57 protein-coding genes and 1 tRNA gene (2 of these 58 running past the window's edge) are annotated in these 56,715 nt (G+C 62.8%); 36 read left to right on the forward strand and 22 right to left on the reverse strand.

The window, feature by feature from the left end:
- A protein-coding gene (locus QOU61_RS16895; protein WP_289660632.1) for a hypothetical protein crosses the window boundary here: on the forward strand, positions 1-433 show its 3' portion. Its footprint begins 443 nt before the window's first position; only the last 433 of its 876 coding nucleotides appear in the window; its start codon lies off the left edge, out of view; its stop codon occupies positions 431-433.
- A 135-nt stretch (positions 434-568) separates the two neighbouring features.
- On the opposite strand, the gene QOU61_RS16900 is transcribed toward QOU61_RS16895, so the two are convergent.
- From QOU61_RS16900 to hemB, 3 genes are all read right to left on the reverse strand, one after another.
- Entirely contained in the window at positions 569-1,342 is a 774-nt protein-coding gene (locus QOU61_RS16900) for an arginyltransferase (protein ID WP_289660635.1), read from the reverse strand.
- A gap of 79 nt (positions 1,343-1,421) precedes the next feature.
- The gene (locus tag QOU61_RS16905; RefSeq protein ID WP_289660638.1) at positions 1,422-1,970 is read right to left on the reverse strand and encodes an RDD family protein; all 549 of its coding nucleotides are present in this window, start codon (positions 1,968-1,970) and stop codon (positions 1,422-1,424) included.
- Positions 1,971-2,093: 123 nt separating this feature from the next.
- Positions 2,094-3,158 carry a porphobilinogen synthase gene (gene hemB, locus QOU61_RS16910; RefSeq protein ID WP_289660641.1) on the reverse strand — a complete coding sequence of 355 codons (1,065 nt, stop codon included), beginning with the start codon at positions 3,156-3,158 and terminating at the stop codon, positions 2,094-2,096.
- Between the two features lie 143 nt (positions 3,159-3,301).
- Here hemB and QOU61_RS16915 point away from each other — a divergent pair, with 143 nt between their 5' ends.
- The 13 genes from QOU61_RS16915 (at position 3,302) to QOU61_RS16975 (ending at position 15,779) form a co-directional block, all read left to right on the forward strand.
- On the forward strand, positions 3,302-3,760 hold the full coding sequence (locus QOU61_RS16915) for a DUF6163 family protein (protein WP_289660643.1): 459 nt from the start codon (positions 3,302-3,304) through the stop codon (positions 3,758-3,760).
- A 373-nt stretch (positions 3,761-4,133) separates the two neighbouring features.
- Positions 4,134-4,649, forward strand: coding sequence for a transcriptional regulator LdtR (gene ldtR / locus QOU61_RS16920; protein ID WP_289660645.1), 516 nt, complete (start codon positions 4,134-4,136; stop codon positions 4,647-4,649).
- A gap of 223 nt (positions 4,650-4,872) precedes the next feature.
- A complete protein-coding gene (locus QOU61_RS16925; protein ID WP_289660648.1) occupies positions 4,873-5,097 on the forward strand; it encodes a hypothetical protein in 225 nt (74 codons plus the stop codon).
- Between the two features lie 19 nt (positions 5,098-5,116).
- The gene (locus QOU61_RS16930; protein ID WP_289660651.1) at positions 5,117-5,338 is read left to right on the forward strand and encodes a hypothetical protein; all 222 of its coding nucleotides are present in this window, start codon (positions 5,117-5,119) and stop codon (positions 5,336-5,338) included.
- A gap of 395 nt (positions 5,339-5,733) precedes the next feature.
- Positions 5,734-7,404: a methyl-accepting chemotaxis protein gene (locus tag QOU61_RS16935; RefSeq protein ID WP_289660654.1), complete on the forward strand. Its 1,671-nt coding sequence runs from the start codon at positions 5,734-5,736 to the stop codon at positions 7,402-7,404.
- A gap of 251 nt (positions 7,405-7,655) precedes the next feature.
- Positions 7,656-8,981: a serine hydroxymethyltransferase gene (gene glyA, locus QOU61_RS16940; RefSeq protein ID WP_289660657.1), complete on the forward strand. Its 1,326-nt coding sequence runs from the start codon at positions 7,656-7,658 to the stop codon at positions 8,979-8,981.
- A gap of 22 nt (positions 8,982-9,003) precedes the next feature.
- Positions 9,004-9,486, forward strand: a complete 483-nt coding sequence (gene nrdR / locus QOU61_RS16945; protein WP_289660660.1) for a transcriptional regulator NrdR — start codon at positions 9,004-9,006, stop codon at positions 9,484-9,486.
- Positions 9,483-10,637: a bifunctional diaminohydroxyphosphoribosylaminopyrimidine deaminase/5-amino-6-(5-phosphoribosylamino)uracil reductase RibD gene (ribD, locus tag QOU61_RS16950; protein ID WP_289660663.1), complete on the forward strand. Its 1,155-nt coding sequence runs from the start codon at positions 9,483-9,485 to the stop codon at positions 10,635-10,637. Before nrdR ends, ribD begins: the two co-directional genes overlap by 4 nt.
- The gene (locus tag QOU61_RS16955) at positions 10,637-11,245 is read left to right on the forward strand and encodes a riboflavin synthase (RefSeq protein ID WP_289660666.1); all 609 of its coding nucleotides are present in this window, start codon (positions 10,637-10,639) and stop codon (positions 11,243-11,245) included. The genes ribD and QOU61_RS16955 overlap by 1 nt, the downstream gene beginning before the upstream one ends.
- A 223-nt stretch (positions 11,246-11,468) precedes the next feature.
- Positions 11,469-11,960 (forward strand): 6,7-dimethyl-8-ribityllumazine synthase, encoded by a 492-nt coding sequence (gene ribH / locus QOU61_RS16960; protein WP_289660669.1) that lies wholly within the window; start codon positions 11,469-11,471, stop codon positions 11,958-11,960.
- Positions 11,961-11,962: 2 nt separating this feature from the next.
- Positions 11,963-12,460 carry a transcription antitermination factor NusB gene (gene nusB / locus QOU61_RS16965; protein WP_289660672.1) on the forward strand — a complete coding sequence of 166 codons (498 nt, stop codon included), beginning with the start codon at positions 11,963-11,965 and terminating at the stop codon, positions 12,458-12,460.
- A complete protein-coding gene (thiL, locus tag QOU61_RS16970) occupies positions 12,453-13,448 on the forward strand; it encodes a thiamine-phosphate kinase (protein WP_289660697.1) in 996 nt (331 codons plus the stop codon). Before nusB ends, thiL begins: the two co-directional genes overlap by 8 nt.
- Positions 13,449-13,658: 210 nt before the next feature.
- A complete protein-coding gene (locus QOU61_RS16975) occupies positions 13,659-15,779 on the forward strand; it encodes a sodium-translocating pyrophosphatase (RefSeq protein WP_289660700.1) in 2,121 nt (706 codons plus the stop codon).
- A 187-nt stretch (positions 15,780-15,966) separates the two neighbouring features.
- Here QOU61_RS16975 and QOU61_RS16980 read toward each other — a convergent pair whose 3' ends face one another.
- Together QOU61_RS16980 and QOU61_RS16985 are read right to left on the reverse strand one after the other, a co-directional pair.
- Entirely contained in the window at positions 15,967-16,968 is a 1,002-nt protein-coding gene (locus QOU61_RS16980) for a Bug family tripartite tricarboxylate transporter substrate binding protein (protein ID WP_289660703.1), read from the reverse strand.
- Between the two features lie 261 nt (positions 16,969-17,229).
- The gene (locus QOU61_RS16985) at positions 17,230-17,715 is read right to left on the reverse strand and encodes an outer membrane protein assembly factor BamE (protein WP_289660706.1); all 486 of its coding nucleotides are present in this window, start codon (positions 17,713-17,715) and stop codon (positions 17,230-17,232) included.
- A gap of 98 nt (positions 17,716-17,813) precedes the next feature.
- Between QOU61_RS16985 and QOU61_RS16990 the strand changes: the two genes are divergently transcribed.
- From QOU61_RS16990 to QOU61_RS17020, 7 genes are all read left to right on the forward strand, one after another.
- Positions 17,814-18,368, forward strand: coding sequence for a ubiquinol-cytochrome C chaperone family protein (locus tag QOU61_RS16990; protein WP_289660709.1), 555 nt, complete (start codon positions 17,814-17,816; stop codon positions 18,366-18,368).
- The gene (locus QOU61_RS16995) at positions 18,355-18,945 is read left to right on the forward strand and encodes a YceD family protein (RefSeq protein WP_289660712.1); all 591 of its coding nucleotides are present in this window, start codon (positions 18,355-18,357) and stop codon (positions 18,943-18,945) included. The genes QOU61_RS16990 and QOU61_RS16995 overlap by 14 nt, the downstream gene beginning before the upstream one ends.
- Before the next feature lie 323 nt (positions 18,946-19,268).
- On the forward strand, positions 19,269-20,330 hold the full coding sequence (plsX, locus tag QOU61_RS17000; protein WP_289660715.1) for a phosphate acyltransferase PlsX: 1,062 nt from the start codon (positions 19,269-19,271) through the stop codon (positions 20,328-20,330).
- Complete coding sequence (locus QOU61_RS17005; RefSeq protein ID WP_289660718.1) at positions 20,327-21,304, forward strand: beta-ketoacyl-ACP synthase III; 978 nt, start codon at positions 20,327-20,329, stop codon at positions 21,302-21,304. Before plsX ends, QOU61_RS17005 begins: the two co-directional genes overlap by 4 nt.
- Before the next feature lie 130 nt (positions 21,305-21,434).
- A complete protein-coding gene (locus QOU61_RS17010; protein ID WP_289660721.1) occupies positions 21,435-21,770 on the forward strand; it encodes an integration host factor subunit alpha in 336 nt (111 codons plus the stop codon).
- A 222-nt stretch (positions 21,771-21,992) separates the two neighbouring features.
- A complete protein-coding gene (locus tag QOU61_RS17015) occupies positions 21,993-22,550 on the forward strand; it encodes a MerR family transcriptional regulator (protein WP_289660724.1) in 558 nt (185 codons plus the stop codon).
- A gap of 82 nt (positions 22,551-22,632) precedes the next feature.
- Positions 22,633-22,710 (forward strand) — tRNA-Pro (locus QOU61_RS17020).
- A gap of 1,013 nt (positions 22,711-23,723) precedes the next feature.
- Here QOU61_RS17020 and QOU61_RS17025 read toward each other — a convergent pair.
- Together QOU61_RS17025 and QOU61_RS17030 are read right to left on the reverse strand one after the other, a co-directional pair.
- Complete coding sequence (locus QOU61_RS17025) at positions 23,724-24,047, reverse strand: hypothetical protein (protein ID WP_289660727.1); 324 nt, start codon at positions 24,045-24,047, stop codon at positions 23,724-23,726.
- 82 nt (positions 24,048-24,129) lie between these two features.
- On the reverse strand, positions 24,130-24,333 hold the full coding sequence (locus QOU61_RS17030) for a hypothetical protein (RefSeq protein WP_289660730.1): 204 nt from the start codon (positions 24,331-24,333) through the stop codon (positions 24,130-24,132).
- 518 nt (positions 24,334-24,851) lie between these two features.
- Here QOU61_RS17030 and QOU61_RS17035 point away from each other — a divergent pair.
- Positions 24,852-25,094 (forward strand): hypothetical protein, encoded by a 243-nt coding sequence (locus tag QOU61_RS17035; RefSeq protein ID WP_289660733.1) that lies wholly within the window; start codon positions 24,852-24,854, stop codon positions 25,092-25,094.
- 191 nt (positions 25,095-25,285) lie between these two features.
- Entirely contained in the window at positions 25,286-25,516 is a 231-nt protein-coding gene (locus tag QOU61_RS17040; RefSeq protein ID WP_289660734.1) for a hypothetical protein, read from the forward strand.
- Positions 25,517-25,606: 90 nt separating this feature from the next.
- On the opposite strand, the gene QOU61_RS17045 is transcribed toward QOU61_RS17040, so the two are convergent.
- The 3 genes from QOU61_RS17045 to QOU61_RS17055 all read right to left on the reverse strand — a co-directional run bounded on the left by QOU61_RS17045 (position 25,607) and on the right by QOU61_RS17055 (position 27,142).
- Complete coding sequence (locus QOU61_RS17045; RefSeq protein WP_289660737.1) at positions 25,607-25,957, reverse strand: hypothetical protein; 351 nt, start codon at positions 25,955-25,957, stop codon at positions 25,607-25,609.
- A 230-nt stretch (positions 25,958-26,187) separates the two neighbouring features.
- Complete coding sequence (locus tag QOU61_RS17050; RefSeq protein WP_289660739.1) at positions 26,188-26,397, reverse strand: hypothetical protein; 210 nt, start codon at positions 26,395-26,397, stop codon at positions 26,188-26,190.
- A 457-nt stretch (positions 26,398-26,854) separates the two neighbouring features.
- The gene (locus tag QOU61_RS17055; protein ID WP_289660741.1) at positions 26,855-27,142 is read right to left on the reverse strand and encodes a hypothetical protein; all 288 of its coding nucleotides are present in this window, start codon (positions 27,140-27,142) and stop codon (positions 26,855-26,857) included.
- Positions 27,143-27,504: 362 nt separating this feature from the next.
- Between QOU61_RS17055 and QOU61_RS17060 the strand changes: the two genes are divergently transcribed.
- Positions 27,505-28,632: a hypothetical protein gene (locus QOU61_RS17060; protein WP_289660744.1), complete on the forward strand. Its 1,128-nt coding sequence runs from the start codon at positions 27,505-27,507 to the stop codon at positions 28,630-28,632.
- Here QOU61_RS17060 and QOU61_RS17065 read toward each other — a convergent pair.
- Entirely contained in the window at positions 28,629-28,877 is a 249-nt protein-coding gene (locus tag QOU61_RS17065) for a hypothetical protein (RefSeq protein WP_289660746.1), read from the reverse strand. The two genes, QOU61_RS17060 and QOU61_RS17065, sit on opposite strands and share 4 nt — an antisense overlap.
- A gap of 860 nt (positions 28,878-29,737) precedes the next feature.
- On the opposite strand from QOU61_RS17065, the gene QOU61_RS17070 reads away from it, so the two are divergent.
- Entirely contained in the window at positions 29,738-30,964 is a 1,227-nt protein-coding gene (locus QOU61_RS17070; protein WP_289660749.1) for a polysaccharide biosynthesis/export family protein, read from the forward strand.
- Between the two features lie 52 nt (positions 30,965-31,016).
- Positions 31,017-32,468 (forward strand): O-antigen ligase family protein, encoded by a 1,452-nt coding sequence (locus tag QOU61_RS17075; protein ID WP_289660752.1) that lies wholly within the window; start codon positions 31,017-31,019, stop codon positions 32,466-32,468.
- A 37-nt stretch (positions 32,469-32,505) separates the two neighbouring features.
- Here the strand turns inward: QOU61_RS17075 and QOU61_RS17080 are convergent, their stop codons facing one another.
- The 8 genes from QOU61_RS17080 to QOU61_RS17115 all read right to left on the reverse strand — a co-directional run bounded on the left by QOU61_RS17080 (position 32,506) and on the right by QOU61_RS17115 (position 40,224).
- Entirely contained in the window at positions 32,506-33,165 is a 660-nt protein-coding gene (locus tag QOU61_RS17080; protein WP_289660755.1) for a transglutaminase-like cysteine peptidase, read from the reverse strand.
- Between the two features lie 206 nt (positions 33,166-33,371).
- Complete coding sequence (galE, locus tag QOU61_RS17085; protein WP_289660758.1) at positions 33,372-34,349, reverse strand: UDP-glucose 4-epimerase GalE; 978 nt, start codon at positions 34,347-34,349, stop codon at positions 33,372-33,374.
- 126 nt (positions 34,350-34,475) lie between these two features.
- Positions 34,476-34,688, reverse strand: coding sequence for a hypothetical protein (locus tag QOU61_RS17090; protein WP_289660760.1), 213 nt, complete (start codon positions 34,686-34,688; stop codon positions 34,476-34,478).
- 353 nt (positions 34,689-35,041) lie between these two features.
- On the reverse strand, positions 35,042-35,647 hold the full coding sequence (locus QOU61_RS17095) for a sugar transferase (RefSeq protein ID WP_289660762.1): 606 nt from the start codon (positions 35,645-35,647) through the stop codon (positions 35,042-35,044).
- A 508-nt stretch (positions 35,648-36,155) separates the two neighbouring features.
- Entirely contained in the window at positions 36,156-36,518 is a 363-nt protein-coding gene (locus QOU61_RS17100; protein ID WP_289660764.1) for a hypothetical protein, read from the reverse strand.
- A 60-nt stretch (positions 36,519-36,578) separates the two neighbouring features.
- The gene (locus tag QOU61_RS17105; RefSeq protein WP_289660766.1) at positions 36,579-37,256 is read right to left on the reverse strand and encodes a hypothetical protein; all 678 of its coding nucleotides are present in this window, start codon (positions 37,254-37,256) and stop codon (positions 36,579-36,581) included.
- Positions 37,257-37,309: 53 nt separating this feature from the next.
- Positions 37,310-39,553: a polysaccharide biosynthesis tyrosine autokinase gene (locus QOU61_RS17110; RefSeq protein WP_289660769.1), complete on the reverse strand. Its 2,244-nt coding sequence runs from the start codon at positions 39,551-39,553 to the stop codon at positions 37,310-37,312.
- Between the two features lie 56 nt (positions 39,554-39,609).
- Entirely contained in the window at positions 39,610-40,224 is a 615-nt protein-coding gene (locus tag QOU61_RS17115; protein WP_289660771.1) for a hypothetical protein, read from the reverse strand.
- Positions 40,225-40,531: 307 nt separating this feature from the next.
- Here QOU61_RS17115 and QOU61_RS17120 point away from each other — a divergent pair, with 307 nt between their 5' ends.
- Positions 40,532-41,284 carry a metallophosphoesterase family protein gene (locus tag QOU61_RS17120; protein WP_289661564.1) on the forward strand — a complete coding sequence of 251 codons (753 nt, stop codon included), beginning with the start codon at positions 40,532-40,534 and terminating at the stop codon, positions 41,282-41,284.
- Between the two features lie 64 nt (positions 41,285-41,348).
- Here the strand turns inward: QOU61_RS17120 and QOU61_RS17125 are convergent, their stop codons facing one another.
- Positions 41,349-42,494 carry a glycosyltransferase gene (locus QOU61_RS17125; protein ID WP_289660773.1) on the reverse strand — a complete coding sequence of 382 codons (1,146 nt, stop codon included), beginning with the start codon at positions 42,492-42,494 and terminating at the stop codon, positions 41,349-41,351.
- A 271-nt stretch (positions 42,495-42,765) separates the two neighbouring features.
- On the opposite strand from QOU61_RS17125, the gene QOU61_RS17130 reads away from it, so the two are divergent.
- The 7 genes from QOU61_RS17130 to QOU61_RS17160 all read left to right on the forward strand — a co-directional run bounded on the left by QOU61_RS17130 (position 42,766) and on the right by QOU61_RS17160 (position 53,159).
- Positions 42,766-44,562, forward strand: a complete 1,797-nt coding sequence (locus QOU61_RS17130; RefSeq protein WP_289660776.1) for a glycoside hydrolase 5 family protein — start codon at positions 42,766-42,768, stop codon at positions 44,560-44,562.
- Between the two features lie 116 nt (positions 44,563-44,678).
- On the forward strand, positions 44,679-45,662 hold the full coding sequence (locus QOU61_RS17135) for a glycosyltransferase family 8 protein (RefSeq protein WP_289660779.1): 984 nt from the start codon (positions 44,679-44,681) through the stop codon (positions 45,660-45,662).
- Positions 45,663-45,745: 83 nt separating this feature from the next.
- The gene (locus QOU61_RS17140; RefSeq protein WP_289660780.1) at positions 45,746-47,221 is read left to right on the forward strand and encodes a hypothetical protein; all 1,476 of its coding nucleotides are present in this window, start codon (positions 45,746-45,748) and stop codon (positions 47,219-47,221) included.
- A gap of 209 nt (positions 47,222-47,430) precedes the next feature.
- Complete coding sequence (locus QOU61_RS17145; protein ID WP_289660781.1) at positions 47,431-48,315, forward strand: glycosyltransferase family 2 protein; 885 nt, start codon at positions 47,431-47,433, stop codon at positions 48,313-48,315.
- 201 nt (positions 48,316-48,516) lie between these two features.
- On the forward strand, positions 48,517-50,148 hold the full coding sequence (locus tag QOU61_RS17150) for a GMC oxidoreductase (protein WP_289660782.1): 1,632 nt from the start codon (positions 48,517-48,519) through the stop codon (positions 50,146-50,148).
- Positions 50,149-50,412: 264 nt separating this feature from the next.
- The gene (locus QOU61_RS17155) at positions 50,413-51,507 is read left to right on the forward strand and encodes a glycosyltransferase family 4 protein (protein ID WP_289660784.1); all 1,095 of its coding nucleotides are present in this window, start codon (positions 50,413-50,415) and stop codon (positions 51,505-51,507) included.
- A 134-nt stretch (positions 51,508-51,641) separates the two neighbouring features.
- Positions 51,642-53,159: an oligosaccharide flippase family protein gene (locus QOU61_RS17160; protein ID WP_289660786.1), complete on the forward strand. Its 1,518-nt coding sequence runs from the start codon at positions 51,642-51,644 to the stop codon at positions 53,157-53,159.
- 19 nt (positions 53,160-53,178) lie between these two features.
- On the opposite strand, the gene QOU61_RS17165 is transcribed toward QOU61_RS17160, so the two are convergent.
- Both QOU61_RS17165 and QOU61_RS17170 read right to left on the reverse strand, forming a co-directional pair.
- Positions 53,179-54,264 carry an acyltransferase family protein gene (locus QOU61_RS17165; RefSeq protein ID WP_289660789.1) on the reverse strand — a complete coding sequence of 362 codons (1,086 nt, stop codon included), beginning with the start codon at positions 54,262-54,264 and terminating at the stop codon, positions 53,179-53,181.
- A gap of 47 nt (positions 54,265-54,311) precedes the next feature.
- Positions 54,312-55,022 (reverse strand): 3-keto-disaccharide hydrolase, encoded by a 711-nt coding sequence (locus tag QOU61_RS17170; protein ID WP_289660791.1) that lies wholly within the window; start codon positions 55,020-55,022, stop codon positions 54,312-54,314.
- Between the two features lie 229 nt (positions 55,023-55,251).
- Here QOU61_RS17170 and QOU61_RS17175 point away from each other — a divergent pair, with 229 nt between their 5' ends.
- Both QOU61_RS17175 and rfaE1 read left to right on the forward strand, forming a co-directional pair.
- Positions 55,252-56,478, forward strand: a complete 1,227-nt coding sequence (locus tag QOU61_RS17175; RefSeq protein WP_289660793.1) for a glycosyltransferase family 9 protein — start codon at positions 55,252-55,254, stop codon at positions 56,476-56,478.
- A 74-nt stretch (positions 56,479-56,552) separates the two neighbouring features.
- Positions 56,553-56,715, forward strand: partial view of a D-glycero-beta-D-manno-heptose-7-phosphate kinase gene (rfaE1, locus tag QOU61_RS17180; RefSeq protein WP_289660794.1) — the start only. It continues 1,277 nt past the right edge of the window; 163 of the gene's 1,440 nt are visible here — the first part of the coding sequence; the start codon lies at positions 56,553-56,555; the stop codon falls past the right edge of the window.

Below are 56,715 nucleotides of genomic sequence, written 5' to 3' on the forward strand. Positions count from 1 at the left end.
TCCGCCGGCCTGCAAGGCCTATGTCCTGGCCGGGGCCGAGGCGAATGAATTCCCGCGGGCACGACAGGAATTTGCCGCGCTCGAGCGGGCCAACCGCGCCGCCATCGAGAACGGCTTCGACCGGAAAATGCGCGGTGAGAACAGGACGTCGCCTAGCGATGCCGAGATTGCCGATATTTATGACTCTCTCGGCAGCGGACCGGTCGACGCGCTCACGCCGGCGGAATTGGCTGCCGAAGCGCGGGATCTCGACAGCGATGCCGAACTGCGTTGCCGCGCCAGGATCAAGCGTGAGAAAAATCTGGCGGCGCTGGATGACCGCGATGCCGCCCGCATCGAGCGCATCTTGCTGACCACTCTCGCAGGGGTTGATATTGCAGGCGCATTGTCGAAGCTCTGCCGCGAGCAGGGAAATGGCCTGGTCTGCTCCTGAAGCGCGATGGCTTTAGGTTGAACCGCATCCCGCTTCAGGTTCTTATTTGAGCATGATCTCCGCGCAAACGCGTTTTGCGTTTGTCGCGACGGAAAACCGGTATCCACTTTTCCGGATCATGCTTTGGCCGCCGCCTCAGTCCTGCGGCTCGGATGCCTCGCCGGAGGCGTCGACCCTGAGCCAGCCTGATGGCGCCAGCCGCTGCTGCGGCAGGAAGCGGCCCTTGTAATCCATCTTCTTGGAGCCCTCGATCCAGTAGCCGAGATAGACGTAGGGCAGGCCCTGCCGGCGGGCGCGGGTGATATGGTCGAGGATCATGAAGGTGCCGAGCGATCGGCTTTCCTCCGACGGCTCGAAGAAGGAATAGACCATCGACAGCCCGTCGCTCAGCACGTCGGTCAGCGCCACGGCCAGAAGGTCGGCGCCGCGGCCGGTGATGCCGCTGTCGGGCGTGCGGCGGCGATACTCGATGATGCGGGTCTCGACGTGGCTGTCTTCCACCATCATCGCGTAGTCGAGCACGGTCATGTCGGCCATGCCGCCATGGCGGTGCCGGCGGTCGAGATAGGCCCGGAAGATGGAATATTGTTCCGAGGTCGGCACGGCGCTGCGCTGCTCGCCGATGATGTCGGCATTGCGCGCCAGCACCTTGCGGAAGTTGCGGGAGGGGCGGAATTCGTTGGCGACCACGCGCACGGAGACGCAGGCGCGGCACTGGTCGCAGGCCGGACGATAGGCGATCGACTGGCTGCGCCGGAAGCCGCCATGGGTCAGGAGGTCGTTGAGGTCGCCGGCCTTGTCGCCAACCAGATGTGTGAACACCTTGCGCTCGTGTCGACCCGGCAGGTAGGGGCAGGGCGAGGGCGCCGTCAGATAGAATTGCGGGGTATCACGCGAATGTTGGGTCAAGGGGTCTCGTCACGCCTCCGAAAGCGCCGTCATGGAGCATCGCGCTACGGAGCTTAACGGTCAATCGGTTTAAATACGTTCAATAAGTCCGCGCGGCCTGCGCCACCTCGGCGCGAACCGAATTGTTGATGATCACGGTTCCGAGCACGACATCGTGTAGCAGCCGGCGGCGCGCATTAAACAGGCCGACCAGCAGCACGAGCGGCGACAGCACGGAAATCGAAATCCAGAACAGCACCGCGTGCATCGCCCCCAGCACGAAATAGCCGGGTGCGCCGTACCAGGTGCGCAATTCCAGGTCCATCACGCGCATGCCGATGGTGGCCGAATGCGGCCCGCCCAGCGAGGCGCCGTAGTAAATCACAGCCCAGATCACAGAGGCCGGAGAGACCAGCCAGAACAGCGCCCAGCCGAGGCCGAGTGTGACCACACCGAACACGGCGATGAAGATCACCGCCAGGATGACGGGAACCGACAGCACCAGCAGGTCGATGAAGAATGCAACCACCCGGCGCGTCAGCGCGCCGCGAAACAGTTCCGGCTGCAACCAGGGATCGAACGCATGCGGCGGCACATTGCCGCTGTTCCAGCCGCCGGTACTGCCGTTACCCGAACCCGTGTAAGACATGACCCGTCCTCCGTGTGGTCCCGTGCAGGACATGGGAACCGCGGGCCCGCTTGCAAGCCCCCGGGAGGATAGGCAGCAGCAACATTCCGGCGATTCCGCGGCCGGGCCGCGTTCGCTCTAACCTCAGGCGTGCGCTTTCAGCTTCGCGGCGACCTCAGCGGCAAAATAGGTCAGGATCCCGTCGGCGCCGGCCCGCTTGAAGGCGACGAGGCTTTCCAGCATCGCTCGTTCGCCGTCGATCCAGCCGTTGCCGGCGGCGGCCGCGATCATCGCGTATTCGCCGGACACCTGGTAGGCGAAGGTCGGCATCGCGAACGTGTCCTTCACGCGGCGGATGATGTCGAGATAGGGCAGGCCCGGCTTGACCATCACCATGTCGGCGCCTTCGGCGATGTCGAGTTCGACCTCGCGCAGCGCCTCATCGGAATTGGCGCTGTCCATCTGGTAGGTGCGCTTGTCGCCGGTTAGCGTCTTGGCCGAGCCGATGGCGTCGCGGAACGGGCCGTAGAAGGCGGAGGCATATTTCGCCGCATAGGCCATGATCTGCACGTCGACAAACCCCTCGTCGTCGAGTGCCTCGCGGATGGCGCCGACGCGGCCGTCCATCATGTCCGAGGGCGCGATGATGTCGCATCCCGCCTCCGCCTGCACCAGCGCCTGCCTGACCAGCACCGCGACGGTCTCGTCGTTGAGGATCCTGCCGTCCTCGATCAAGCCGTCATGGCCGTGGCTCGTGAACGGATCGAGCGCGACGTCGCAGAGCAGGCCGATATCGGGAAACTCCTGCTTGATGGCGCGCACGGCCTGGCACACGAGGTTGTTGGGGTTGAGCGCCTCCGAGCCGCGCTCGTCGCGCAGCGCGGCTTCGGTATAGGGGAACAGCGCGATGCAGGGGATGTCGAGCTTCGCGGCGCGCTCGGCGTCGCGCACCGCCTGGTCGACCGAGAGGCGCTCGACGCCGGGCATCGAGACGACCGGCGTGCGGGCGTTCTGGCCGTCGACCAGGAACAGCGGCCAGATCAGGTCGTCGGTGGTGAGCACGTTCTCCCGCACCAGCCGCCGCGCCCATTCCGCCTTGCGGTTGCGGCGCGGGCGGATCACGAGGTCGAGGGCGGGCGTAGAGGAGAGGGCGGCCTCGCGCCGCGGCGTGTCACGCATCTCGATCGGGCGGCCGAACTTGATCGCCATGAAATTGTCTCCTCGAACGGCAAAAGCGGATTTGGCCCGGATTCTAGCACGCAAGATCCCGTCCCGACCAATTGATTTTACCGCGCCGAGCGGTCATGACTGCGCGATGGAGAGCGATTTTCTTGCCCTTGGCGGACGTTTCGATGTCTGAGCTTCACGGCCGCGATCCGCGCGACGGCGCGATGTCGGTGGAGGCGATTTCGTCCGACCGCGTCGAAAGCGACGACAATGTCTGGACGCGACGGCTCGTGCTGTTTCTGCGCGTGATGGCGGTCGTCTCGATCCTCAAGGGCCTCTATCACTGGGCGCAGGTGACGGGTTTCGTCGGCGGCGAGGAGGAGGCGTTCGAGAACCAGGCGATGGCCTGGCAGGCGGCGACCGTCTATTTCGCCGTCATCGAACTCGTCGCCGCCGTGGGCCTGTGGCTCGCGACGCCCTGGGGCGCGGTGGTGTGGCTGACGACCGTGGTGTCGATGGCGGTGATCGAGCTGATGTTCCCTGGAATCTATGGCGGCAGCCTGCTCGTGGTGGGGTTCGAAGCGATCATGCTCGCGGCCTATCTTGCGCTCGCCTGGATGGCCGCGCGCGAACGCCCGCCATAGGCGTCGCGGGGATCGGGCCGGGCCGGAACCCACGGTCCTGTCCTAAAATTTTCGGCGATTTTGCCGGTAACCTTTGGGCAACCGTGACAGGGACGCCACACCTCTTACGCAGACCTTATCCGCGCCGGCCGACCTGTTTTGGAATGCGACACCGGGTGCAGACGAAGCGTGAACAGGGCGGCGAGACCGTCAATGGAAAGTTGCAGGAAGTCCTTGGCGCGCAGGCTTAATCCGCGATTCACTGTCTTAAATTCATTCTCTCTTTATTGTCTTATTTAAGCGGATGTTCAAACCGCCCCCTTAAGTTGCGGCTATCAGGCGGGACAAAAGTTTCGTCGAATAAGTCGATAAAAACGACAACAGGGGAAGTGTCATGATGAAAGCCGTTGCGACGGCGGTGGAGACCGCTGAGCGTGTACCCGGCCAGTCGCCGGTCCAGTCGCTCTATCTCGAAGCCCTGACGCTGGTGGAACGGCTGCATCGCCGTCTGCTCGACGTCATCAAGGATGAATTCGATCGCCGTGGTCGCGCCGACATCAATTCGGTGCAGGCGCTGCTGCTCTACAACATCGGCGACAAGGAGCTGACCGCGGGCGAGCTGCGCACGCGCGGTTATTATCTCGGCTCCAACGTTTCCTACAACCTGAAGAAGCTCGTCGAGCTCGGCTTCCTCGATCATCAGCGCTCGCGCGTCGATCGTCGTTCGGTGCGCATCCGCCTGACCCCGCAGGGCCAGGAGATCCGCCGCATCGTCGACGCGCTCTACCAGAAGCACGTCAAGACGGTGGAGCAGGTCGGCGGCATCTCGAACGAGGAGTTCGCGACGCTGAACAAGTCGCTGCATCGGCTCGAGCGCTTCTGGACCGACCAGATCCTGTATCGGCTCTGAGGTCTCGTTTTTCATCGCAAAGGCCAAGCCGGCCACATTCCAAGAAGACCGGCAGCCATTCGCGAGAAATGTCGACTTCCCTTCGGCGCATCGGCCGTTTTCGGCCGGTGCGCCGTGCCGTTTTCGGGCTGCGCTTGCGGGGTGTGCCAAAAATACCACCTGCTGCAATGGAACCAGTTTCCACTTTCGGGCTTTTAACCGGATGGATGCTGGAGCGAGGACCATGCTGGTCGAGCGCGGATTGCAGGTGATAAGCGTCGAGGTGGTGGGCGATGCCTACGCCATTGCCTCGAACTATCTGCGCCGTTCCGGTGCCATCCCCGACAACCTTGTCCCCAACGAGCGGCTGCTCGCGATCATCGTCGAGCTGTTTCAGCGCGGCGAGCGCAACAGGATCAGACTCGCCAACAAGGCGATCAGCGAGTTCGAAGCGTTTGCCTTTGTCTAATCCCAATCGAGAGGCCCCCATGGAAGCTGCCATCGACCGCATCATGCAGACCTATGATCTCCTGATGAACCGGTCAGCCGCGGCGAGCGCAGAGGCGCGCGCGAAAGTCACCGACTATGTGAAGACGCTGTTCGATGCCGGCGAGAAGGACACGCACCGGCTCACCGTGTGCGGACTGACCTACCTGCGCGAACTCGACGGCAGCAACGATCCGGTGAAGGCCGGCTATACGGGACTGTAGCGCGGGGCCCGCTGTCGCTGATGCCCTTGGCGTTTCGCGGCACTATCTTTGATCGCGACAAAGCCTTGCGAGCGCGCAGCGGTGCGCGATGGCCGGTGGCTTGCAGCTTGCGGCGCTACTCGCCCGACAACTTTCGATAGATCAGCGCAGCGCGGTCCGCATCTGGCGGGTGCGCCTGCTGTGCTTCGTCGATGAGCGAATCGCGGCGGCTCGAAGTCGCATTTTCGTTTGTCGGGCGCGCTCCGGGGCGCGACAAAAAGTCAGAGCGCGCGTGCCCCCAATCCGCCCCGATGTTTAACACCCCGTTAGGGCCACGCCACATACGGTGCATCGCCCGCACAGGAGTGCGGTTTGCAATCGTGTTCAGCCGAGATGCCGAGGAGTGGCCCTAGAAAATGCGCATCGCAACCATCACGAAAATGTCGCTTGGCGCGACGGTGGTTCTATCCGTTCTCACCGGCATCTGCCTTTGGCGGGAGCAAATCCATATCGACGCGGAGCGCACCGCTCTCACCCGGCAAGCCGAGTTCAAGCAGCTCGGCCTCGATCTCGCCAGCGCCTCCGACTATCTGACCGATGAAGCGCGCCGCTACACCGTCACCGCCCAGAAGAAGCACTTCGACAATTACTGGCGCGAGGTGAAGGAGACCAAGAGCCGCGACAGGGTGGTGGCACGGCTGAACGCGCTGGGCGCGTCCGCCGAGGAGCTCGCCCTGATCGATCAGGCCAAGGCCAGCTCCGACACGCTGATCAAACTCGAGGAAGGCGCCATGAAGGCGGTCGCCGATGGCAATCTCGACCGCGCCCGCGGCTACATGTACGGCAACGACTACGACGCCGGCAAGGCCAAGATCACCGCTCTGCTCACCGCCTTCCAGGAGAAGATGAACCATCGCACCGAGGCGGAAGTCGCCGACGCGCGCGGCGCCGCCGCAACGATGATGACCCTGGTCGACATCATGCTCGCGCTGACAGTCGTCAGCTTCATTTCCATCCTGTATTTCGTGTTCGACCGCCGCACCGTGAAGCCGATCGTGGAGATGCAAGGCGTGGTTTCGCGGCTCGCGGCTGGCGATTACACCACCGAGGTGCCGCATCGCGAGCGTCAGGACGAAATCGGCGACATGGCGCGCGCCGTCGTGGTCTTCAGGGAGAACGGCCTCGCCAACGAGCGGATGCAGGCCGAGCGCGCCGAGGCGCAGACCGAGCGCGAGCGGCGGCAGGAGCGCGTCGATCAGCTCATCCGCACCTTCGACAGCAAGGTCTCCGGCGTGCTCAACCAGCTCGCGGGCGCCGCGACCGAGATGCAGGCGACCGCGCAATCGATGTCGACGATCGCCGAGCAGACCGCGCAGCGCGCACAGATCGTGTCGGCGGCGACCATGGAAGCATCGACCAATGTGCAAACGGTGGCTTCCGCCGGCGAGGAGCTCTCGTCGTCGATCCAGGAGATCGGCCGGCAGGTGGCACAATCCAGCGAGATCACCCGGCGCGCGGTCGCGACCGCCGGCAACACCGACAACCAGGTTCAGGGCCTGGTGAAAGCGGTCGACCGCATCGGGGACGTGGTGCGGCTGATCAACGACATTGCCGGCCAGACCAACCTGCTGGCGCTCAATGCGACGATCGAAGCCGCGCGCGCGGGCGAAGCCGGCAAGGGCTTTGCGGTCGTTGCCTCGGAAGTGAAGAATCTCGCCACCCAGACCGCCAAGGCGACCGAGGAGGTCACTGGCCAGATCCAGGCGATCCAGAGCGCCACGCGGGATTCCGTCGTCTCGATCCAGGAGATCACGACGACGATCCACCAGATCAGCGAGATCGTCGGCAGCATCGGTGCCGCCGTCGAGGAACAGGGGGCGGCAACCCGCGAAATCGCGCTCAACGTGCAGCGTGCCGCCAATGGCACCCAGGAGGTCGCCAAGAACGTCACGGGCGTCAACGAGGCGGCCAACGAGACCGGCGGCGCAGCCTCCCAGGTTCTGACCGCCGCCAGCGCCCTAACCCATGAGGCCGACGGCCTGCGCGGCGACGTCCAGGCCTTCCTCGAGGAAATCCGGGCGGCCTGAGGCCGTCCGTCCGCTCGAATCCGCAAGGCCCGCTCGGTGCGAGCGGGCCTTGCTTTTTGGCGCGGGCCGGAACCCCCGGAGAGGGGTTTAATCCCCCCAATCCCCACCATATCTTGCATAAATATCGGGCTGTGACCGCAATCGCTTGGCCGGGGCAGCCCGATATGGTATTCCGCCTGCGCACCTTTCGACCGTCACCAAGACCGACCGCGCGCCGCCTTAGGGCCTGCGGCGGTGGAGATATTTCGCCGATGAATCCTCCGTCTTCTAGCGCCAATCCCGCCTCCGCCAAGACCGCCTCCGCGCCCGATCAGTTCTTCACCGCGACGCTCGCCGAGGCCGATCCGGAGATCGCTGCCGCGATCAAGGGCGAGCTTGGCCGCCAGCGCCATGAGATCGAGCTGATCGCGTCCGAAAACATCGTCAGCCGTGCGGTCCTGGAAGCGCAGGGCTCGGTGATGACCAACAAGTATGCCGAGGGCTATCCCGGCGCGCGCTACTATGGCGGCTGCGAATGGGTCGACGTCGCCGAGACGCTCGCCATCGAGCGCGCCAAGAAGCTGTTCGGGGCGGGCTTTGCCAACGTGCAACCCAACTCCGGCAGCCAGATGAACCAGGCGGTGTTCCTGGCGCTGCTGCAGCCCGGCGACACCTTCATGGGTCTCGATCTGGCCGCCGGCGGCCATCTCACCCACGGCTCGCCGGTCAACATTTCCGGCAAATGGTTCAAGGCCGCGCACTACACGGTGCGCCGCGAGGACCAGATCATCGACATGGACGCGGTGGCGAAGCAGGCCGAAGAGGCGAGGCCGAAGCTGATCATCGCCGGCGGCAGCGCCTATTCGCGTCCCTGGGACTTCAAGCGTTTCCGCGAAATCGCAGACAGCGTCGGCGCCTATTTCATGGTCGACATGGCGCATTTCGCCGGCCTCGTCGCCGGCGGCGCGCATGCCTCGCCCGTGCCCTACGCCCACGTCACGACCACGACGACGCACAAGTCGCTGCGCGGCCCGCGCGGCGGGTTGATGCTGTGGAACGACGAGACGTTGACGAAAAAATTCAACTCCGCGATCTTCCCGGGACTGCAGGGCGGGCCGCTGATGCATGTGATCGCGGCGAAGGCGGTCGCCTTCGGCGAGGCGCTGCGGCCGGACTTCAAGATCTACGCGAAGAACGTGGTCGAGAACGCCAGGGCGCTGGCGGAAAGCCTGCGCGCCCACGGGCTCGACATCGTCTCCGGCGGCACCGACAACCATTTGATGCTGGTGGACCTGCGGCCCAAGGGGCTGAAGGGCAACGTCTCGGAGAAGGCGCTGGTGCGTGCCGGCATCACCTGTAACAAGAACGGCATTCCGTTCGACCCCGAAAAGCCATTCGTGACCTCGGGCCTGCGCCTGGGCACGCCGGCGGCGACCACCCGCGGCTTCGGCGTCGCCGAGTTCAAGCAGGTAGGCTCCATGATCGCGGAAGTGCTCAACGCCATTGCTCAGTCGCAGGACGGCACCGCACCGCTGGTGGAGAGCGCGATGAAGGAGCGGGTGAGGGCGCTGACCGACCGTTTCCCGATCTATCAGTAGGTTTTGCAACAGGTATTGGTGAATGCGCTGCCCGAGCTGCAACAGCCTCGATACTCAGGTGAAGGACTCCCGTCCGACCGAGGATTCCTCCGTGATCCGTCGGCGGCGGGTGTGCGTCACCTGCAACTTCCGCTTCACCACCTTCGAGCGTGTGCAGCTTCGCGAACTGACCGTCATCAAGCGCAACGGCCGTCGCGTGCCGTTCGATCGCGACAAGCTGGTGCGCTCGGTGCAGATCTCGCTGCGCAAGCGGCCGGTCGAACCGGAGCGGGTCGAGAAGATGGTCTCGGCCATCGTGCGCGAGCTGGAAAGCGCGGGCGAAGCTGAAATCTCCTCCGAGACCATCGGCGAGATCGTGATGGAGCACCTGCGCACGCTCGACGACGTCGCCTATGTGCGATTTGCCTCGGTGTACCGCAATTTCCGCGAGGCCAAGGATTTCGAGACCGTGCTGGGCGAGCTCAGCGGCGAAGACGAAGCGCGGCTCGCAGCGTTGCGCAAATGATCTTCCGGATCCTGGAAGATCAGGTCAGGGAAAAATATCGGGAGTCGCAGGACGCTGACCGGCGTTTCATGCAGCTTGCGCTGACGCTCGGCCGGCGCGGGCTGGGCCGGACCTGGCCCAATCCGGCGGTCGGCGCGGTGCTGGTCAAGGACGGCGTCATCGTCGGCCGCGGCTGGACGCAGGCGGGCGGCCGCCCGCATGCCGAACCCGAAGCGCTGAGGCGCGCAGGGGAGGCAGCATGTGGCGCCACGCTCTACGTCACCCTCGAGCCGTGCTCGCATTTCGGCAGATCGCCGCCTTGCGCCGATGCCATCATCGCAGCCGGCGTGGCGCGCGTGGTCTCGGCGATCGAGGACCCCAATCCGGAGGTCGCCGGCCAGGGCCATGCGCGGCTGCGCGCGGCCGGGATCGCCGTCGATGTCGGGCTTTGCGCGAAGGAAGCGGCCTGCGATCATGCCGGGCACTTCCGCCGTATCCGCGATAAGCGCCCGCATGTCGTTCTCAAGCTCGCGGTCTCCGCCGACGACAAGATCGGTGCCGCCGGCGGCAAGCCGCTTGCGATCACGGGTGAGGCGGCGCGGGCGCGCGTGCATCTCTTGCGGGCTCAATGCGATGCGATCCTGGTCGGGATCGGCACGGTGCTGTCGGATGATCCGCTTCTGACCTGTCGCCTGCCGGGCATGGCGGCGCGTTCCCCGGTGCGGGTCGTGCTGGACCGGAGCCTGCGCATCCCCGCCGGCTCGAAGCTCGTGCATTCCGCGCGCGAGACGCCGCTCTGGCTCGTCGCGTCGGACCTCGCGGTGGCGCCGGCCGCGGCCCGGCTCGAGGCCGCAGGCGCCCATGTGATCCGGGTTCCGGCCGCGGCCGCACCTTCACCGGGGCTGGACCTTGCCGCGGTGCTGCGGGCCCTCTCGGACAAGGGGATCACACGGCTGCTGGTTGAGGGCGGCAGCCGCGTCGCCTCCGCCTTCGTGGCGGCCGATCTCGTTGACGAAGCCTGGCTGTTGCGGTCGCCGGATACGGTCGGTGCCGACGGTGTGGCTGCGCTGGATGCAACGCCGCTATCGGCGATCACGCAGTCGCCTCACCTGAAACTTCGTGCTAGCGAGACGCTCAGCAGGGATACCCTTAACGTTTACGAGCGCGTCTGATGTTCACCGGCATTGTCACCGATATCGGCGAGGTGGTTGGGCTTTCGCCGACCGCGCAGGGCCAGTTGCACCGCTTGCGGATCGCCTGCCGCTACGACCGCGCGACCATCGCCGACGGCGCCTCGATCGCCTGCAACGGCGTCTGTCTCACCGTCGTTGCCTCCGGCACCGAGGGCGACCGCACCTGGTTCGACGTCGATGCGGCGGCCGAAACGCTCGGCATGACCACGGCCAAATACTGGAAGGTCGGAACGAAGCTCAACCTCGAGCGGGCGCTGAAGATCGGCGACGAGCTCGGCGGCCACATCGTCGCCGGCCATGCCGACGGCACCGCGACGGTCATCATCGCCGATGAGCTGCCCGGCATGTTCAAGGTCGGCCTGCGTGTGCCACGCGCGCTGGCGCGGTTCATCGCCCCGAAGAGCTCGGTGACGCTGGACGGCGTATCGCTGACGGTGAACGAGGTCGATGACACCACCTTCACCGTCCTGATCATCCCGCACACGCTTGAGGTCACGATCATTCCCGGCTGGCATGTCGGCCGCGAGGTCAACCTTGAGGTTGACCTGATGGCGCGCTATGCCGCGCGGCTGACCGAAATGAAGTGACGGCGCAGCCGTCATTCCGGGGCGATGCGTCAGCGTCGAACCTGGAATCTCGAGATTCCCCGGTGCGCAATTGCGCACCTGTGGTCTGGTCCTTCGGACCATCCCGGGATGACGAGGTTTGCATTCGCCCTTGGCTTCGCCGGGCGCGCCGACTACAAACGCGAACACGGCATGTTGACAGTCAACATAAGCGTGAATTGTCGACATAAGGAGCAGGCACACCATGGCAGACGCGCGGCGCGCCCCGCTGCAAGACAAAACCGACATTTCCGGCGCGCGGGCGCTGATCGTCGAGGCGCGCTTCTATGACGATATCCAGGATGCGCTGCTGGAGGGCGCGGTCGCCGAGCTCAAGGCCGCCGGCGTCGCCCATGACGTCATCACGGTGCCCGGCGCGCTCGAAATTCCGGCAGCGATCGTGATTGCGCTGGAGGCCGCGGAAAAAAGCGGCAGGCCCTATGACGCGGCCGTGGCGCTCGGCTGCGTCATCCGTGGCGACACCATCCATTTCGAGATCGTGTCGATGGAATCCTCGCGCGGGCTGATGGATCTCTCGGTGGCGCGCAAGCTGCCGCTCGGCAACGGCATCATCACCGTCAACACCGAGGCGCAGGCCTGGGCGAGGGCGCGCGCCAGCGAGCTCAACAAGGGCGGCGATGCGGCACGCGCGGCACTGGCCGTGCTGCGCATCAAGCGACGACTGGCGAAGGCCTGATCATGGCCGAGAACAGGAAAAAGGTGGAGAAGCCGCCGGAGCGCAAGGCCAACCGGCGCGGTGCGGCACGGCTCGCCGCCGTGCAAGCGCTCTATCAGATGGATATCGCGGGCGCCGGCATCAACGACATCTTCGCCGAGTTCGAAAGCCACTGGCTCGGCAACGAGGTCGAGGGCGAGAAATATCTGCCGGCGGAAGCGGCCTTCTTCCGCGACGTCGTCTCGGGCGTGGTGCGCGACCAGGCGCGGCTCGACCCCATCATCGACGAGGCGCTGTCGCGCGGCTGGCCGCTGAAGCGGATCGACGCGATCCTGCGGGCTGTGCTGCGGGCCGGCTCCTATGAGCTCGAGCACCGCAAGGACGTGCCCGGCCGCGTCGTGGTGTCCGAATATGTCGATGTCGCGCACGCCTTCGTGGAAGCGGAAGAGACCGGCATGGTGAATGCGGTGCTCGACCAGATTGGTCGCCAGTTCCGCCCTGACGAGTTCGGTCGTGGCTAGCCCGCGCGCATCCGGGGAAGACTCCCTGATCGCGCGCTATTTCAAGCCGATCGCGACCGATGCGGGCGCGTTCGGCCTGGTCGACGATGCGGCGATCCTGAAATCCGCGGGAGACGATCTCGTGGTGACGACGGACGCGATCGTCGAAGGCGTGCATTTCCTGCCAGACGACCCGCCCGACACCGTCGCGCGCAAGGCGCTGCGGGTGAATCTGTCCGATCTCGCCGCCAAGGGCGCGACGCCTGCGGGCTTCGTGCTGACCTTGGCGCTGCGCAGTGTCGATGATGCCTGGCTCAAGCCGTTTGCCGAGGCGCTCGGCGAGGATGCTGCAACATTCGGCTGTCCGCTGCTCGGCGGCGACACGGTTTCCACGCCGGGCCCCCTGATGATTTCGATCACGGCCTTTGCGCGTGTGGCTCCGGACAAGATGGTTCGGCGCAGCGGGGCAAGGCCCGGCGACCGGCTGGTGGTGACGGGGACGATTGGCGACGCCGCGCTCGGTCTCGATATCCTCAACGGCGGGGCGGTTGCCACGGCGCTCAAAGGCGATCCCGCAGGTGCGCAGATGCTGGTCAGCCGCTACCGGGTCCCGCAGCCGCGCAATGCTCTGGCGCGCGCGTTGCGCGATAACGCCAGCGCCGCCATGGACGTCTCGGACGGGCTTGCCGGCGACCTCGCCAAGCTCTGCGCCGCTTCCGGCGTCTCCGCCGCGATCGATGTGCCGAGCATTCCCCTGTCGGCGACCGCGGCCTCGCTGTTCGCGCGCGGGGCGGTCGGCATGGAACGGCTCATCACCGGTGGTGACGACTACGAGATTCTCTGCGCGGTATCAGAGGATTGTCACGAGGCCTTCGCGCGCGCGGCGAAGCAGGCCGGCATCGCCGTGATCGCCATTGGCACCGTGATATCGGGGGCTGCCGCGCCCCGATTCCTCGACGCGCAGGGCAAGGAACTGCAGCTTGCGCGGCTCTCCTACAGCCATTTCTAGAAAATCGCCGTAAAGGGCGCTTTCCGGCGCAAATACCTGCCGAAATCCCGCCTTTTGGGCCTCCGTGGCGTTGCGCCGCGGGGATGATTTTGGCATGGTCCCGCCCGATTTGGCGGCCGTCCTTTTGGGCAGGGCAGGCCTTGTTTTTATGCGCCTGCCGCACCCAGCGGTGAGGGCGTGGGGACTACACCACTATCTGAGGCAGATTCTATGACAGCATTATGGGTGATCGTGCTCTGCGGGGCGCTTTCCATCGTCTACGCCATCTGGGCGACAAGCTCCGTCCTGAAAGCCGATGCCGGCAATCCGCGCATGCAGGAAATCGCGGCTGCGGTGCGGGAGGGCGCGCAGGCCTATCTGCGCCGCCAGTACACTACGATCGGCATGGTCGGCATCGTCATCTTCGCGCTGCTCGCCTACTTCCTCGGCGTCCTGGTGGCGGTGGGTTTTGCGATCGGCGCGATCCTGTCGGGCGCGGCCGGCTTCATCGGTATGAACGTCTCCGTGCGCGCCAACGTCCGCACCGCGCAGGCGGCGACCACCTCGCTCGCCGGCGGCCTCGAGCTGGCCTTCAAGGCCGGCGCGATCACGGGCCTGCTGGTTGCGGGCCTCGCGCTGCTCGGCGTCACCCTCTATTTCGGCTTCCTGACCTATTCGCTGCACCTGGCGCCTGACAGCCGCACCGTGGTCGACGCGATGGTCGCGCTCGGCTTCGGCGCCTCGCTGATCTCGATCTTCGCCCGTCTCGGCGGCGGCATCTTCACCAAGGGTGCGGACGTCGGCGGCGATCTCGTCGGCAAGGTCGAGGCCGGCATCCCCGAGGACGATCCGCGCAACCCGGCCACCATCGCCGACAACGTCGGCGACAATGTCGGCGACTGCGCCGGCATGGCGGCCGACCTGTTCGAGACCTATGCGGTGACCGCGGTCGCCACCATGGTTCTGGCCGCGATCTTCTTCGCCAAGACGCCGATCCTCGCCAACATGATGACGCTGCCGCTCGCGATCGGCGGCATCTGCATCATCACCTCGATCATCGGCACCTTCTTCGTCAAGCTCGGTGCGAGCCAGTCGATCATGGGTGCGCTGTACAAGGGCCTGATCGCCACCGGCGTCCTCTCGCTGGTCGGCGTTGCCGGCGTGATCTACTGGCTGATCGGCTTCGACAAGCTCGTCGGCGTCGACTTCACCGGCATGGCGCTGTTCGAATGCGGCGTGGTCGGCCTCGTCGTCACCGGGTTGATCATCTGGATCACCGAATACTACACCGGCACGGACTATCGCCCGGTCAAGTCGATCGCGGCCGCGTCCGTCACCGGTCACGGCACCAACGTGATCCAGGGTCTCGCCATCTCGATGGAGGCGACCGCGCTGCCCGCGATCGTCATCATCGCCGGCATCCTGGTCACCTACAGCCTCGCCGGCCTGTTCGGCATCGCGATCGCCACCACCACGATGCTGTCGCTCGCCGGCATGATCGTGGCGCTCGACGCCTTCGGCCCGGTCACCGACAATGCCGGCGGTATCGCGGAGATGGCCGGCCTGCCGAAGGAAGTGCGCAAGTCGACCGACGCGCTCGACGCGGTCGGCAACACCACCAAGGCCGTCACCAAGGGCTACGCGATCGGCTCGGCCGGTCTCGGCGCGCTGGTGCTGTTTGCGGCCTACAACCAAGACCTCAAGTTCTTCATCGCGGATTCCGCGAACCACGCTTATTTCAAGGGCGTCAATCCGGACTTCTCGCTGAACAACCCCTACGTCGTGGTGGGCCTGCTGTTCGGCGGTCTGTTGCCGTACCTGTTCGGTGCGATGGGCATGACGGCGGTCGGTCGCGCGGCCGGCGCGATCGTCGAGGAAGTTCGGCGCCAGTTCCGCGAGAAGCCCGGCATCATGCAGGGCACCGACAAGCCCGATTACGGCAAGGCGGTGGACCTGCTCACCAAGGCGGCGATCAAGGAGATGATCATCCCGTCGCTGCTGCCGGTGCTGTCGCCGATCGTGGTCTACTTCCTGATCTACTTCATTGCGGGCGGCGGCGCGGCCGGCAAGTCGGCGGCGTTCTCCGCGGTCGGCGCCATGCTGCTCGGCGTCATCGTGACCGGCCTGTTCGTCGCGATCTCGATGACCTCGGGCGGCGGCGCCTGGGACAACGCCAAGAAGTACATCGAGGACGGCCATTACGGCGGCAAGGGCTCGGAAGCCCACAAGTCGGCCGTGACCGGCGACACCGTCGGCGATCCCTACAAGGATACGGCCGGTCCGGCCGTCAACCCGATGATCAAGATCACCAACATCGTGGCGCTGCTGCTGCTGGCGATCCTGGCGCACTGAAGCTTCACGAAGCGAAAAGAAAACCCCGCGGGTCATGCCCGCGGGGTTTTTGTTTGGCGGCGTGGATACTTCAACTCGTCATTCCGCGGCGGTCCGCAGGACCGAACCCGGAATCTCGAGATTCCCCGATGCGCATTGCGCACCTGTGGTCTGGTGCTAACGCACCATCCCGGAATGACGCTACGTGTCAGCGCACCTCCATCTGCAGGCCTTCCTTCTCGATGATGGCGGCGAATTTCCTGGTCTCGGCATCGACGAAGTCGGAAAACTGCTGTGGCGTACCGTAGTCGGCGCGCGCGCCCATCGCGGCAATGTTCTTCTTGACGTCGTCGCGTTCCAGCGCCGCCTTCACCTCCCTGTTCAAGGCGTCGACGATCTCCGCCGGTGCGGTCTTCGGCAGGAATACGCCGAACCAGGAGGAGACGTCGAACTTCGCAAGCTCGGCTGCGCCCTCGCGCATGGTCGGCAGCTCGGGTGCGGAGGCGCTGCGCTCGGTCGTGGTGACGCACAGCCCGTTGAGCTTGCCGTCGAGGATCTGCGGCAGCGACGGATAAAGGTTGTCGAACAAGATCTGGATGTCGCCGGCAAGACCCGCCTGCAGCGCGGGCCCTGCGCCGCGGAACGGCACATGGGTCATCTTCAGCCGCGTCAGCTGCAAAAACCAGGCGCCGGTGAGGTGAGGGCTCTGGCCAACGCCGGAGGAGCCGTAGGTGAGCTTGTCGGGATTTGCCTTGAGATAGGCAATCAGCTCCGGGATCGACTTGATGCCGGTCGAAGGATGCGCCGAGACGATGTTCGGAATCCGGATCATGTTGGAGACCGCCTGCAACTGGTCCGCCTTGTAGGTGAGGTTTCTGAAGATCGAATAGGCGATGGCATTCGGTCCGGGATTGCCGATCAGGATGGTATGGCCGTCGCCCTTGCTGCGCGCGACCTCGGCAGTGCCGATGGTGCCGCCGGCGCCGGACCGGTTCTCGACGATGGCGGACTGTCCCCAGGCGCCTTGCAGATGTGCGGCGAGCAGTCGCCCCATCACGTCGGTGCTGCCGCCGGCGGCCGCGGGCACGATGATGCGCACCGTCTCCGTGGGCCGCCAGTCTGCCAGGCTCGCGCGCGGCAGGATCGCTGCGGTCGACAAAGCGGCCGCGCCCACAAGCACGCCGCGGCGAGACAATGGATGGCTGGTCAAAGCGTCCTCCCCCTGATCTCGGTTTTCGGGGGAGCGTAGGGGAGGAGCCCGTCGCCCGGCAAGCGGCGGCTTTGCGCAGTCGGGTTTGGCGCTAGTGGCTAGTGGTCCGATTCTAACATTCGCATCCCATCGCGGCAGGCACTTTTGCGAATGTTAGAATCAAAGGACCGCTAGCAAATTATTTGTTCTAGTGGAGCTTCGGATTTGACGTTCGCATCAAGGAATCGCGGTGAAGGCGTAGCGAACGTCAAATCCGCTCCACTAGTTGAAGCTCAATAGCTTGAACAGCGGGGTCAGGTAGCTCAGCTCCTGGCCTGACGTCGTCGTGGTGCGACTGACGAAGTCGAAGATCTTGCCGTCCTTCAGCCCGTAATTGGCGAGGCGGCGGACCTGCCGGTTCTTGTCGAAATAGATCGCGATCACCCGCTGGTCGACAACGCGGTCGTTCATGAAGGCGACCGGGCGACTTGCGCGCTGCGAGATGTAATAGAACACCTCGCCGTCGAGCGTTGCGACGGTCGACGGCGTGCCCATCACGATCAGCACCTGGTCCTGGCTCGCGCCGATCGGGATCTGCTCCAGCGCGCCTGCAGGCAGGATGTAGCCCTTCTGGAATTGCTCGCCGGTGCAGGCGCCGAGCACGGCGCAGACGAGGGCTATCGCGGCCGTGGCGCGGATGCGGCCCCAGCGCGTCGAGGCGCCGCGCAGAGCCGGGGCGCGTGAGCTTGTATTGCGAATATCGGTCATGACGGAATCGATCCCGTCCCCTTGCATCCAGCGAGACGTTGGCGTACCGGCCACGGCGTCGAAGCGCAACAGGCGCGAGCCGACGTGCGGAACCCACAATGCTCTGGCCGTTCAGTCAATTCAGGAAACCCCGTGTTGCCCCGCCGGGCACCATTGAAGCGATCTATGGCATGATCGTGACGCAAGCGCGAGAACCCTTATTTTACCGGGACTTGGGCGTGGCCGACACGGTTAATGGCCGTTTTGACCTGCTCTTGGTGCATTTATGGCTGCTGTTGCGCCGGATCCGGCCGGTGCAGGGTGGACCTGAGATCGCGCAGGCGCTGTTCGACCGCTTCTGCGACGATATGGACGCCAATCTGCGCGAGATGGGTGTCGGCGACCTTGCCGTGCCGAAGCGGATGCAGGCCTTTGGCGAGGCGTTCTATGGCCGCACCGCGGCCTACGACATGGCCTTGACCGAGGGCGAAGAGGCGCTGGCGCAGGCCTTCTGCAGGAACGTCCTCAACGGTGAGAACTTGCCCGGGGCGCACCGGCTCGCGGCCTATGCGCACACGGTGATGACGATGCTGGCCGGGCTCGACGATGCGACGCTGCTAGCTGCATCGTGGACGTTTCCGGCGCCGTCGCTGGAGGCGAATGGCCATGGCTAGCACGAAGACCAATAGCGATCCCTGGCGCGCGCCGCTCGGCGTTGCGCAAATCCCCGACACCGGCCTGCACCGCGAGATCGAAGCGGATGCACAGGCGCGCCGGGTCATTGCCGAGCTTGCGGGCCTGCGCGATGTGCTGTCGGCGCAGGCGTCGTTCGACGTCACGCCGAAGAGCGGCGGCCGTTTCCATGTCACCGGCCGTGTCCGCGCGCGGATCGGGCAAGTCTGCGTGGTGACGCTCGATCCGATCGAGAACGACATCGACGAAGGGATCGATGTGGTGTTCGCGCCGCCGGAATTGATTCCTACCCGGATCGCGCCTGCGGAGGATGTCGAGGAGGGCGATGACGCGCAGGAGCCAGACCCGCCGGAGCCGATCGTGAATGGCTTCATCGACCTCGGCCGTCTTGCGACGGACGCGCTGTTTCTCGGCATCGATCCCTATCCGCGCAAGCCGGGCGCGGTGTTCGAACCGCGTGTCGCGGCGGCCGATCCCGAAGATCATCCGTTCGCTGCGCTTCAGGCCCTCAAAGGGGACGCGCGCTCGCCCGAAGGGCGCAAGCCCAAGCCGAAGTGATCGCGGTTGAAGTGAAACTTTAAGGCGCGACCCGCCTTTGAGGGCAGGTGTGGCACGAATTCAATTCGGCACCATAAGATATTGAAATACATGATATTTTTTTGAGTGTTCGAATCCCCGGCGGCGGTCCAGGGAACCGATCAGCCGGGGCGCAGGAGGTTGTGTCGGGGCCGGGAAACGCTATTGTCGCGGCCCGGGCGCGGGTGCGGCGTTGTGCCCGGCCCAGCGCTACCGATTTGAAGTTCCTGCATCGTGCGCGGCAAAATTCGATCAGGAACTCCAAGTTGAACGCGGATACGAGAGATCAGGCTTCCGGGACGTTCATGCCTCAAAAGGTTCGAATTGCGCTTGACGCCATGGGTGGCGATGTCGGCGCAGCAGTGGTCATCCCCGGCGCCGCGATCTCGCTGAAGCGACATCCCGATACGGAGTTCCTGCTGTTCGGCGATTCCGTGCTGATCGGTGCGGAGCTCGCCAAATACCCGGAGCTGAAGGCCGCTTCCCGCGTTGTCCACACCGACGTCGCGGTCGGCATGGACGACAAGCCGAGCCAGGCGTTGCGGCGCGGGCGCAAGAACTCGTCGATGTGGCTCGCGATCGATGCGGTCAAGAAGGGCGAGGCGGGCGTTGTCGTCTCCGCCGGCAATACCGGCGCGCTGGTGGCCATGGCCCGCTTCTGCCTGCGCATGCTCGCAGGGATCGACCGCCCGGCGCTCGCCGCCGTCTGGCCGACCATGCGCGGCGATTCGGTCGTGCTGGATCTCGGCGCCACCATCGGCGGGGATGCGCGTCACTTGGTGGCGCTGTCGGTGATGGGCAGCGCGATGGCGAGCGTGCTGTTCAACCTGGAGCGGCCAAAGGTCGGCCTGCTCAATATCGGCGTCGAGGAAATGAAGGGCCATGAGGAGATAAGAGAGGCGGCCGAGCTGTTGCGCGCGATGAATCTGCCGCAGCTCGACTATATCGGCTTTGTCGAAGGCGACGGCATCGGGCGAGGCGACGCCGACGTCATCGTGTCGGAGGGGTTTTCCGGCAATATCGCGCTCAAGGCGACCGAAGGCACGGCCCGCCAGATCATGACCTTCCTGCGCGATGCCATCGAAAAGAGCCTGCTTGCGCGCATCGGCTATCTCTTGGCCCGCGGCGCGTTCCGCCAGCTACGCGACAAGCTCGATCCCGGCAAGTCGAACGGCAGCGTGCTGCTGGGTCTGAACGGCATCGTGGTCAAGAGCCATGGCGGCACCGATGCCGAGGGCTTTGCCTCCGCCGTCGAGGTTGGCTATGAGATGGTGCACTACGATCTCCTGACAAAGATTAACCAGATGCTCAATCGCGACGGCGGTGCGCTGAAGCAAGCGCAGACCGCGCAGGAGGCTGTCTCGTGACTGCAATCCGTTCGGTCATACTCGGCTGCGGCTCGTACTTGCCGCAGCGTGTGTTGACCAATGCCGAGCTTGCCGAGCGCATCGACACCTCCGACGAATGGATCGTGCAGCGGACGGGGATCCGGCAGCGTCATATCGCCGCCGACGGCGAGTTCACCTCGCACCTCGCCATCAACGCGGCGAACGCTGCGCTCGCCCATGCCGGCGTCGATGCGCAGTCGATCGACCTGATCGTTCTGGCGACCTCGACGCCCGACAACACGTTTCCTGCGACCGCGGTCGCGGTGCAGCACGGGCTCGGCATCAATCATGGTGCGGCCTTCGACCTGCAGGCGGTGTGCTCGGGCTTCGTGTTCGCGCTGGCGACCGCCGACAACTTCCTGCGCACGGGCAGCTACAAGCGCGCGCTCGTCATCGGCGCCGAGACCTTTTCGCGGATTCTCGACTGGAACGATCGCGGCACCTGTGTGCTGTTCGGCGATGGCGCCGGCGCGGTCATCCTCGATGCGCAGGAGCAGCCCGGAAAACCTTCAGACCGCGGCATATTGACCACGCATCTGCGTTCCGACGGCCGCCACAAGTCGAAGCTCTATGTCGACGGCGGCCCGTCCTCGACCCAGACCGTCGGATATCTGCGGATGGAAGGACGCGAGGTCTTCAAGCACGCGGTCGGCATGATCACCGACGTGATCGTCGACGCTTTCAACGCCACCGGCCTCACCGCGGAAGACATCCAGTGGTTCATTCCGCACCAGGCCAACAAGCGAATCATCGACGCTTCGGCGCACAAACTCCATATTGCGCCGCCGAAGGTCGTTTTGACCGTCGACCGCCATGGCAACACCTCGGCGGCCTCGATTCCGCTCGCGCTCGACCTCGCCGTCAGGGACGGCCGCGTCAAGAAAGGCGATTTATTGCTGCTGGAAGCCATGGGGGGCGGCTTCACCTGGGGGTCGGCGCTCGTGCGCTGGTAAGCCATTCGTAAAAATCTTCCGTTGCATTTGCTGTGTCATTCGCCTCTGTGGAGCGATGAGCGCAGTTGACCAATCCAAGTTAACCCCCTAATTTCAGATGGGAATTGTTCGCCTTGAGTTGGGGCAGGCGATGGCTGGAACCGGAAAAACAGTTACGCGCGTCGATTTGTGCGAGGCGGTCTACCAGAAGGTCGGACTGTCGCGCACCGAATCGTCCGCCTTTGTCGAATTGGTGCTGAAGGAGATCACCGACTGCCTGGAAAAGGGCGAGACGGTGAAGCTGTCCTCGTTTGGCTCGTTCATGGTGCGCAAAAAGGGGCAGCGCATCGGCCGCAATCCGAAGACCGGCATGGAAGTGCCGATCTCGCCGCGGCGGGTCATGGTGTTCAAGCCTTCCGCGATCCTGAAGCAGCGGATCAACGGGCATCATCCCAACGCCAACGGCGACGGCAAGGAAGAGGACTAGTGGTCCGGTCCTAACATTCGCATCGCGTTTTGAGAGGCATGTTTGCGAATGTTGGAATCAAGGGACCACTGGCAATTATAGGTTTCCAGTGAAGTTTTGGATTTGACATTCGCTTTGCCACCTTGTCGTTAGGATGGGTAGCGAATGTCAAATCCACTCCACTGGAGTGCGGCGGATCCGGCGCAGATCGCGGCCGGACGATCGATTTGAGGAAGCGGGCATTTGGACAAGGCGCCGGATGCGTTCCGAACCATCAGCGAGGTCGCCGAAGACCTCGACATTCCCCAGCACGTCCTGAGGTTCTGGGAGACGCGCTTCGCGCAGATCAAGCCGATGAAGCGGAGCGGCGGCCGACGCTACTACCGCCCCGACGATGTCGATCTGCTCAAGGGCATCCGCCGGCTGCTCTACGGCGAGGGCTACACCATCCGCGGGGTGCAGCGCATCCTCAAGGAGCACGGCGTCAAGTCGGTCCAGAGTCTCGCTGACACCAACAATGCAGTTTCCTTCGGCGCCATCGAGGAGGCGGTCGGGCTGAGCCTGATGGAGGAGCCCCAGGGCCTCGGCACCGAAGGCGAGGAGGAGGAGACGGCGGACGAGCGGGAAGGCATCGACTTCCGCTTTGCCGACGTCGACGACGACGGGCTTTTGACCTCGTTCCGCGAGGATCCGGGCGAGGGCGGCGACCCGCGGCCGATCGACCGCGAGCGGCTGGAACGGGTGCTGCAGGACCTGACCGCCTGCCGGAAGCTCCTCGACCAGGCGCTCAAGGACGGCTGAGCCGCAATCGCCCTCAGAACCCGCCACGACGCCTGCCCGGCTGCTTGCGCGAACTCCCGATCGAAGCTAAGTGAACGAATGTCGGAGCGTGGCGCAGCCCGGTTAGCGCACTAGTCTGGGGGACTAGGGGTCGTGGGTTCAAATCCCGCCGCTCCGACCATTTTAACCATCAATGACAGCTCGATCGCCAGTGGAGCTCGCTGGCGATACGCCCGGCATACCGGCAAGGGTTGCCGGATACGACGTCATGCCGCGAAGGCTGTGGCCCGTTTGCGATTCCGAATTATTGGTGCTTAACTGAAGCGACCGTTTACGTGTGGGACGCTGTCGCACCGGACGAATTTGGCGAGGTTGCGCTGATGCCCACCTCGCCGTCTCGCTCCGACTGATTTTTTGCAGCAGCACGAAGAACGTGAGCGGTGCCGACGTGGATAGTCGGCTCGCCAAGGCCATCGAACCCGAGCAGCCGATGACGCTGGCGAGCCTCGCTCGAACTCGGGAGGAAGTGCAATGCGTTCTACGTGTCTCTCGGTGGCGATCCTGTTGGCCCTCCTGCCGTCAGCCGCCTTGACCCAACAGTCCCCTGGATTGTCCGGCGACAAGTCCACCGGAGAGACGATTGGCCATCCTCCGCCACTTGCCGGCCCGCCGCCCGCCTCGCCACCGGGACAGCCGCCTGCGTCGGCGAATGCGACGCCGCCCGCTGGCGATGCGCCTGCCAAAGGCTACACCGGCGCATACGGGCCTACCGGGCCATCGACCCCGTACTTCTCTGGTCCGATACCGATGTCGAGTGGCGGGCCTGGGCTGAATGTCGCCGGGCCCGATGGCTCCACGCGAACGATCAAGGCCGTGCCTTGCGGAACAGTGGCGCGCTCAACCGACGGATCGACGACCTGCATCGGCATTCCGGATCAACCTGCAAAGGTTTCGGATCAGACGCCCAGAAGGCGGCGCCACTAGCGGCTCGTCGCCGAAGTTGTCGGCTGCTCTCCGGCATCGCGTTGCAATTGCGCAACATGATCCAAAAAAGCCGTTTTTGACGCGAGGATTTCACTGGCCTAGCCGTGCGCGTCAGCGCACGGTTCCAGCATTCATTTCATTCGTTATCGCGACGACCGCGGGCTGGTCATGCTGGGGACAGGCGAAGAGGCTGAAAACAAACCATCGATTTCACGAACGGACTTGCAATCGGCGATTACGGAAGCTGTCAAAAAATTCGATCCCGAGTGCAAAGACTTTATCGACGTGATTATCGAGCACACCAGGCCCGATGCCCGGTTCGGCGCGAATTGGGCCATCAGGGGTATCAAGTTTGGCAGGTCCGATCGGCAAAAGGCCGCTCAGGCCATTGCGGTCATTGTTGCGCGCATGCAGCATGAATTCAGGCTTTCCGAGGATCCCCGAGAGCCGCCTTACGCGAACAACTAGATCACACCCGCGGTCATCGAGCTGCTGACCCGGCAGGCGCTCGTGCGCTGCTGATCCGTTCTTCAAGCGAGCGTTGCCACATCAATCCGTCGCGAAGCTGCGATGTCGTTGAAGCCGTTTTGTCCGAGCGCACGCTTGCGAGTGGCCTTCAACGCTTCGGGCGCGACGCCCTTCGGAACCAAATGATTCCCGCGCCGATGATCAGCGCTGCGAGGAGCGAGTTTTCGCGAATGTCTTCGCGGGAGAAGCCGCCATAGACGTGAAGGGCGTGACGAAGCAGCGCGGCAAACAGAATGGTGGCCAACACGGCTATCAGAAAATACCGCAGCCGAAACTCTCTTGGATCCAGCATTGTGGTCGCCCCTGGCAAAGTAACGCTCGTTCCCGACCGGTGACGGCCAGGAGCAAATGCGGCGTTTCTGAAAACTGTTTTTGCCTCATCCCAGATTCCTTAAATACGACATTTTGAGCCCGCTCGGCCAGATTGCCGAAGCGGCTTTTTGGAATGCGCCGCAGCAATTTGCGCGTTCGTTCGCAGGTCTACCGCGTGGGTCCTGGCGCGCGGGTCCTGGCCGAACACCTCCGGCGCCGCTCGCATCGTCGCGCGCGGTGCGCTTCGTGCAGACGCGGCCAGCACGCGTTCTGTCTGCGAACGCGATCGGCCCCGCTCCGTCCGGCAAAGACGCCGCGCATACGTCCGGTTTTTTCGGGCGATCTTCACCATATGCCGGGGCCGGAGAGCGACTTCCCGAAAGGCCCCATTAACCGACAAGCCCGTTAACCGACAATTTTTGCGCTTCGTTCAGCGCGGATCGGTCAACTCGCCCCTGGGAGCTGCGAGGAGACAGGGTTCTGCTTGACGAGGGCGCCGTGAAGAGCGTGCTTCTTGGTATTCTGGCCCACAAGGCCGCTGGGACGATGATCGGTGCCGTGCTGCTTCCAGCGGGACGGCTGACGCGCCATGCCGGTGGCTCTGTCGGGACGAGCCGTGACGTCAGGGTCATCAGCGACCGGGAAAGAGCCGTCGCGGCGCAGGCTGACGATTGGCACGACCTGATTGGGCACCATCGCTACTATGGCCGTTCCGCCTACGGCAGCCCGCCGATCACGTAAATCCAGGCCGAAGCGAGCCGTGGCGATAGCCTGACGCCTTCGCTTCCTGATCAGCGTCTCAACGCGAAACCGTTGCCGATAGCTCAAATCCGATGGCGGCGGCTTGGTGAGCTCGTTGCCGCTACGCGCTCCCGCGTGGTATCAATCCCGGACGTGCTCGACAATTATCGCGATTTCTCGAGGGAGCGAACATGAAAAGGGCAGGGTTGATCTTGCTTTCGATGGTGGTGATCGCGGCGGCGCCCACGCCGTCCGAAGCGCGGCATTATCGGCATCACCACTGCGGGGCGTATGACGACTATACCCACAGCAATCGGCTGTCGTCGTTCTCGTACATCTTTCCGGCCGCCAATTGGGGCCCGTTCTTCCATTGCAGGATGTATGTCAGCCCGGTCGTGACCCTTCAGCCACTTCAGTACTGAGGCAACGCGACGGACGAGAGCATGCGCACGCCGCGCTTGACGAGCCGGCGTCGCGATCTCCGCTGCGACGCGCGGGGTGCGCGACAAGGCTCAGCGTGAATCAGCCTTGGCGAGCCATCCCGACAGGGCGGCAATCGTGCTCCTGACATTGTCCCGACGGGTATCCAGCGCTCTTGCCTCGATCGGGTAGGCGACGGCGGAGGGATCGCGGACCCTGGCGCCAGCCAGGACGGCACTCGTCGCACTGTCGAGGCGGGCGGCCTGGCGCTCCAGCTCGTCGATGAAGTTGCGCACCCTCGCCGCAGTCGCCCGACCGGTTTCCATCTCCTTCTGCATCCGCATTTCCGCACGGGCCCAGGGGGGCGCCAGGCGCGCGCGGATGCGGTCCGGATTGTTCCTACGCCGGGATTCCACCGTTCCGAAATGATACTGGTCAGCCATGAGAATGCTCCGCTGCGATACAATTGTGGCCGGGAGTTCGAATTTCAGCGAGCTCGTCGCAAGAACCCTGCCAATGTGCGCGTCGGGATCCGGTTTGGCCGAAATTTTGGAGGGCCGCCGCGGGCGCCGGAGGCGCGCGGAGGACGGACAAAAAAACGAAACCGCGGCCTCCTGCAGGAAAGGCCGCGGGCTGGTTGCAGCGGAGGGCGACGGGACGGGATCGCCGGTCGCTACTTGTCCTTCCGCTGGACGCAAACGACACGCCCCAGCGTCTGAACGCGCTGGCCGGCGCCGGTCGGCGTGCCGATCTCGTTCTTGATTACATCGGCAGCCTTGTTGCAAAGCGCTTCGGTCGGGAACGGCTGAATGAGCTGCGTGGTCGGTTGGGTCGGACTGCCGAAAACGATCCATTGCAGCGAGACGAACAAGACCCATTCCATGGCGTAGCTCCAACCTTTGATCGGGAACCGTCGCGCGGCGAGAAGGAAAAGCGGGCCGTGCGTCAATTCTCCTAATCTGATTCCCGACTTTTGTTGTTGCTCGATCGCGAAAAACCCTGCCAAATGCGCGGCAATATCAGAACTGCTCCCCAGATCGCTGTTCTGGCCTGGGTTGGTGAGGGTCCAATGAGATTTACACTGGCGATTATTTGCCTGGTCGGGTGCAGCAGCGCAGGCTGGGCGCAGTATGGCGTTTCAAATCAACGCGACATGTACGGAAATCTGGCGCGGGACAGCGGGACTTACGCTCCCCGCGGCGTCAATCAAGGTCCGGTCAACAACGGACCGATTCGGAATGCTCCCACGCAGCCGACGACCATCAATGCGGGCACGGCCAAGGGCACAGCCAAATAGCTGATAGTGAGGGCCTAGCCGATCTTGGGTGTGTCGCGCCTCCTCACCACCACCAGACCGTCGGCCTTTCCGGCGCCCCGCAGACGATGGCGCGGCGACGTTCGACCCCGTTGGGCGTTTCGACGGCGACCGTCTTGATGCAGCCAGGATGAATGGCGACGCTGTACTGGTATGGCGCGGAATCGAAGTAGCCGTGGATTCGGCAGAGATAGGCGAGATCGGGTCCGCACTTGGTGAGGGGATAGAGGCGCCCATGAGCTGATGCCGTGCCCGACATGCCGGCCAGCGCAAATAGAACCACGGCAGCAGCGATCTTTGTGACGTTCGACATGTCCTGACCTTTTGTCCTGAACCTTGATGGCATCCATGAACCTGCGACATCCGACAATAAGCCGTAAGCCGCGCGTTAGCCAAGCGAATGCAGACGCTTACGCTGGCGATAGGCAGCAAACGATGCGGTGTGTGGCGCAAACACTGCAGTCATGGCCGTCATGGCTCGGATCGTCGAGCCTGTGTCCCTCGTCGCATCAGCCGTGCGCAAGTCTTGTTCTTTCAATCAGTTCAGTGGTTTAATCCGCAGCACCCAAGGACCGACCCGACGACGCGATGAAACCTGAAATCCCCAGGATCGATCAGGAGAGGGCGATCTCGCCGCATGCGCAGGAGATCGAATACGCGCTGATTCTGCAGCGGATGATCAATGCGGTGAAGGATGATCCGGCGCAAATGCGCCTGGCGATCTACGAATTCGCGCGCGCCAGGCTGAATGTCGATACGTCCCGGACCGAAGAGAGCGAACGAAACCGGCTGACGTCGGCGTTGGAGACCGCGATCCAGGGAGTTGAGGCGTTTTCCGCGCGCCGTGAGGAGAAGGAGCGGCTGCCGCCGCCCAATCCGCAAACGCAAATCGCGCCGGTTGCGCGGGCCGCTCCGCCGCCGGCAACGCGGGGATCGGCCACGTCGCTTCGCCCGGTAACGCCCGCGCAGGAAGACATTCTGTTGCCGGACAGGGACTATCCACGCGCCAGCGAATTACCGTTCCTGGAGACGCGCGAGCGATCGCTGGTGTCGACCCTGGCGCGGTTTTTCGTCGGGATGCTGCTGTTCGGCTTGCTGGTGGGCCTGGCGTATTACAGGCAACGATTGCCGGTGCTGCGCGATCACCTGAATTTCCCTCAGTTGACGGCGTCGAGTCTGGAGCAGCCGGCGGCTTCGCCGTCGCCCGGCGCCGCGCAGCAGGCAGGCGAGACCGCCGGCGTGAAACAAGTCGCAGCAGTGTCGAATGCGCCGCCGTTCCCGGTGCCAACCGACTACGGCGTCTACGCGCTCAATAATGATTCGCTGAGCGAACTCAGTGCGCTGGCCGAGCGGGTGCCCGATAGCCGGATCGCGGTGTCGACCCCCGTCGAAAAACCAAGCCGCACGACCCTGCCGGATGGAAAGGCCAAGTTCATCGTGTTCCGCCGTGACCTCGTCGGCAATACCCCAGACAGGATAGAGGTTCGCGTCGTTGCGCGGGTGTTTCGAGCATTGTCCTTCGATGCAAGAGGCAAGCCGGTCATCTCGCCGGTTTCGGACGTCTGGAACATACGAAACATTTCCTACGGGTTCAGGGTGCGGCCGGTCCCGGGCAACCCCGAGATGCTGCTGGTGCAATCTGAAAAGCCCGACTTCACTTTGCCTGCGGGCCGCTACGTGCTGGTTCTGAAGGATCAGGCGTATGATTTCACGGTCGGCGGCAAGGTGACCGATCTGGCCCAATGTCTGGAGCGGACGGACGCCGCCAACGGCGCGTTCTATTCGGAGTGTCAAAAGCTCTAAATGTGTCGCATGTCGTGCGTCGTAAAAGCCGCGCGCATCAGCAATCCCAGGAAGTAGCTGCCCTGGACGACCGTTTGTGTCCCCATGACCATCAGCAGGCTATCGAGAAAGCTGAATTCTGAACCAAGCGAGACAACGATCGACAAAAGAAACAGCGTCGCGACAACGAGCAGCAGGACTTGCAACCGGAACATGATGCCAACCACAAAACCCGCTGCGGCTAGCGCGATGGCGGCATATCCCATTCAAGGCTTCCGTGTTCGCGCCGATCGTCGTCTACGCATACAAAACATCCTGCGGCGCGCCCGCGCCGGCTGCGGAAGATCAAAACTTTGACTACTTGTGATTTCGCTCGCTCGAAGCGAGCGAAAACGAATCACATCGCAAAGTAGAACATGGTGACCTTCCGAAATCACTCACATTCATGAGCATTGGAGCGGCGGCCATGCTCGCGAATGGGAGGCGTCGAAAAGGGGAACTGGGGTAATGCCATCTCTCGGCACTTGCTCTTGATGCACGGCGAGGATGGCCAATCATGCCCGCGATCCCGACGCCGCCATCGTGCGTAGCCGTCGCAGCGCCATGGGCCGCGCTTTCCGGACCTCTGGGATCGGGAGGGCGCGCGGCTGGCAGATGGCCGTAATGGGAGGACAGGGCGGCTCGCCGTCACCAAGTCCTTTGCGCAACTGATTCCCGCGCGCGCGCGCCTCACGATCCACCAGGCGCACAAGTATTGAAGCGGTGGAGGCCCAGTTCCTCTTGTCGCAGGTGGCGCCCCCCAATGGACAAGTGCTCTCTATAAACTTTTCTAATGCTTTGAATTTTCTGGGAGTTTTTCGCGATCCGCCAGGTACAGAAACTGTGGCCTGATTGCAACTTGGCCGACAAAACCGGCATCCACAGGGCGTATGGCCCTTTGATGGACCAGAGTCGCCCTGTAGGGTTCATGTCGGATGGGGAACTTCTGAGGCCGCGCTCGCTGCCGACTAACGTCAAAACAACCGCAAAATTTAACAAGCCTGGAAGGCACCGTGGGGTGGCTTTGAAAGTTCGGATGATCTCGTTTGTTGCGACAAAGCTTGGCTTGGCGAGGCGGGGACTGCCTTTGCCTGGCTCGATCGGTCGCCCGAACTGGCTTGGCTCGGCGCTTGCCGCGTTGCTTGCCGTGACCCTCCTGAGCGCCTGTTCCGAACTGCCGGGAACGGGACCGAAGAGCAACGCCGTGCATACCTTTGCAACGGCAGGATTGCGGTCGGACGCGGCGTTGCCGTATGCGGTGGTTGACGTGAGCGCGGATACGATCGGCTTTCTCTCGCAACCGAATGTCGTCAGCTTCCAGGGCGCCTTTCCGGACAAGCGACCCAAGTCGCTGCAGGTCGCCGGCGTAGGCGACGTGCTCAATATCTCGATTTTCGAAGCTGCGCCCGGCGGTCTGTTTACGCCGGCAACGGCGGCCGGTGCACGCCCCGGCAACTTCGTCGATCTGCCGCCGCAGGCCGTCGATCAGAAGGGCAGCATCTACGTGCCCTACGCAGGCGAAATTCCGGCCGCGGCGCGAACCTTGCCGGAGATCCAGCAGGCGATCGTCGCGCGGCTGCGGAACCGCGCGATCGAACCGCAGGTCGTCGTCAGCCTCAACCAGCAGCATTCCAGCGTCGTGAGCGTGCTCGGCGATGTGAACACGCCAGGCGTTCTCGCGCTCAACAGCGTCGGCGAGCGGATGTTGGCCCTGATCGCGCGCGCCGGCGGACCGAAGTTCGAAGCGATCGAGAGCTATGTGACGCTGCAGCGTGACGGAAAGCGCGTCAGGGTGCTCCTGGCCCGCATCGTTCACGATCCGACCGAGAACATCTTCATTCGGCCGAATGACGTGATCTTCCTCAGCCACGAGGCGCCGACGTTTACCGCGCTTGGTGCGCTCAACCAGAACGTCTTCGGGTTCAACTCGGAGATTCCGTTCGACGTCGAGACGCTGACACTGGCACAGGCGATCGGCAAGGCCGGCGGCCTCAACGATCAGCAGTCCGATCCTGCCGAGGTGTTCGTCTATCGCTACGAGGATCGCGGCTTCCTGCAGAAGATGGGCGTCGACACCAAGAAGTTTGTCTACGAGAAGATCCCGACCATCTATCACGTCAACCTGCGCGATCCCTCGGGCATGTTGCTGGCCGCCGGGTTCCAGATGCGGACCAAGGACGTGATGTACGTGGCCAATGCCAGGGTGGTGGATTACTACAAGCTGCTGACGCTGATCAGCAACACGGCGAACACCGTCTCGAATACGGCCAATGCGGTGACCAATGTGAACACTGCGGTCAAAACCAAATGGTAGTCTCGAGCTGAGCTTCTCGATTGCACCGCGCTGATCGGCAATTGGGGTTCCCGTGCAAACGATCAGGCTGATCCAGCTCTGGACGACGATTGCGGTTCTTTGCCTGGCGCCGCTGTTTTTCGGATCGGTCGACCAGCTCTGGGTGGCGATTTGGACGGCCGCGCTGTCAATCGCCACCCTGTGCGGCCCGACCGCGCCGATCGGGGTCAGCCAGCGCCGCGTGCTGGTCACGTTCCTGCTTGTTTGCGGCGCCTACGCGCTTGTAGCGGTCGCCCAGGTCAGGCCTGATCTGTTCGCTCGGCTCAACGATCCGATCTGGCAACGCGCGAACGATCTGCTGCAACTCGATGCCGAGCCGCGGATCTCGAGCCGCGCCGAGATCCCGTCGGTTGCGATCGGGCACTTTCTGCTCGTCGTGACCTCCTTCATGAGCGGATTCTTCGTCGGCGCCTCGCGGCGCGACAGCGATCTGCTGATGGCGTTCGCGCGATATTCCATTCTCTTCTACGCGATCTATGGCCTCTTCGCGCTGGTGTTCACGCCCAACATGGTGTTGTGGGCCCCCAAGCTTGCGTATCACGGCAGCCTGACTGCGAGCTTTGTCAACCACAACACGGCGGCGACCTACATCGGAGCCGGCGTGATCCTGTGGTTCTGCTCGGCGTTCCTCGCGGGGCAAAACCTGCAGTTTTCGTCGCTTCGCGTGCTGCTGCTCACGCCGTCCAATGACCAGGTTGCGTTCAAGCTGATCCTGCGAATGGCAGCCGGACTGGTCTGCTTCTTCGCGCTGCTCCTCACCGGTTCCCGCGGCGGCCTGATCTGCTCGTGCCTGGGACTGCTCGTCGCGATCGGCCTGATGCTGGCCAACCGATTGCGGCCGCGGTTCTGGCTCGTTATCGCTTCCGCAAGCCTTGCCCTCGCGTTGGTGGCGGGCTGGCTGAGCCAGGCGGGACGAATTGGCAGCCAGGGATTATTCGATGACGGGCGCTGGGCCGTCTATGGCTATTGCATCGAAGCCATACGCGAGCGGCCGTGGCTGGGTGCCGGCGCTGGAACCTTTGCCGACCTGTTCCCGTCGCTGCGGTCGGCCACCTTCAGCAGCTGGGGTGTGTGGGACTATGCGCACTCCACGATCCTTGAAATCGCTGTCGAGATGGGTGTGCCGGTTGCCGCGCTTGTCGTCCTTGGCGTGGCTTCGTCTCTGTTCGTTCTGGCGCGGGCTGCGCTCGCGGCCAGGGATCGGAGCAGAAGCTCGCTAGCCGCGATAACGGGGATCGCGGTGCTCGGCTATCTGCATTCGACGATCGATTTTTCGCTGCAGATACCCGGCTGCCTCATCGTGTTCTGGATCCTGCTCGGTTGCTGGCTCGCAAGAGCAACCACCGAGCGGGCAGCGTCCGAGAAGACGCGCCCGCGCGGACTTGCTGTCGTCAGATCAGAAAGCGCAGTCGAGGGCCCGCCGTTGGAGCCCTCGCTGCGCAAGGTTTCTGCTTTACGAAAGTGAGAGGACAATGGCGCGCGGAGCTCGCGGCTTCGCGCGGTCAATTGATCCTTCGATAAGCCAGACGGATCTTTCGATCGGCTTGGGACACTGCAACGCCGGGAGTCCTAATCTCGTACCAGAACCTGGCATCGGACGTGGACTGGATCTTCAGCCAATGATAGTCGGTCTGCTGCCAGGTCCGGATCGTCTCGGTCAGATTGTCGAGCACGAGGTCGCCCTTGGTCGTGGCGACGACGAGAACCAGGTGACCAACTCCGGAAGCGGTCGTGACCACCGACAGCCGCAGGGCTCTCGCGGGGAGGCCGCTCTGAAGCAGCTCGTGACGCTTGGTGACCGCGAAATCATTGCAGTCGCCCATGGACGGCGAGATCGTCCAGCCATCCTGCAGCTCCGTGCCGTAGCTCTTGGCCATCGGGATGATCGAAGCGTTGACGCCGCGGTTGATGCGATCGAGCAGTTCGGAATTTTCCGCATTCATGTCGATGCGCTCATTCTCCATCGGATCCGATTTGCACTCGGAAGGATAGCGAAGACAAAAGCGGACGTGCTGGAACGGAGCCAGCGTTGGCGCAGATTCCGCGATCGGCGAGGAAGGGCCGATGTCTTGCGAATGACGATTGCGCGCATGCGCTTCGTCCGCAAAAAGACCGCCGGCCAAAGCGGCGAATGCCAGTATTGCTGATGCAGTCCGCGTCATAGGACCCCCACCTGATCTGAAAAGAAGCGAGCGTAAATTCGCGCGCTATCGACCGGTGCAACGTCCCATTGCCGCGTTAAACCTTCGCTATTGAACGGAGTTACCGAAAACCTTCGGTATTAAAAGGGGTTACCGACTATTGAATCAGAAAGATCGCATTTGATCTAATCCCGCAAATGCACGGAAAAACCCGCACTGCGGCGAATTCAGCCCGGCAGGTAGTTCGCGTGCCAGTTCCAGGCCGTATCGATGATCGCGCTGAGATCGTGCCGCGGCGACCAGCCGATCGTGCGCCGCGCCAGGCCATTGTCGGCAACAAGGGCAGGGGAGTCGCCTTCGCGACGCGGACCGTATTTGACCTCGAAGCTCTTGCCCACGACGCGCCTGATGGTGTCGACAAGTTCCTTCACCGTCGTTCCGTTTCCCGTGCCGAGATTGAGGGCGTGGCTCGTGCCATTGTCGAGCAGATGCTCGACGGCGCGCGTGTGCGCGTCAGCGAGATCAAGAACGTGAACGAAATCGCGCACGCATGAGCCGTCGCGCGTATCGTAGTCGGTCCCCAGCACCTGAAAATGAGGACGGCGGCCAAGCGCTGCGTCCAGCGCGATCGGAATGGCGTGCGTTTCCGGCGAATGCCATTCCCCGATCCTGCCTTCGGGATCGGCGCCGGCAGCATTGAAATAGCGCAGAACGAAGGAGCGAAAGCCCTGATGGCGATCGAGGTCCTTCAATATCTGTTCGACGATCAACTTGCTTCGGCCATACGGATTTATCGGCGCCTGCGCGTGAGCCTCATCCATCGGTATCGACTGCGGGATTCCGTAGGTGGCGCAGGTCGACGAAAACACGATCTTGTTGATGCCGGCGGCCTGCGCCGCGCGCAGCAGCGTGATCGTGCCGCCGACATTGTTGTCGTAATAGGCGGCCGGGTCTTGCACCGACTCCGCAACTTCAATCGCCGCGGCAAAGTGAATGATCGCTTGCGGTCTGTATTTGGCGAGAACCTGGTCCAGGCGACTGCGGTCCCGGATGTCGCCGACTTCGAGCGGTCCCCATTTGACGAACTCGGCATGACCGTTCGAAAGGTTGTCGTACACGACCGGTGTATGGCCCTTGCTGAACAGGTCGAGGCAGGTGTGTGACCCGATATATCCCGCACCGCCAGCTACAAGAATATTGCTCATCTACTGGACTCTCCCGGCACTCACGATGCCGACACCGCCGCTTCGAAAGGCCAAGCAGCCTCCGGCCCGGACAGCGGAAACGACCAATCTGGATTTGCGTATTATCGAAAGTAATGTCTGTGAAAACTAGAAGAATGTGGTCCAGAGCTTCTTGAGGCCGACTGCGGCTGATCGAACGATCTCGATCGCTCCCCAGCCCAGAAACACGAACCACACGATCATCACGGTGACGATCAGGCCGACAAGCAGGCAGATCGCGATTCGCTGGCTCGTTCGCCCCGGCGCGGGTCTGAGCTTGATCCTCAGATTCTGCGAGTCGAAGGGTTTGAAATTGTTCATTCGTTTATCGCCGTTTGACGCATGATGACCAATAGCTGCAACGAATGACGCGAGCAATCGCGAGGGAAAATTAACGTAAAGCCGCGCGATCGACACTACGCTGATCTTAGCGTTACTTTACCGCAGGTTTAGATGATCGCTCGAATGCAAACTGAATCCTCGCGAATGCGTGAAGTGGCAAACCGGTCGCAGCCATGGCAACGGTTCCAGCCACTGCATTCGGGTTCTGGGCTGCCGGATTGCAGCGCTCGCGCCAGCGCTTTCCGAAGAAGCCGCCCATGAGCGGGGGCGCAACTTCGGAAAGGCGTGGCCGTTTCGTTCGCTTGATTCGGCGTGCCGGCTTCGGTGCGCGCTCAGTACGCGCTGTCGGCAGCGAGGACAGCAGGGAGGGTAACGATCAGTATTTTCGCGTCGAGCGTCATCGACCAGTTATGCGCATAGAACGTGTCACAGGCGACGCGCTTGTCATACGTGGTCCTGCTGCGGCCGCTTACCTGCCACAATCCGGTGATCCCGGGTCTGCAAGCGAGGTACGCACCGATCGAGGTCGTATAGCGCTCGAGTTCTTCGTCGGTGACAGGGCGCGGCCCGACGATGCTCATGTCGCCCCTCAGGACGTTGAAGAGCTGGGGCAGTTCGTCGAGGCTTGATTTGCGGAGGATGGCGCCGATCGCGGTCACCCGCGGGTCGTGCCGCAACTTGCGGTTTGCGGCCCATTCGGCCGCCGCCACCGGATCGGATTCCAGCAGCTTGCGCAGCCGCTCCGGCGCATCCGTCACCATCGTGCGGAATTTCAAGCAATCAAAGTGCTTGCCGTTGAAGCCGACGCGCCGGTGGCGAAAAAGGGCAGGACCAGGCGACGTGACGACCGTCGCGAGGAAGCAGATGATGAGAAGCGGGGCGAGCAGGATAATTCCTGAAATCGCCAACAAAATATCCAGCGTCCGCTTCGGAGTCATTCCGATCGGACCTCGGGATCCCAAACGGCCAACTCGCAATGCATTATCGGTATCGGCCAAACTATTCATCTTTGGTACCTCAAACGACGCAATTCCAAAAAAACTTCCCCCAATCTTCTCGTTCTTATTACTCTTCTTTTACCCTTTTTTATCAAATCCATGCGCGCTGCACAATTCGGGTAAAGCCCGTATTGTATGCAAGCTGTGGTTAGGCTGAACGTATTAACCATTTAAATTTGTTAACCATTTCCGGCCGCACCGTCCCCGTGGGCAAGCCGCGGGCCGAAACTGGCGAAAAATCAGACGTCTCAAATGTTGTCGTGCAGCATAGGTTCACGAGACATACCCCCATGTGGGTAGGTCTGCAGTGCAACGAAAACGGTTCAACCTCTTTTTAACTTTATGCCGTTGTTTAACGACTTCTGCAATCGGTAGGGCGTCCGGCGTTCCTGCGTGGACCGAGCGGGCGGACCGAGGGCCTTCAGGGGATATTCGCGTACCCGTGGGCCTACGGGCGAGGTGGCGGATTCGGGGCCTGCTGGAAGTCGCCGGGCTCGTGTTGCTCGCTTCGGCCGGTGAACACGACGAAGCCCTTGTTGGTGATAACAATGTCGCCGTGCTGGAGGGTCGGATCGTTGATTGCACGATCCGCGGCTTCCTTTTCCTTCTCCTCGGGCGCCAGCGGTACAGCGGGTTGCGCACACATATTCGCCACGAATTCCTCGGACTGGCGGCGGGCCTTTTCCACACGTTGTTGCCACTGCTCGCGCGTCAGCGTCGAATCAGCGAACTCTTCCGCCTGCTGCCCCAGTCCGGGCGTCGCCGTCGCCAACGGCAGGATCACCACGAGAGCTGCGATTCGGGATGTCATCGCCGGTTACCGAAGTCGTCTCTCCTGGAGGGCCGAAAGAGCGGCGTCAGCTGCGCCTCTTCAGGATCGTACCCTCTGCAGCGCCTCGGAAAAGGCCCTCTGGCTCGGCAGATCGAGCTGTTCGACGCGCGACTGCAGCAGAGCGCGCACGGGCGCAGACGCCCTCGCATAGGAGAAGGCGGGGATCTCGACAAACCGGCGCCTGACCAGCTCTTGGAATTCAGCGAGGATCCTCTGGCGGACCGGCTCCGGTGCCGCCAGGACCACGGGTATCCCGATGAGCATCCTGCGCACGGCAACCCAGGCCTCATTCGGCGAGGTATCGTAGGAAGCGGCAAGCAGGTCGAACGAATGGGGGCCCAGGCGGCCGTGCTCAACCTCCAGCCCGAACAGCAAGAGCCAGAGCAGGGAGTCGCGCGGCGCGCAGGCCACCGCTTGCCGCGCGCGGGTTTCGAGAGACTGCATGTGCAGGTCGAATTCGTGGGCGCGCCCGGCGCGCAAGGCGGCATCCGCCAGGGGCATCTCGAGGAGCAGCAGAGCGCGCTGACCGTGGGTATCGCAGGCGCCCAAGTCCCGGGCGGCCGTACTCTCCAGCATCCGTGTCGCGGCGGCCGGACGGAAGGTCTCAAACCGCAGGAGGCTGGTCTCCAGCGCCTGGAATTCGTCCGCGGCCGCGCCCGGCGCGATGTTTGAAACCCCCCAAGCCAATCCGACGCAGCCGGCGAGCAACGCCAGCACCCATACGGCGGCAGAGCGGGGGGGACGTTTTGGAGTTGACGCCACAGGCGGGTCTAGGCGGGTTCAGCGGGTTCGTTGGTATAGTATTTGTACCGCCGGTCCGAATATCCTTCGAAACGCCGCATGATGGCCTCGTCGGCCTTGTTGAGAACCGCGCCCAGCATCCGCTCCGAAAGAATGGGCGAGGCTGCGACTGCCTTCACGATCTCGTCCGTCGACGTGCTGCCCCACTCGACGACAAGCACGAAGGCGTCGAACAAATGGGCGACCGCCTTGACGTCGACGACGGGAAGGACTGGCGGCAAGTCCACCAGGACGTAGTCGTAGTCACTCTTGGCGGCCTTCAGCAACTGCCGCATCGCAAGCGAGTTCAGAATGTCCGAACTGTTGGACGGCTTGATTCGCGTCGAGGCAGGCAGGAAATCGAACTTGAACTGGGAATCGGTAATCAGCAGATCCTCGAACGGTGTCTTGTTCGCGACCATGTCGAGCAAACCGGGCGAATCCGAATAGCCAAGCGTCTTGGTCATCGAAGGATTGCGCAGGTCGGCGTCGATCAGCAGTGTGCGACCACCGCTCTTTGCGACGAAGGATGCAAAAGCCGCCGCGACGGTGGTCTTTCCCTCGCCTGGCAGGGCGGAGACGATGCCGATGACCTTGCCGCCGGCGGGATGAAGATCGATCGCCACCTTGATGTAGCGCAAGGCTTCGGCCGTCGCCGAGAATGGCGCGGCCTCGCTGATCTGCCGGAACGCCGGGGAGGCTGACGAGACGCCATGCACGGTCTTGCGCTTTTCGGCAAAGGCCGGCAGCACCGCGAGGCAGCTGGTGCCGAGCAGGGTCTCAAGCTGTTCGCGCGTATGGATTTGACGGTTCATCTGCTCGCGGGCAAGCGCGCACATGACCCCGAGACCGAGGCCGCAAATCGCCGCCAGCGCCAGCGTCAGGCCGACCTTGGGCGAGCTTCGCCCTGGGGGAGGGGTCGCGACCGTGACGACGCGCGCCTCGGTCGAAGGAAACGACTGCTGCTGCACCGATTGCGTGAAGCGGGAGAGGAAGGTTTCGTAGATGCCGCGATAGGTATTGGCGGCCGTCTCGAGTTCGCGCAGGCGGACCTGCGATTGTCGCGTCGAGGCCGATTTCTGGAACACCTCGACCATGCGTTTGTCGATGGATTCTTCCTGGCTCTTGGCAATCTGCAGCTCGCTCTTGTAGCTCTCGGCAATGCGCGAGATTTCGTCCCAGATGGCGCGCTGCAGGGCGGCCATTTCGGCGCGCAGATTGCGCGCGGCCTGGTGGTCAACTCCGTAGCGCGCGCTCCACTCCGACTCCTTGCTCTGGTCGTCCAGGAACTGCTGCCGCAGCTTCGTGATCACCGGATTGTTGAGAGCGTCGGTCACGACCGGATCAGGAATGTTGAAGCTTTCCCGCTCGGTCCGCTGTTCCAGGACGCGTTCGATACGATCGAGCTTTGCCTTTGCCTGGCTGGTGTCGGCGCGTGCCTTGGCCAGCGCGACACCGAGCTGATCGAGCTCAACCTCGCTCGCCAGCTTGCCCTCGACGCCGATGATGATTCCGTTCTGGGATTTGAAATCCTGCACCGCCTTGTAGGCGTCGCTCGCCTGCTGACGCAGCTCTCCGATCCGCTGCTCCAGCCACTGGCTGGCCCGGTGCGTCGCCTCGAATTTCGCCTGCAGCTGATCCTCGATGTAGGCATCAGCAAAGGCGTTGGCGATCCTGGCCGCTTTCTCGCGATCGAGCGAGGTGTAGGCAATCTGCTCGATGTAGCTGCGTCCCAGCCGGGTCACGCGCAGATTGTCCTTCATCGTGGTAAGCACGCGGCGCATGACTTCTTCGCTCGACGGCTCCGTCTCCGATTGCGAGCCGAACCTCAGCAGCGAGAAGATGCGGGACCGCAGGCTGTTGCCGACCCCGACGAATTCCGGATCCTCGTTCAGACGCAGTTGCTTGGCGACGCGGGTCGCCACCTTTTCGGATCGCGTGGTCTCGATCTCGCTTTCGACCGAGGCGTCCTCGACCGTGCGATTTTCGGTCGACAGCTCGGATTGGCTCCAGGTAACCCGCTTGGTGTCGATGATCATGTCCGCTTGCGCGGTGAATTTCGACGGCGTGACGGCGAGATAGGCAATTCCGACAAGGATGGCCAACCCGACGACGAGGGCAATGAGGCGCCACTGCCGGCTCAGGAAATCGCGAACCTGCAGCAGCGGTGCCGCAGCGCTGGCATCGTTATCGACCGCCGGCGCAAACGGAGAAAACTGACCGGCTACGTTCATTCGCGATACCTTGGTCTTTCCGTCGGATCGGCCGTTCCGCTCCGCATCCGGAACGGTTATCGGGTCACACTCACCGGGGTTGCTGCGGTCGTGGTGGTTGTGGTGGGCTTGGTCGCCGTGACGCCTGTGCCGGTGATCTGGAAAAATACCGCCGTGCCGCCACCACCCGGGTTCGTGGTCGATCCGCGGCCTGTATTCGGATTTGTCACGACGACGCTGCCCACAGCACCGGTCGCCGACTCCGCCGCGGCGGTAATCGCTGCGGTTGAGAGATCTCCTGCGACCGCCGCAAAGGCGTTCTGGAATTCGCCGTCCTGGACGCCCGCGACGGCTTGCTGGATCAGCAGGGCCGCGTTCTGATCGATGGTCTGGCAGGCGACTGCCGCCTGGGCGAGGCCGGCTGCGATCGCTGTCTGGAAGCGGGGATTGGCTCCCTGCGCCAGCTTGACGATGTCGGCGGCAAGGGTCGCGTCGGTTCCGGCAAGGTCTCTCACCAGGGCCTCCACCGTGCGCGCGTCCGAATCGGGCGGAAGCGCGCTCTGCGGATTGGTCTTGAACTGGTTCACCGCCGCGTCGGAAAGCGGCGGATTAACACAGGGGGCGGCGAATGCGGCGCTCGCGCAGAAGGCGAGCAAAAGCTGGACGCCCAGCGCCTTGGCGATCAATCCCATACGCATTGATATAACTCCAAGCAATTGTTTCTGATAACAAAAAGCTTTGCAGACAATAGCCGAGGCGAAACCATGTATCAACCATACATGGTCGCTATGGTTTATCTGCTCGATTCTGCGTGAGCTTCCAACCTTTTAGCTAGGCGCTTGAAAATGTTTGCGTTTTGAGGGCCGCCTGACTGGCGGCCGGGATTTGAAACGGCATATAGGTCATTTTGTCCGACCAACCGACTCCGCTAAAGTGCACCAAATGCAATCGCTCCCCCTCAAACACCAGCCAGCGACCGCGGATTGACGCGTGCTGTCCCTGCTGCCGGCCAGTGAGCAACTCGATGTGCTGGGACGACGCCCGTCGCTGCCGGCAGGGCTGAGGATTTATGCGATCGGCGACATTCATGGCCGGCTGGATCTCCTCAACGTGTTGCTGTCGCGGATCGAGGCGGACAAGGCAGCACGACCGACGCAGAAGGCGCTGTACGTTTTTCTCGGCGACTACATCGACCGGGGGGCCTCGTCGCGCGAAACGATCGATCGGTTGATCGAGCACGGCAAACGAAACGAAACGGTCTTCCTGAAAGGCAACCACGAGTTGATCGCGCTCAAATGCCTGAGCGACCGCAGCCTGTTCGATCAATGGATGCGTCTCGGCGGCGTCGAGACGCTGATCTCCTACGGCGTTCCCCCCGAGCATCTGGCGAATGGCAAGCCGGTCGCCATGCTGCAGGCGGCATTTCACGACGCGCTTCCGCAGGCCCATTTCCGCTTCTTCCGCGACCTGCAAAGGTCATTTGTATGCGGCGACTTCTTCTTTGCGCATGCCGGCGTGAAACCCCGCGTCGAGCTGTCGCGGCAAAAGGAAAGCGACCTGCTCTGGATCCGCGAGGAGTTCCTGAAATCGAACGAGGACTTCGGCAAGATCGTCGTTCACGGACACACGCCCGCCCGTGAAGTCGAAGTTGCACCGAACCGCATCAATGTCGATACCGGCGCTTTTGCCACGGGCCTGTTGACGTGCCTGGTGATCGAGGGCGCGTCGCTCGCGGTCATCGACACCCGCTAATGGTCCGATTCCGGCATTCGCCCTCTGACGTTCGCATCAGGCAGTCGCGGATGGCCGGCGAACGTCAAATCCGCTCCACCAGCTCGGCGGGGGCGAGCGGCGCCGCGATCCTTTGCCCGGGTTTCCGCGCGAGCAACCCGTCGATATGCCTGCCCATCTTTTCGAAGAACTGTTGGCGGCCGAACCGCCTGGCGTGCTCGGTGATGGCCTTCGGATCGATCTTGATCTCGTCCAGCCGCTTTACCGCGGCTGAAATCGCCTCCATCGTCTGCTCGGCAAAGAACACCCCTGAAACGCCTTCGGCGACCGTCTCCGTCGCGCCACCTTTGCCGAAGGCGACGACGGGGCGCCCGCTCGCCATGGCTTCGACCGGCACCATCCCGAAATCTTCCTCGCCGGGGAAGATCAGCGCGCGGCATTGCGCGTAGTGCTGCTTCAGGACGTCGAAAGGCTGCGAGCCGAGGACTGTGACGGTTGGGCCTGCCAGCCGGCGGACCTCGTCGAGCATCTCGCCGCCGCCGATCACGACGAGCTTCAGCTTCATGTCGTTGAAGGCGCGCACCGCAAGGTCGGGCCGCTTGTAGGAAACGAGCTCGCCGGCCATGAGATAGTGGTCGCCGAGCTCGGATGGCGCGGCGGGCGAATAGGCATCGGTATCGACGGGAGGATGAATGACGACGGAATCCGCTCCATAATAGCGGCGAATCCGCCTTGCGACGGTTTCCGAATTCGCGACGAAGCTGTCGACGCGATTGGCGGACGACACGTCCCACATCCGCAGATAATGCGAGAGCGGCGGCATCATCATGCGCGTGAGCCGTCCGGCGCCGTCCCGATAGTCGTGATACATGTTCCAGATGTAGCGCATCGGCGTATGGCAATAGCAGACATGAACCGCGTCCGACGGCGGGATGACGCCCTTGGCCGGTCCCGATTCACTGCTGATGACGAGATCGTAGCCGCGCAGATCGAGCTGCTCGAGGGCGAGCGGCATCAGGGGAAGATAGGTCTTGTACATCTTCGCGGCGCGCGGCAGCGAATTGATGAAGCTCGGGATGATGCGGTGCTGGCGGATCCTGGCGGAGACCATTTCCGGTACATAGACGTGCGTGTAGATGTCGGCCTGCGGATACATCTCGCACAGCGCTTCAACGACCTTTTCGCCGCCGCGCATTCCAACAAGCCAATAGTGAATGATCGCGACCTTCATGCGCGAGCTTCCATCGAATATTTTGAATGAGAACCTGAAGCCATTGCCGCAATTGGTCCAACTCTAGCGAGGCGTTCCGCAAAGGCCAATAAGGTCGCCAAAGTTTAATGGATGGTTGTTAACGTCGCACAGGGAAACTGGCGAAACTTGCGGGCGTGGACCCGAAATTGCAGGGCTGCTACGCTGAAAAGCCGAAGGAACGGGCTTCGGGGCGCACGCAGCCAGGATTTCAAGGTTAACCCGATATCCCGCAAGGCCAGGTGCTTTTCTCATGTGGCAGTCATTTGTTGTCGGGCCGTTGTCGCGTCTTGTGCGGGGCCGCCGCGTCTTTCTTCTGTCGATCCTGATGCTGAACTGCGTCGTCGCTGCGGCGACTGCCGACGATCGGCGCATTGAGGCGCCCGCCAGCGATCTGCGCGATAATCGGAGCCCGTGGGGCGTCGCTACCGGTGGGGAATGGCTGTCGGCTTTTCCCGCATTCAATCCGCTATTGAAGCAGGCGGGCGTCGGATGGCTGCGCGCGTTTTATGAATGGCAGACGATAGAACCCAAGCACGGATACTGGAATTTTGTCCAGCCGGATCGTCTCGTCGAGAATGCGCGCGCGAATGACCTTCGTCTGATCGGCGTCTTTGCCTACCTCGCGAACTGGGCCTCGGCGGACGGCGGCACCAGGAAATTTCCAATCAAGGATATTCAGTATTGGCGCGACTACGTCGCCGCAATGGTCGGCCGCTATCATTCCGACATCAAGTACTGGGAGGTATGGAACGAGTTCAACGGAAGCTTTGCCGAGAACGGAAGCCCGGAAATCTACGCCGAACTGGTGCGCGAAGCGTCCGTCGCGGCGAAAAAGATAGATCCGACCGCAAAGGTTGGAATGAGTGTGGCAAACTTCGACGTCGGCTTTCTGGACAGGGCGATCAAGGCCGGCGCAGCCAACCATTTCGACTTTGTCTGCGTTCATCCCTACGAGAAGCTCGGCCAGCTCAACGACAACGGAGAGCCGGAATTTCTCAGCATGGCCGGCACGCTGCGCCAGATGCTGGTATCGAACGGCCAGTCCGCCGACACTCCGCTGTGGATCACCGAGATCGGCGAGCAGGCGCCGCTCGGGCCGAACAAGCCGGGCGATGAGCGTCAGGCCGTCGCGCTCGCGAAAGCCTATCTGCTGTCGATCGCGGCGGGTTTCCAGCGCGTGTTCTGGTTCGAAGCGCGGGGTCCTGCCTACGGCAACGGAATGGACCACGGATTGGTTCGTGCCGATTTTTCGCCGCGTCCGGCCTATCAGGCGCTGAAGACCATGACGGGCTTGCTTGGCTCCCAACCCGCATACGCCGGATGGCTCGATCTCGGCGGCGGCTACGGCTTCGTCTTTCACGGAGCCGCCGGCGACGTGCTGGCGGCCTGGTCGCCGCCGAACCGGCCGGCCACGTTCTCGTTTGGCGGCGACGTTGTCGTCGCCGACCTCGCGGGAAATCGCGAAACGATCGCGGCGGGCCGCAATCTCGCACTCAACGGGACGCCGGTGCTGATCAGCGGTTTGCCGCACGATCTGGTGCAGAAGGCGGAGCTCAATCGCGGCAGCGCCTTTCCCTGGAGCGCGCGGCATGTTCAAGGACGGCTCGCGACCGTACGCCTGCAGGCGACGAATCTGGAGGACGGCGTCAAGCAGATCAACATGTCGACCACGAAGCCCGTGGGCCTCGGCGACAAGTCGTGGCGGCAGACCGATTTTTCACGGCCGGACGCGGAAGGGCACTACGTCTACTTTGCGGTCGATCCGCAATTCCTGCCCTTCGGTACCAGGGATATCGAAATAACCGCCGTCGTGCGCCGCATTACGCCGGATAAAATGGCGGGCATGAACCTTAACTATGAATCGCAAAGAGGGTATGTCGATGCGGCTTACCAGAATATCCCGGCGGGCGATGACTGGCAGGAGCTGACCTGGAAGCTTTCCGATGCCAATTTCGTTGGCCAATGGGGATGGAATTTCCGCTTGAACGGGATCGCCTCTCCGAGCGATTTCTTCGTCAAAGAGGTGCGCGTGCGAAACGGACGCTGATACAGTCGCTGAGGACGAACGGGGGATTGCGGTAGTCCGAAAGCGTCAAGCAGGTCGACCGGGCGTGACCTGCACGAGCGCAATCGCCGGGCCAGATCAGATCGAGACAGTCGAAGATGAACGCGCATCGCAGCACGGAGGTGTTTTACACGACGGATTCCGGCTTCGTGACCCCGACGCTCGCCTCGATCGCGTCGTTGCGTCGCTGGCATTCCTCCGCCAGCCTGCCGATCAACGTCGTGCTGCTCGGGATGAACGAACCCCAGATCCTCGCTTTCCAGGAACTCGCGGCCGACCTCGCAGTCAGGGTCCACGAGATCAGCAAGGAGAGCCTGACGGAGTTCGACAATGAGAACTTCAACAAGACCCATGTGCCGTATTCGGCGCTGGCTCGCTTCCTGATTCCGTCACTCGCTCGAACCGATGAACGTTCCGATATCCTGTATGTCGACGGCGACACGTGGTTCATGCAGGATCCGAAGGAGCTGCTCGATCTCGCGGCGCCGCAGGTGGGATTGCTCGCATGCGAGGACCAATCGTTCTTCTATGCCGACGATTTTGGCCCGACCGGCAAGCTTGTCAGTGCCTACTTTGACGCAATCGGCCTCGACCGGTCGAAGGGCTATTTCAATTCCGGTGTGATCAAGTGCCGTGCCAGCGAGTGGACGCGGCTTTCTGGCGAATGTCTGTCGTTCCTGCGAGCGAATCTTCCCATTTGCCGCTATCACGATCAGAGTGCGCTGAATGCGGTGGCGGGCGGAATCAGGACACGCTTGTCGCCGGTCTGGAACTTTCAGACGCCGTACTGGGGCTGGAATGTCACCGATATCGCTGAGCCGAAGCTGCTGCACTTCATCGGCGGCCTGAAACCATGGATGGGCACATTGAAGGCATGGTCCGCGATACAGCCGGAGTATTCCGACGTCATCCGCGCGCGATCGCACCGGCTGTTTCCGCTCAAATACTGGAATGACCAGGAGCAGCTCCAATTCGCCGATCAGGAGCGGCGCATGGCGCTGAAGAACAGGTCGATCTTCCTTATCCGCGTTGCACGCCGTCGCGCCAGGTTTCGCAACCTGGTACGAACCGCGATATTGTAAGCCCGAGCGCGGGTTGCGACGGGAGCGTCGAGGCCCGGGCGATGGCAGCGAAGTACGGGATCATTTAGAGAAAACAACGGCGAATGACGGTTGAACTGATCGGGATCATCGCGCTGGCCATAGGACTTGGGAGTCTGAAATATGACCCGAAGTTCATCGTCTATGCCTTCATTTTCTCTACGCTGTTGGGGTCGGCAGCGGCCCTGATTCTGGACTCCCTCGGCGGCACCAACATCTCGCCGGCCCACCTGTTGCTGGGTTTTCTTGCCTTCAGGCTGATGGCCAACCGCGTCTATTTCAACAATGCCTTGCGCGGGTTTGCGGTCGAGCAGCCGGGATTCTGGCTGCTGCTGACCACCCTGTACGCCGTGATCTCGGCCTATGTCATGCCGCGGATCTTTCAGGGGCAGACGAATATCTTCCCGGTTCGCGCCATCACCGGCACGGAGGGCAGCGCGATTACCATGCCGCTGGCTCCGGCGATGTCCAACCTGACGCAATCGGTTTATTTGATCGGGGACTTTGTCTGCTTCTTCGTTCTGAGCGGCTATGCGGCGACGCATGACGGCCGCCGGATTCTGGGCAATGCTTTAGTGGCTTGCGCCGTGTTCAACCTGGCCATGGCGGTCCTCGATCTGCTGACCTACTACACGGGCACGACCGAGTTGATGTCGTTCATTCGGAACGCGAACTACGCCTTGATGAGCGAGGCGGAAGTTGCCGGTTACAAGCGCATCGTTGGTTCATTCGTGGAAGCGTCGTCGTTCGGCGCGGCCACGCTCGGGTATTTCGCTTTCACCTGCAAGCTTTGGCTGCTCGGCATCCGCCCCCGCGTCACCTTTCCGCTGACGTGCCTTTCCCTTGTCGCGCTCGTCTTTTCGACATCGACCACGGCCTATGTCGGGTTGGCAGGTATCCTTCCGTACTTCTATCTCGAGGTGCTGCTCGGGGCCACCCGCCGGCCGATGACGCGACAGGGCGGGCTGTTTGTCCTCGCCGCTCCGATCATCCTTGTGGTCGGGGCCATCTGCATCGGTCTCAGCGATCCTGCATCCGCCTACGTCAAGGATCTGCTCGATACGATGATCTTCAACAAGATGTCGACGAACTCGGGCATCGAGCGGGCGATGTGGAACAGCCAGGCGCTGCAGAACATCCTCGACACGGCCGGTCTCGGCGTCGGCAACGGAAGCCTGCGGGCTTCGAGCTTTCCGATCAGCGTTCTCGCCAGCTTCGGCATCATCGGGACGCCGATCTTCGCAATGTTCTTCATCCTGGTGTTGTTGGCCAACAGCAGGGCCGGGGAGCACGACTACACTAACGTCGGATATCGACAGGCGGCCAAATCGGTCTGCATCGCGTGGCTGCTGACCGCAGCCGCGTCGGGCGCCCTGACCGATCTTGGTTTGCCGTTCTTCGTTTTCGCTGCTCTGACCAGCGCCAAAGTGGTGAAGCGTCCGCGGCCGCGCGGGGCGGCTGCCGAATTGCACGACCCCAGATCGCCCTATGTTGTTCCGCTGCTGGGAACACCCCTGCATCCACCTGGCGGGCGCGGCTGACGGCGCCGTTTGCGACCATCAAGCTGCGCTGCCGGCTCCGATGTTAATTATTTGGCATAGTTTTTTCTTGGCCACATATCGGTTGTGCTATTGCTCAATTTCCAGAGCCAAGGGTTGACGCGGCTCGCGTGCAATTGTCATGCGAAAGGCCGACGTGTCCGTCGATGTGACGTGGTGTTCGGTACAGGGCAGGGATGCAAGTCGGGCGTTTGAAAATTGCGGTCGGAATTGCAACGATCGGGCGGCGCGACATTCTCAGTCAAGCCGTCAAGGTGATTGCCGAACAAGCGCGGCTGCCGGATCGTCTCGTGATCAGTGTCGTGAACGAGAAGGACGTCGACACCGAATACCTGAAACAGTTTCCGGTCGCGGCCTCCGTTGTGCAAAGCGCGATCGGCTCGGCGGCGCAACGCAATCGCATCATCACGGAGCTCTTCGACGCCGACGTCGTGGTGTTTTTTGACGACGACTTTTTTCCCTGCAACGACTACCTGGTCCAGATTGAAAGAATCTTTCTTGCCCACGACGACGTGATGGCGACGACGGGAAGGCCGATCGAGGACGGCATCAACGGACCCGGGCTCGGCGTCGAACACGCGCGCTCGGTCATTGCGCAAGCCGCGCAAGCCGCATCGAGCGAGCTTGAGGTCACCAGGACCGTGGGGACATATGGCTGCAACATGGCGTTCCGATTGGCTCCGATCCGCGAGCACGCGATCCTCTTCGACGAGAATCTTCCGCTCTATGCGTGGCAGGAGGATATCGACTTCTCGGCCCAGGTCGCCCGCTACGGCCGGGTGATCGAGTCGAGCCTGCTGAAGGGTGTTCATCTCGGCAACAAGGGAGCCCGCTCTTCCGGCGTCAGGTTTGGCTACTCGCAGATTGCCAATCCTGTGTACCTCGCGCGGAAGGGAACGATGGGCTGGTCCTATGCCCTGTCACTGATGTGTCGCAATCTGGCAGCCAATCTGCTGCGCAGCGCCAATCCCGAACCGTGGGTCGATCGGCGCGGACGGTTGAAGGGCAATGCGCTGGCGCTGCTGGATGTGGCCACGGGCCGCGTCCGGCCTGGTCGCATTCTGCAGCTCGGATAGTTCGCAGGCGGGCCGGCATGAATGGCTGCACGAGTATGGAGTAGGGACTGGACACGGGCGCTGTTAACGCAATCAGGGGTCTCATCGGCATGCCCGCGACGGTTTGACATGCCTCAATGCGTTAACGCGCGCCTTGGTTCGTTTGGCAATTGAGTTGGCACGGATAAGCCGTCGAGACGGCGCCAGCCTGGATCGAGCAATATGATTGAAGACCTGAAAGAATTTGAGAACGGAAAGACGCTGCCGGTCGATATCTGTGTTGTGGGCGCCGGACCCGCCGGCATCACGATCGCGAACGAATTTATTGGCAGTGGCCTGCGCGTTTGCGTGGTCGAATCCGGCGGTTTGGCGGATGAGCCGGACACGCAGGCCCTCTATCAGGGCGAAAATGTTGGCCATCCCGTAACCATGGACGAGGGGCGCTACCGGTTGTTCGGCGGGGCCGCCACCAGATGGGGCGGGCGATGCGCGATGCTCGACCCGATCGACTTCGAGGCCCGCGACTGGGTGAGGAAATCGGGGTGGCCGATCGATCTGGAAACGCTTCGTCCCTATTACGAGCGCTCCAAGCGGGTGAACAATTTCGCGGAGCCATGGATCCCCGACGATCGCGTGCCGGCAACGCTCGGAATCGAGGTTCCAGACTTCGGCTCGCCGAACGTGAATCCGTTCACATGGCGCGTTGCTCCGGCCGACTCCGAGGGCGCCGCCTTGCAGGAACTGGGGCGTCCGCGCCCACGCTTTGACTGGGGACGCGCCTATCGCGGCAAGCTGAGGGCCGATCCCAACACCCACGTCCTCCTGCACGCAAACCTGGTAGCACTCCAGGGAAATGCCGACGGCTCGCTCATTGAATCGATCGTCGTCCGATCGCTCAACAACGTCAGCATGACCATCACGGCGAGGAAGTTCGTGATTTGCTGCGGCGGGATCGAGAATGTGCGGCTGCTGCTCAACGCCCCGAGCAATGTGCTTCACAAGCTCAACGAATTCTGCAATCTCGGCCGCTATCTGGCGCAGCATCCGCGCGGCTGCATTGCAACGCTGGATACGACGCCGGAGACGGCGGTGCATCTGCAAAACCTCTTTACCGATTTCCTGCGGCCGCGCGGGGTTCAATATGAAATCGGCTTTGCGCTGTCCGAGCACGCGCAGCGAAACCTGCGCCTGGTCAACGCGAGTGCAGCGTTCTACTACGCCGCGCGCCCGGACTCCGCCTGGCGGGCGGCCGCGCGCCTCCAGCAGGCGATCAGGGCGGCAAAGCCCTATCACGGCATCGCCGGTGACGTTGCGCGGCTGGCCGGCGGCGCTGGCTCGGTCAGCGCCAATGTCCTGCGGCGAATTCGCGGGGTGCCCATGATGCTCCCCGATCCGTTGGTGTCGATCATCATCGACCTGGAGCAGGAACCCAATCCCGACAGTCGCATCACGCTCTCGTCCCAGAAGGACGTGCTCGGCATGAACCAGGCCAGGGTCGATTGGCGAATAAGCGAGATCGAGCGCCAAACCGCGCGTCACTTCGCTGGCTTCATCGCCGACACATTGGAGCGCCTCGGGCTCGGCAAGCCCGAACAGTCCGAATGGCTCACCAGCAACGCGCCGGTTCAGGGCAGTGACCTCTGGGGTACCTTCCATTTCATCGGGGCGACGCGGATGTCGAAGGACCCCCGCGACGGCGTCGTCAACGAGAACTGCCGCACCCACGGCGTGCAAAATCTCTATGTTGCCGGCTGCTCGATCTTTCCGACCGGTGGGCACGCCAATCCGACGCTGACCATCGTTGCGCTCGCGATCCGCCTGGCCGATCATCTGCGTGCAGAATTTGCTCGCTAAGGCTGTGCCGTGGCAATGATCGACCCGGCGACTGCGGGCCTGTCAGGGGGAGCCGGTCGTTGGAGAATTATGCCTAACGGGGCGAGGGGTTTTCCGGCGCAATAGACCAGCAATTTAAGCTGGTAACGAAATCCCGGCCGGCCGGATCACGAAGTTGATTTAACCACGTCATAATTTGCATCAGCTTTTCGGCACTCCATGTATTAGAAACAGTGGATTAATCCGATCCGTGCGCGTTCCACAGGCCGACCGACCAAGAAGTCCATGACTCGCGTTCTGTTCAATATGCCCAGCCAGTATGCCGGCCGCCCGTCGGGCGTCGCGCGCATGGCGTTGGAACTGCTGAGCAGCCTCATCGGAAAGAACGACTACCAGTACGTGCTCCGCTCGCCGTGGTCGCATGAGCATCTGCCCGCCTGCCTGAAAGCGAAGCCGCTCGACGTCGTGACGGTGCCGCGATTTTCCAGCGCCAAACTGGCCGTTCTGCAGCAGTCGCTGGCATTCCCTGCGTTCTGCCGGCAACAGGAGATCGACCTTGTCGTAAACCTCGATCCGTTTGGCTCGGCCACGGGGGCGAGGGCGCGCATGCTGATCGTCCACGACATCTATTTTCGCATGATTGGAAAGAAGGTCGGCTGGCGGGAAAGGCTGACAAACGATTCCATTCTCAGGCTGATGCTTTACGGCAATCAGGAGATCGTGACGGTGTCGGAGGCCACGAAGCGCGATCTCGAACTGTGGTACCCGCAGTCGAAAGGCCGCGTCACGGCGATCCATTCCGCCACCTCGATCAAGCCGGTCGATGCATCCCGGGAGATTCCTGGCCGTTACGTGCTTGCCGTCGGCAACGCCACGGAGAACAAGAATTTCGGCGTCCTCGCGGAAGCCATGGCTTCCATCCATTCTTCCTTTCCGGACGTTACCCTGGTGCACGTCGGTGAAGACCACAACGAGACGATCGCCGGGACGCTGCGCCGGCTTGGTTGCGAGCTGCCTCTCGTTCGTCTCGCCTCGATCGACGACCGCCGGCTGGCGGGCCTGTACCGCTACGCAAGCTGCCTCTGCGTGCCCTCGCTTTACGAGGGCTTCTGCCTGCCGATCCTGGAGGCGCAGGTGTGCGGTTGTCCGGTCATTTGTTCCAATCGCTCGGCAACGCCCGAGATCGCAGGAGAGGGGGCCATCCTGTTCGATCCGGCAAACGCGCGCGAGCTAGCCGATCGCCTGAAGACGCTGCTGGCCGACCCCGACTTGTCCGGAGCGCTGGTCCGCCGCGGCTATGAGAATGCGGCGGGATTCTCGTGGGACGGCGCTGCACATCAGTATCTCGGCGTCTTCGAGCGCTTGCTCGCGAAGCACTAACGGAACGCAAGCTTTCTAATGCCTCTCGATGCAGCGACCGACGCTCGGGCAGAAAACCTGCTGCCAGGGCTTGCAACGGGACGGCATGTTGCGGAAATTGGCGCCCGATTTCGGGCACTCACGATCCACCGAAGGTGTTCGCCGGCAAACGCCATCGGGTCTTTAGGCACAATAGAGGCACAAGCTTGACGTCGGAAACCGAGAAGAAGCCGGGAATTTCTCCTGAAGATCGGCGCATGGCCTTCGGCGCGATCGCGGGAGGAGTCGTCAATATCATAAAGACGGTGCTCCAGCTGTTGTTGCTGCCGGTCATGGCGCGACTGCTGGGACCGAGCGAATTCGGCCTTTATGCGCTGGCGCTTCCGACCATCAGCCTTGTCACGCTGTTGGCCGATGGCGGCCTGGGAAACACGCTGGTCCGCGAGCAGGAGTCCTCCTCGCTGGTCTGGTCGAGCGCCTTTTGGGCCCTTCAGATCATGGGGATCACGCTCGCCGTTGCTGCCGCGGTCTTTGGCGTGTTTCTCGGTTATGTCGCGCAACAGCCGCGGTTGCCCGGATTGATCGCGCTGCTGTCGCTCAGCCTCGTATTCCTGACGTTATCCGTGGCGCCGCTGGCGCGGCTCACGCGCCGCAAGAACATAGGGGTGGGAGCCAGCGCCGACCTGGTTTCCAACATCGTTGGCGCGACGCTCGCCGTGACGCTGGCGGTCTACGGCGCCGGCGCGTGGAGTCTCGCCGGCCAATATGTCGTCACTTTTGGGGTCCGCGCGATCATTCTGAATCTGGCGGTGATGGAGTTTCCCCGCTTCGAGTTCAGCTTCAGTGCATTGCGGCCGCATCTGGTTTCCGGCGGCATCATGGTTGCGAGCCGGATTTCCGAATATGCCGGGCGCGCCGTGGAAAATCTCATGCTGGACAAATTGTTCGGCACGGCGCTGCTCGGCAGCTTCACTTTTGCCAATCAGGTTTCCAAATTCGCCAGTGAATCCGTTGCCAACATGTCCTGGGGCGCGCTGTACGTTCAGGCCCTGACCGAGTCCAAGGACAGGATCGTCATATTGCATCGTCAACTGTGTCGGCTGCTTGGGTTGGCGATGCTTCCTGCCACTTTCATCGGAGCCGCTGCGGCGCCAGAACTGGTCAGCTTGCTGCTGGGACCGAAATGGGCTGACCTGCCGTTCCTGTTGCGCATCTTTCTGCCGCTCTACGCCATCAGCGCCATATGTTCGCAGACTGCGCCCGTTCTTTTGGCCTATGGCAGATTCGAAATTCAGTTCTGGTGCATTGTCGGCCTGACCGTCGGCCGGCTTTTGGCTGTTGCGGGCGGCATCTGGTACGGATTTACAGGAGTCGCATACGGGATGATCGCGGTTCTCCTGACCTACTCGGTCGCGATGCTCACGATTTCGGGCGAGGCGACCGGATGTCGGCCGTTGCCGATGCTTGCGGGCCTGGTACGTCCCGCACTTTCGAGCGTGATCGCGGCGGCGGCCTACCTCTTCACCAGCAGTTTCTTTCCGCTGGGAGCGGCCGGCACATTGCTCGGCCTATGCGCCGCGCTCGCCACCTATGCGCTTTGCATGGTGTTGCTCGACTGGAAGAACCTGCGCGAGGATTGGACTTCGGTCCGCCGAATATTGGTGAAGCACTGATCGGCACTTGCAATGGGCGCTAGATCGCGCGCGGTCCGGCTTCGTTCTGATCCGGTCGCGGGCGCAAAAGACGCAGCAGATGCGAGGTCAGCGGCCGCTCCACGACGAGATGGATCGCAACGCCAACTCCAACGCAGATCAATATGACGAGCGGAATTGCGCCGACCTGCGAATGGTGGCCAAGCGCGGTGTCTTTCAGCAGTTTGGCGTAGAGGATCATGACGAAGAAGTGCCCGAGATAGATCGCGTAGGATGCATCGCCCGCCAAATTCGCAAGGCGGGCATTGAGCGTTTTCGGCGGCTTGATGGAGAGGAACGCGCTGAGCAGCAGCGTGGCAGGCAGGCCCCAGGCTGCCACCCGCGGCAGCCCGGCCAGACCTGACGCGTCCGGGCTCGGCACCAATGGCGGAGCGATTGCGAGAATGGCAAAGGCCAGGACGCTCCAGGACGCGGAAATCGGCATGCGCTCGCCGTGCTCCAGGAAATATCTCGCAACCAGCATGCCGAAGCAGAATTCCACGGCGATCGGTTTTCCGAGAAAGTCGCTGATCTCTCCGGCAGGAAGAGCCGGCGCCAGGGCAAGAAGAGCGACGATGATCGTCGTGCAGATCGCGATCGAGGCGTCGCGGGAGCGAAACACAAGCGTTGCGCTGAATATCAGGCCGAAGAAGACAAGATAGCTCAGGATCCACGAGATCCCCATCAGCGTATCGGAACTCGGGATCAGGAGCAGCGACTTGGCAACCGCGCCGGCACTCAGGTCCCTGGATTTGAGAAACCCGGCCGACCAGATTCCGAGAAAAGCCAGGCAGCACACCCAGTACAGGGGGTACAGACGTGCCAGCCTCCTGAGCAGAAACGCCGCAGGGCTTGCGACCGGTCGTCCGGGCCGGAAGCCCGCATAGAGCATCAGAAATCCGGTGGCCACGAAAAGCAGATCCACGCCCGCCTCGCCAATTCGTACAAGCCAGTCCGACGCCTGCGGGGCGGCGGAGGCCATACGGGACGTTTCGAGCGTGTGGTGCACGATCAGGAAGAGCACCGCGATCGCGCGAAGCAGGGTTACGCCAAAAAAACGCTCGTCGCGCCGGATGCAATCAATCATGGATATGAACTACGGGTTGTTTGCGAAGTTAACGAATTCAGGCAAGGTCAGGGTCCGCCCAGGTCGCGGATCCTGATCCTGCGAAAGCTGACGACGTCGCCGTGGTCCTGAAGCACGATGTGCCCGCGCCCGAACGAGGCAAAATGGGCGGAACCGGCAAATTTGCTCCTGGCGATCAGCGCCTTTCCCTCCGGGCTTGCCAGGTCGACATCGACGATCTTTTTTCCATTGAGCCAGTGCTCGATTTTCCAGCCGCGAATGACGATCCTGGTCCTGTTCCAGCGCCCCAATGGCCTGGTGGTGTCCCGAGCGGGGGCGACGAGGTCGTAAAGGGATCCTGCCCGATGATTGGGCTGCAGACGGTCGGCGGCGTCTAGATTATCGAGTATCTGGAACTCGGGTCCCGTTTCATAAGCCTCGCCATTGTCCAGGTTGACCCGATACAGAATTCCGCTGTTGCCGCCCTTGCTGATTTTCCACTCCAGGTTGAGCTCGAAGTCCGCGAACTGGTCGACGGTGACGAGGTCGCCGCCATTCCGCGCCCGGGTGAGGACCCCGTGGCTGGCAAGCCATCCATCGCCGGGCGTTTCGCTTTTGAGCGCCCGCCAGCCCGCCAGATCACGTCCGTTGAACAGTGGTTTCCAGCCGTCCAAATTCGAGCCCGGGCCTGACGCGTGCAGGCCCGCTATTTCGAGCGCGGCCGCGATGATGCACACGGTTGCGGCGGCAAGCGCGCAGCGCTTCACGAAAGGCCGCAAAGGCTCGCTCCCAATCCGCCGCACCTGAGGTTTTTTGGCATGCCTTCGTCGATCATTTGCAAATCCGTGACGGGTGTCAACGCAACCAGCGTCATCGTTCCGTCAGATATTAACCAATTGCGTCCGGCGAACGCGGTAAACCCGTTCGAGGGCTCGTTAAAATTAATTCGACAACCTTGATGTCTGCGCAGGCGACCCAGTCTAATATGGGCTAAATCCGGAACCGAGAATGTCCTCGCAGCCAAGCACAGATCCCGATCTCGAATTTCCAGCGCCGCTTTCGCCGATGGTCGGAAAATATCTGGTGCGGAAAAAATACGTCGCCGCCGGCCTGCGCGCCATCGATCTCGCCTGCCTTGCCGTGCCCGACAGGCGCCCGCATGCGACTGCGAGTCACGGCGGAGAATTGCGTTCGATCGTCTTTTCCCAGTGCGGTCATCTCGGCGATCTGATCATGACGCTGCCGGCGCTGCGTTGGGTTCGTCAGAACCGTCCGGAAACGAAAATCGGGCTCATCGTCGGCTCCTGGGCCAAGCCGATGCTGAAGGGGATCGCCGAACTCTACGACGCCAGCTACTTCGCCGATCATTTCATGCTGGACAGGTCGAGCCGGCCGCTTGCAGAAAAGATCCGCTCGCATCGGCAAAGCTGGAAAACCGCTGCGCAGCAGGTTCGGCGGGACGGCTATGATGCCGCGGTCGAGTGCTATCCGTTCCTGCAGAACAGCATTCCCCTGCTTCACGCGACGGGGATTCCCGTGCGCGCCGGCTTCACCAGCGGCGGTTTTGGGCCGCTGCTGACGCATCGCGCCCGCTGGGTTCACGCCTCGCGGCCCTTCCTCGATTATCCGCGCGATCTGTTGCGAATGCTGTTTTCGGATAGCTCGCTCGACCGTCCGCTTCAGGCCTATTATCCCGCGCCGTCGGCGACCGGCAAACGGCCAAGGGAGCCGTACGTCGTGCTCCAGGCGGGCGCGGGCAATCCGATCCGCGAATGGGCCGACGAGCGCTGGATCCGGCTGGCCAAGGAGCTTGCGGAGCGAGGCATCTCGATCGTCATTGCCGGCGCCGGCGCTCGCGAACGCGAGCGGGCCGGCCGCATATCGGCGGCCGTGCCGCCGCACATGGTCCTGAATCTCTGCGACAAGCTGTCGTGGGACGAGTTCATCGACGTCATAGCCGGAGCGGCTCACGTCGTTTGTCTGGAATCCTCGACCAGCCATATTGCCGCGGCCTTCAGGATTCCGTCGACCGTCGTCATGCCCGCGACCAACGATCCGAAGCAATTTGGACCCGCCAACGACCAGGCCCGGATTTTGACCTTCAGGACGCCATGCGCGCCGTGCTTCCGAAGCGGCGGCTGCGCACACATGGCCTGCATTCAGCGCGTGACCGCCAAAGACGCCATCGGATCGGTGCTGGAGGCCTTGCGGCCCGTCCGGGATGCGGTCGGTTGATCCCGGTGTTTTTCGATTTCGTAGTCGATGATTTTATCCGCGTTGCGCGGTGTTGATGAATAGGGGAGTCGGCAATGCTGTCGGACCAGAGCCTGCGCGGGATCGTGGCCATTGTCGGCGACGTCATGATCGACCGTTATCTGACCGGAAAAGTCGAGCGCATTTCGCCTGAGGCGCCGGTACCGATCCTCCTGCACAGCCACGATTCAGCGGTGGCCGGCGGCGCCGCCAACGTCG

Source organism: Bradyrhizobium sp. NP1 (genome assembly GCF_030378205.1).
In the GTDB taxonomy this organism is placed as follows: domain Bacteria; phylum Pseudomonadota; class Alphaproteobacteria; order Rhizobiales; family Xanthobacteraceae; genus Bradyrhizobium.

Bases quoted from the DNA above. Each gene is read 5' to 3' on its own strand.
- QOU61_RS16905 (WP_289660638.1), bottom strand. From the start codon at position 1,970: ATGTCTTACACGGGTTCGGGTAACGGCAGTACCGGCGGCTGGAACAGC.
- hemB (WP_289660641.1), bottom strand. From the start codon at position 3,158: ATGGCGATCAAGTTCGGCCGCCCGATCGAGATGCGTGACACGCCGCGG.
- QOU61_RS16915 (WP_289660643.1), top strand. From the start codon at position 3,302: ATGTCTGAGCTTCACGGCCGCGATCCGCGCGACGGCGCGATGTCGGTG.
- ldtR (WP_289660645.1), top strand. From the start codon at position 4,134: ATGATGAAAGCCGTTGCGACGGCGGTGGAGACCGCTGAGCGTGTACCC.
- QOU61_RS16925 (WP_289660648.1), top strand. From the start codon at position 4,873: ATGCTGGTCGAGCGCGGATTGCAGGTGATAAGCGTCGAGGTGGTGGGC.
- QOU61_RS16930 (WP_289660651.1), top strand. From the start codon at position 5,117: ATGGAAGCTGCCATCGACCGCATCATGCAGACCTATGATCTCCTGATG.
- QOU61_RS16935 (WP_289660654.1), top strand. From the start codon at position 5,734: ATGCGCATCGCAACCATCACGAAAATGTCGCTTGGCGCGACGGTGGTT.
- glyA (WP_289660657.1), top strand. From the start codon at position 7,656: ATGAATCCTCCGTCTTCTAGCGCCAATCCCGCCTCCGCCAAGACCGCC.
- nrdR (WP_289660660.1), top strand. From the start codon at position 9,004: ATGCGCTGCCCGAGCTGCAACAGCCTCGATACTCAGGTGAAGGACTCC.
- ribD (WP_289660663.1), top strand. From the start codon at position 9,483: ATGATCTTCCGGATCCTGGAAGATCAGGTCAGGGAAAAATATCGGGAG.
- QOU61_RS16955 (WP_289660666.1), top strand. From the start codon at position 10,637: ATGTTCACCGGCATTGTCACCGATATCGGCGAGGTGGTTGGGCTTTCG.
- ribH (WP_289660669.1), top strand. From the start codon at position 11,469: ATGGCAGACGCGCGGCGCGCCCCGCTGCAAGACAAAACCGACATTTCC.
- nusB (WP_289660672.1), top strand. From the start codon at position 11,963: ATGGCCGAGAACAGGAAAAAGGTGGAGAAGCCGCCGGAGCGCAAGGCC.
- QOU61_RS16975 (WP_289660700.1), top strand. From the start codon at position 13,659: ATGACAGCATTATGGGTGATCGTGCTCTGCGGGGCGCTTTCCATCGTC.
- QOU61_RS16985 (WP_289660706.1), bottom strand. From the start codon at position 17,715: ATGACCGATATTCGCAATACAAGCTCACGCGCCCCGGCTCTGCGCGGC.
- QOU61_RS16990 (WP_289660709.1), top strand. From the start codon at position 17,814: ATGCTCTGGCCGTTCAGTCAATTCAGGAAACCCCGTGTTGCCCCGCCG.
- QOU61_RS16995 (WP_289660712.1), top strand. From the start codon at position 18,355: ATGGCCATGGCTAGCACGAAGACCAATAGCGATCCCTGGCGCGCGCCG.
- plsX (WP_289660715.1), top strand. From the start codon at position 19,269: ATGCCTCAAAAGGTTCGAATTGCGCTTGACGCCATGGGTGGCGATGTC.
- QOU61_RS17010 (WP_289660721.1), top strand. From the start codon at position 21,435: ATGGCTGGAACCGGAAAAACAGTTACGCGCGTCGATTTGTGCGAGGCG.
- QOU61_RS17030 (WP_289660730.1), bottom strand. From the start codon at position 24,333: ATGCTGGATCCAAGAGAGTTTCGGCTGCGGTATTTTCTGATAGCCGTG.
- QOU61_RS17040 (WP_289660734.1), top strand. From the start codon at position 25,286: ATGAAAAGGGCAGGGTTGATCTTGCTTTCGATGGTGGTGATCGCGGCG.
- QOU61_RS17045 (WP_289660737.1), bottom strand. From the start codon at position 25,957: ATGGCTGACCAGTATCATTTCGGAACGGTGGAATCCCGGCGTAGGAAC.
- QOU61_RS17050 (WP_289660739.1), bottom strand. From the start codon at position 26,397: ATGGAATGGGTCTTGTTCGTCTCGCTGCAATGGATCGTTTTCGGCAGT.
- QOU61_RS17055 (WP_289660741.1), bottom strand. From the start codon at position 27,142: ATGTCGAACGTCACAAAGATCGCTGCTGCCGTGGTTCTATTTGCGCTG.
- QOU61_RS17060 (WP_289660744.1), top strand. From the start codon at position 27,505: ATGATCAATGCGGTGAAGGATGATCCGGCGCAAATGCGCCTGGCGATC.
- QOU61_RS17065 (WP_289660746.1), bottom strand. From the start codon at position 28,877: ATGGGATATGCCGCCATCGCGCTAGCCGCAGCGGGTTTTGTGGTTGGC.
- QOU61_RS17080 (WP_289660755.1), bottom strand. From the start codon at position 33,165: ATGACGCGGACTGCATCAGCAATACTGGCATTCGCCGCTTTGGCCGGC.
- galE (WP_289660758.1), bottom strand. From the start codon at position 34,349: ATGAGCAATATTCTTGTAGCTGGCGGTGCGGGATATATCGGGTCACAC.
- QOU61_RS17090 (WP_289660760.1), bottom strand. From the start codon at position 34,688: ATGAACAATTTCAAACCCTTCGACTCGCAGAATCTGAGGATCAAGCTC.
- QOU61_RS17095 (WP_289660762.1), bottom strand. From the start codon at position 35,647: ATGACTCCGAAGCGGACGCTGGATATTTTGTTGGCGATTTCAGGAATT.
- QOU61_RS17100 (WP_289660764.1), bottom strand. From the start codon at position 36,518: ATGACATCCCGAATCGCAGCTCTCGTGGTGATCCTGCCGTTGGCGACG.
- QOU61_RS17110 (WP_289660769.1), bottom strand. From the start codon at position 39,553: ATGAACGTAGCCGGTCAGTTTTCTCCGTTTGCGCCGGCGGTCGATAAC.
- QOU61_RS17115 (WP_289660771.1), bottom strand. From the start codon at position 40,224: ATGGGATTGATCGCCAAGGCGCTGGGCGTCCAGCTTTTGCTCGCCTTC.
- QOU61_RS17125 (WP_289660773.1), bottom strand. From the start codon at position 42,494: ATGAAGGTCGCGATCATTCACTATTGGCTTGTTGGAATGCGCGGCGGC.
- QOU61_RS17130 (WP_289660776.1), top strand. From the start codon at position 42,766: ATGTGGCAGTCATTTGTTGTCGGGCCGTTGTCGCGTCTTGTGCGGGGC.
- QOU61_RS17135 (WP_289660779.1), top strand. From the start codon at position 44,679: ATGAACGCGCATCGCAGCACGGAGGTGTTTTACACGACGGATTCCGGC.
- QOU61_RS17140 (WP_289660780.1), top strand. From the start codon at position 45,746: ATGACGGTTGAACTGATCGGGATCATCGCGCTGGCCATAGGACTTGGG.
- QOU61_RS17150 (WP_289660782.1), top strand. From the start codon at position 48,517: ATGATTGAAGACCTGAAAGAATTTGAGAACGGAAAGACGCTGCCGGTC.
- QOU61_RS17155 (WP_289660784.1), top strand. From the start codon at position 50,413: ATGACTCGCGTTCTGTTCAATATGCCCAGCCAGTATGCCGGCCGCCCG.
- QOU61_RS17165 (WP_289660789.1), bottom strand. From the start codon at position 54,264: ATGATTGATTGCATCCGGCGCGACGAGCGTTTTTTTGGCGTAACCCTG.
- QOU61_RS17175 (WP_289660793.1), top strand. From the start codon at position 55,252: ATGTCCTCGCAGCCAAGCACAGATCCCGATCTCGAATTTCCAGCGCCG.